Here is a 57,671-nt window from a genome sequence, read left to right as displayed (position 1 = left end):
GACAGCGATACAGCATGAAGTTAATTCTGTGATTTCTAATTTGGTAACCGAGGTCAGTTACCACCCCAGTGGGTTAGCCCATTGGGTTGAATTGGCTAATGGAATTAAATATCAAACGACATTAGATGAGCGGTTACTACCACAGTTTTTAAATGCCAAAAAAATCATAACGGGTACTTATATTAACCGGCTAGAGTACGATTATGACAATAATAAAAATGTATTGAATATCTACGATAAATTATTACCGGCCCATGATATTGGGCTTACATATGACGATTTAGATCGCTTGGATACTGCCAGTGGTTTTTGGGGCGGGGCAGATTTTAATTATGATATGCTGGGTAATATCACTAGTAAGGTAGTAGATGGTCAAGTGCTGACTTATAACTATGATACAACTACCAATCTGTTGGATGCAGTGACGGGCTTCAAAACCTATGACTTCGATTATGACAGTCACGGTAATGTCATTAATAATGGTGAAAGAACGTTTATTTACAATCAAGCTAATCAGCTGACGAGCTCTGGCGCTATTGCTTATATATACGATGGTCATAATCGTCGCGTAAAACAAATTAAAACGTCAGGTACGGCCTATACTGTTTACAGTAAAGCTGGTCAGTTGCTATATCAAGAGAAGCCCACTGGTGAGGTGATTGACCACGTCTATCTAAATGGTAGAGTGATTGCTCGTATTAATAATGCGCCCTCACAAGTTAAATCAGTCTTGCTAACTCCAAATCTTGGTGAGTATGTCTTAACGTGGGCTTCCCACATTGAGGCAGAAGACTATGTGATAGAGGCCTATCAAGAAGGGTTATGGGTTGAGGTGGCTAAACAGGTTGGTAAGCAGTATACCTCGGCCGACGCCGGCCCTTATCGTGTAAAAGCCTGTAACGTGAAAGGTTGTGGTGGTTGGGGGACGCACCCTGCGCTTGTTGAGCCAGAAGCTCCCACGTCGCTAGGCTTGCCGTCTAATGTTATTCGTGATGGTAATGTTACCTTAACCTGGTTAAGTTCAGAGTTTACAGAATACTATGAAGTTGAAACTGTTATTGAAGGTGTAACCAACGATAGTAGCTTGAATGAGCCCTTATACGATACGGTTAAAACGATTGTGATTAGTAACAATGGTAACTATAAGTTTAGGGTGCGCGCTTGTAATGATGCTGGTTGCAGTGACTGGTTAACCTCTGTGGGTAGTGTTAACGTTTTATTTCCGCCCGAACTCCCCTCATCTATTACGGTACCAACGTCATTAGTAACAAATAAAACGATTGCTATTAGTTGGGCAAAGCCTGCCACAACGACTCGCACGGAGCTGTGGCAACAAAAAAACAACGCTGTATGGACGGCGGTGTCAATAACTATGTCAGGTACTTCAACATCGATAAGTGGGGTTACAGACGGGAGCTATAAGTATCGAGTTAGGGCTTGTAATGGTAGTGCTGATGATAGTTGTAGTGGGTGGAAAATATCCACAGTCGTTAATGTAGAAGCGCCCTTTACACCTGCGGTTCCGACTATATCAGCAAGCCAGTACTTCATCAGCTCAACATCGTGTGGTATTAAAGTTGATTGGAGTCAATCCGCTGGTGCATCAAGATATGTAATGCAACGTAAAAATGGTGATGGCGCTTCCTGGGTGACAAAAATTAATGCAAATAAATTGACTTATAGTTTTGCGCGTAATAATTCATTGCCCAAGTACTACTTTAGGGTAAAGGCGTGTAATGATACTCATGGCTTATGCAGCACATACAGAACCATGACTTTTAGTAGTCCGCCCTTATATAGATGTAGTGGTGAGGCTGGTGGCGGTACCGGTGGGGGTAAGCGTAAATGAATATATTAATTAAAAAGTTATTTATCACGGTATTATTTTTGTGTTTCGCTAATGTTGCGATATCTGAGTCTGTAGTGTTTGTGCAAACAGATTTGTTAGGGTCACCTGTTTTGGAAACAGATGAGGCTGGGAATATTTTAGGGCGCTCTTATTATAAGTCATATGGTGAGACGAAGGATGGCCAACGCGAAGGCGTGGGTTATACCGGGCATTTGGAGGATGCGGATTTAGGGCTGACTTATATGCAGGCTAGGTATTATGATCCTGTGTTGGGGAGGTTTTATGGGAATGATGCGGTTGGGTTTGATAACGTGCATAACTTTAATCGGTATGCTTATGCTAATAATAACCCTTACTTGTATATTGACCCTGATGGTAGGGATGTTCAAATTTCATTTGCTATAAAGAGCGGAGGAGGGGCGGCAATTGCTGGTGAGCTTTCAAGAAATTTAGTGATTAACTTTGGGAAGGATGGGGTTACATATCAATCATCAGCAACAAAAGCATACGGAGTTACAACGCCTCAATTATCAACAGTTTTAGAAGTAGGTTTGCATAAAATGGATAATATTACTGATTTCCTTGGCGAGGGGATAGATTTTACAGTTGATGGCGATGCGGGGCTTGCGGTTGGAGCTACATTGCACGGGACTTCTCCTACAAACAATCCTGGAGGTAATGCTGCTGACATTACAGGGGTAAGTTTTGAGGCTGGAGTAGGTGTTTCAGCTACAATTGTAGGAGGGGCTGTAGTGGCTACGGATACAGTAGCTACGGGAGATGTTAAAAATGTTAAGGATTTTGTAGAAGGATTTTTTAAAGAGGAGATGTAGTAATGAGATTAAATTTTTCTGAGCTATCATGATGGATATTTTAATTAATATATTTATTTCAGTGGTTTTTTTATTGGTTTTTGTTTTTGTTGTATCAAGATTAATAACTCTTCTGATAATAGATTCAATATTGAAAGAAATGCGTAAAACCGATTTTGATGCATATCAAATAGTTGTTGGTTTCGAGAAAAAAAGCTGGATAGAACGCGGTTATTATTCATTTCTTGATTACCGAGTTCTTAGCCGATTGAATAAAAAAATATTGGCAGGTGACATGAGTAATTATATTAACAGCAGAGCAGAGGCGTATTACTTGGTTAGTAGGAAGTTTCAGACCGTGTCTCTGTTTCTATTAGTTTTGTCGTTTTTGATATTATTGATTTCTTTATTTGTTCGTTATATCTGATAGTTGAAGTGGGTTTTGAGGCGGAATTGAAGTATGGGACATAGTGAAGTATGGGGTCAGAGTGAACCTCCCCCAGTTTAACGGATACTTTAAATAAGCGACAATATCGCTCAAGGAGTATCTTAATGACAACAGAACGTAAGCCCTATAACTTTCGAGCTCGGCAACGCCGTGGCCATGCTCATCAAATTTAAGTGGCGATATAAATTTAAGCTTTATTTCTCCCCTCCCATCAATTGAGCTACTAAAAAAATATAAATTAATTAATCAGGCTATACTCAGCCTACCCCAACTGATCCACCATCACAGCATTAGTGTAAACCAAGCTGCCATCACTGGCGCGGTGGCCTACTAAATGAAACTGGCCTCGGCCGCTATTTGGGCTTATATAAACTCTTGCCTGGCAGTCTGAGAGTGGCCCGCAGTCGTCGGGGGTTTTTAGCTCCAGTTGATTGATGTCCAATGGCAGCATGACGTCGCGGTCACTGCTGTTTTGCAGCTTGTCTTCTAGCTGCTCCATCTTTAAATGGTCTTGTTCACTGATGCGAAAGTGGATCATGCCTATAGGCATGGATTTGGGTGCGCCTTGGGGTTTGCACCAGCCGTCTAGGGTCAAGGTATTCATCTAGGGCCTCCAGCTAATATTGCTTACTATAAGTTTAGAAAATTGCTATTAAGCGATGAGAATTAAACAGCCTAACTGAATGGCTTTTTATAATATTTGCTATAGGGCAGTATAGGTTGGGCATGGGCTGGTGGCGCGGTAGCAAGGTGTTAGCGCTGGCAGGGTCTATACTCAAAGTACTATGAGCTGGTCGGATACTTGCGCATGAGCAAGCTAAGTAAAATATTTTGCCTAATCCTATTGCTGGCATTGAATAGCGGTGCCGCCGCCAGCTCGGTCTGGCTGTTGGATCTGCGCGGCGCTGTAGGCCCAGCCTCTGCCGATTATTTAATCCGTGGCATTAAACAAGCCGAGCAAGCTAAAGCTGATTTGTTAATACTGCGCATAGATACCCCCGGTGGGCTGGATAGTGCCATGCGCGATATCATTAAATCGATAATCGCCTCCCCTGTGCCTGTAGCCAGCTATGTGGCCCCAAGCGGTTCGCGCGCAGCCAGTGCGGGCACCTATATTTTATATGCCAGTCATATTGCGGCGATGGCACCTGCCACTAATTTGGGGGCGGCAACACCAGTGCAAATTGCCAGCCCCAGTTTACCTTCAGCCCCAAAGCCTGATGCCGAAAAGGCCAAGCCCGATAGCGATAACCCTGCCAAGCCTGCCAATGCCATGGAGCAAAAGCTGATTAATGATGCTGTGGCCTATATAGAGGGCTTGGCAGATTTGCATGGCCGCAATAAGGCCTGGGCGGTTAAGGCGGTGCGCGCAGGTGCCAGCCTTGCTGCGGAGGCGGCCTTGGAGCAACAGGTAATAGATATTATTGCCAGCGATGTTGATGATTTGTTGCGCCAGCTGCAGGGGCGGCAAGTCACGGCAGCGGGGCGTAGCTTAACTTTAGCGCTGGGTGATGCGGCCGTTCACCACCACCAGCCCGACTGGCGCAACAAGTTTTTAATTGTCATTACCGATCCTAATATTGCTTATATTTTAATGATGGTGGGGATTTATGGGCTTATTTTGGAGGCCTACAACCCTGGTACCTTATTTCCCGGCATTATCGGTGGGGTGTGTTTATTGCTGGCGCTGTATGCTTTTCAAGTACTGCCAATCAGCTACGCCGGCTTGGCGCTAATCGCACTGGGGGTCATGTTAATGGTGGCCGAAGCCTTTGCGCCTAGTTTTGGTATTTTAGGCTTAGGTGGCGTCACCGCCTTTATCATAGGCTCTATTATTTTGATGGATACCACCATACCGGCTTACCAAATTGCGCTGCCGGTGATTTTGAGTTTTGCTACGGCTAGCGCAGCGGTGCTGGTCTTTGTGCTGGGTATGATTGTGCGTGCCCGCAAGCAACAGCTGGTGTCTGGCATCTCGCCCATGCAGGGCTTAACTACGCAGGTGGTGGCCATGCACAAGGGTAAGGCCATGGTGCAATTACAGGGCGAGCAATGGCAGGTAAGCTGCCAGTCAGAGCTACAACCGGGTGATAGGGTGCGGGTAATTAAAGCTGAGGGCGTTATTTTGCAGGTGGATAAACTATAGGAGCATATAGCATGGCGACACTTTACTATTACGGCCCTTTATTGGCGCTGGCGGCAATTTTTTTACTGTCGCTATTCCGAGTGCTAAGGGAGTACGAGCGCGGGGTGATTTTTATGCTGGGACGCTTTTATAAGGTTAAAGGGCCAGGGTTGATTGTGGTCATACCCATATTGCAACAAATGGTGCGGGTGGATTTGCGCACCGTGGTGATGGATGTGCCTACTCAGGACGTAATTTCGCGCGACAATGTTTCAGTCAAGGTCAATGCGGTGGTGTATTTTCGGGTAATCGACCCGCAAAAGTCCATTATTCAGGTAGAGGATTTTCTCAATGCCACCAGCCAGTTGTCGCAAACCACTTTGCGCTCGGTGCTAGGGCAGCACGAGCTGGACGAAATGCTGGCTGAACGGGAAACCCTTAATGCCGATATACAAGAGAGCCTGGACAAGCAAACCGATGCCTGGGGCATTAAAGTCTCTAACGTGGAGATTAAGCATGTGGATCTGGACGAGAGCATGATACGCGCCATTGCCAAGCAGGCCGAGGCCGAGCGGGAGCGCCGCGCCAAGGTGATACACGCCGAAGGTGAAGATCAAGCGGCCGCCAAATTGTTAAGTGCCGCCCAAACCCTGGCGCAAGAGCCGCAGGCGATACAGCTGCGCTATATGCAAACCCTCACTGATATCGCTGGCGATAAAAGCTCTACCATAGTGTTTCCCTTGCCAGTAGATATCTTCCAAACCATGGCCAGCGTCAAGCCCAAATAGGGCGGCAATAGGCGGTATTCGGCTATGGGCTTATGCGCACAGCCAGCCTCGCAGGGTGCTAAATTGGCTATTTTTAGCCGCTGTTGTTTGCTGTGGGAAACACCATAAGCACCTGCCTTGCAGTCGATGTTTACCCTAATTACGCCCTAAATTCCCCGCAAAACCCCTGTGATATCAGTTAAATAGGGGTTTTACATATAGCTATTCCCTGCCTAGGTCTTTATAATTGCGCCCATTTTTGGAGAGGTACGCCTGCGGTTTGTGGTTCTGGCGAATGTTCGACCTATTTTGGTCTATGCTTACGCTGGAGTTTTGGGGTGATTTATCATCAATAACAAACTAAACAAGCGTGTTTCCCCTTAATTTTTACACTTAACGCTCACTAAAACGAGAATCGGCATCCTATGATTAAAATCAATCGGGGTTTGGACTTGCCTATTACTGGTGCGCCTGAGCAGGTTATTCAAGAGGGCCCTAAAACTAGGGCCGTTGCGGTAATCGGCTATGACTATGTTGGGATGAAACCCACCATGGCGGTGCAAGCAGGAGATAGGGTCAAAACAGGCCAGCTAATCTTTACTGACAAGAAAACTGACGGTGTACAATTTACCGCACCAGCCACCGGCGTAGTTTCGGCTATTAACCGTGGTGACAAGCGTGTATTTCAGTCACTGGTTATCGATGTTGAGGAAGATGAATTTGAATCTTTCCCACAACTAGATCCAGCGACTGTGAGCCGTGAAGACGCTGTTGCAAATTTGGTTAACACTGGCCTGTGGACTGCGTTTAGAACGCGCCCCTACAGCCGTGTGCCAGCACCTGCCAGCCAAGCTAGCTCTATCTTTGTTACGGCCATAGATACCAACCCACTGGCAGCTGACCCAGCTGTAGTGATTGCCGAACAAAAGCAAGCCTTTGCCGATGGCCTTAATGTTATCGCCAAACTTGCTGCTAAGGTTTTTGTTTGTAAGGCTCCAGGTACTGACGTACCTAGCGTTGCTGGCGTGCAGGCCGAAGAATTTGCTGGCCCACACCCTGCAGGTTTAGCCGGCACCCATATACATCACTTAGATCCAGTAAACGCCAACAAGTTTGCCTGGACTATAGGCTACCAAGACGTTATCGCCATAGGTAAAACCTTCACCGAAGGTAAGCTATACACCGATCGCGTTATCGCCTTAGCTGGTCCACAGGTAGAGCAGCCACGCTTAGTGCGCACGCGCCTAGGTGCTGATTTGCAGCAATTAACTGCAGGCCAGTGCAAAGCCGGTGAGAACCGTATTATTAGCGGTTCTATATTAGGTGGCCGCAATGCTCAGGCTTCTGTTTCTTACTTAGGCCGTTACCACAATCAAGTGAGTGTATTACTTGAAGGTGATGAGCGTGAGTTTATGGGCTGGATGTCTGCTGGTGCGAATAAGCACTCAACCTTGGGCATTTATATCTCCCAGTTTATGAAGAGCAAGCTGTTTAACTTTACCACCACCACTAATGGCAGCGAGCGCGCCATGGTACCGGTAGGTAACTACGAAGCAGTAATGCCTTTAGATATTTTACCTACTCAATTACTGCGTTCATTAATTGTGGGTGATACAGAAATGGCACAAGCTTTAGGTTGTTTAGAGCTTGATGAAGAAGATCTAGCCCTATGTACTTATGTATGTGCGGGTAAATATGAGTATGGTCCGATTCTTCGCGATAACCTGACTCGCATAGAGAAGGAGGGTTAACCCATGGCGCTAAGAAAAATATTAGATGATTTAGAGCCGCACTTTCACCAAGGCGGTAAATGGGAAAAGTGGTATGCGCTTTACGAAGCTGCAGACACTATTTTTTATACTCCGGGTTCAACTACCAAAACCACGGCTCACGTACGCGACGGTATAGACCTTAAGCGCATGATGATTACCGTTTGGTTATGTGTATTCCCCGCCATGTTTTTTGGTATGTGGAATATTGGTTTTCAAGCTAACAGCATTTTAGCTGCCGACCCTTCTATCGTTGTAGGCGAGGACTGGCGTTATGCCTTACTAGGCTTGTTTGCTGGTAATGACCCCAGCAGCATTTGGGATAATATGTGGTTAGGTGCCATGTACTTCCTGCCCGTATATGCGGTTACCTTTATCGTAGGTGGCTTCTGGGAAGTGCTGTTTGCGATGAAACGCGGCCATGAAGTTAACGAAGGTTTCTTCGTAACCTCTATTCTATTCGCGTTAATCTGCCCACCGTCTATTCCTTTATGGCAAGTGGCCTTAGGTATTACCTTTGGTGTTGTTATAGGTAAGGAAGTATTTGGCGGCACCGGTAAAAACTTCTTAAACCCTGCTTTAGCGGGCCGTGCTTTCTTGTTCTTCGCTTACCCTGCGCAAATGTCGGGTGATGCGGTTTGGACTGCTATAGATGGCTACACCGGCGCTACCGCTTTATCGATCGCTGCCAGTGACGGCATGGCTGCCTTACAGCAAGCCATGACTTGGAACCAGGCCTTTATCGGTAATATCCAAGGCTCCATGGGTGAGACTTCAACTTTAGCCATTTTAATTGGTGGCTTAATCCTGTTGTGGACGCGCATTGCTTCATGGCGCATTGTTGTGGGTGTGATGTTAGGTATGGTGGCTACGTCTACCTTATTTAACCTCATAGGCTCAGACTCTAACCCCATGTTTGCCATGTCTTGGGAGTGGCACCTAGTGTTAGGTGGCTTTGCCTTTGCCATGTTCTTTATGGCGACTGACCCTGTATCGGCTTCTATGACGGATGCCGGCAAATGGTTCTTTGGTTTGTTGATAGGCTTCATGGTAGTCATTATCCGTGTGGTTAACCCAGCATTCCCAGAGGGCATGATGCTAGCCGTTTTATTCGCTAACTTATTCGCGCCGTTCATTGACCACTTTGTGGTTCAGGCCAATATTAAACGGAGGCTTGCACGTGTCTAAAGAAACAACATCAAAAACTATTACCGTAGCCCTGGCGCTATGTATTGTTTGTTCTATGGTGGTCTCTGGTGCTGCAGTTCTTTTAAAAGACATGCAGAAAGCCAATAAATTATTAGACCGTCAAACAAATATTCTTGCCGCTGCGGGTTTGCTAGACGCTAGCAAGCCGGTTACTGAGCAATTTGAACAGGTTAAAACCCGCATAGTCGATTTAGACAAGGGTGTTTTTACCGACCAATTTGATACAGCAACCTTTGACCAGCTACGTTTAGCCAAAAACCCTGAGCAGTCAGTGGTATTGGGCGAAAACGACCAGGCTAAAATCTTACGTCGCGAAAACTACGCTGTGGTTTATGTGATCGAAAAAGCGGGCGAACTAGACAAAATTATTTTACCTATTCGCGGTAAAGGTCTGTGGTCAACTTTGCACGGCTTCTTAGCTTTAGAGGATGACTTAAACACCATCGCTGGTTTGGGCTTTTATGATCACGCCGAAACTCCTGGTTTGGGTGGTGAAGTAGACAACCCTAAGTGGAAGTCTATGTGGCCTGGCAAAAAAGCCTACCAAGGCGACGATGTCAAAATTCAACTGGTTAAAGGCTCAGTAAACCCTCAATCGTCAACTATAGCCTATGAGGTTGATGGTTTGGCGGGTGCGACCTTGACCAGCCGCGGTGTAACCAATCTCGTTCAGTTTTGGCTGGGCGAAATGGGTTTCCAAAAATTCCTCACTAACTTACGTGCAGGGGAGGCTTAATCATGTCTAAGATTAAAGACTCTTTAATAGAGCCCATTTTTAAGAACAACCCCATTGCCTTACAGGTGTTGGGTGTTTGTTCTGCCTTGGCGGTTACTTCAAGCTTAAAAGTTACTCTGGTTATGTGTTTGTCTGTAATCGCAGTAACCGCTTGTTCTAACTTTTGTATTTCATTAATCCGCAACCATATTCCTGGCAGCATTCGTATCATCGTACAGATGGTAATTATTGCCTCGCTGGTAATCGTGGTAGACCAAGTGCTAAAAGCTGTTGCTTATGAAATCAGTAAGCAGCTTTCGGTATTTGTAGGCTTAATCATTACTAACTGTATTGTTATGGGTAGGGCAGAAGCCTTTGCGATGAAAAACTCGCCTATCCCTAGCTTTTTCGACGGTGTAGGTAATGGCTTGGGCTACAGTGCGGTATTGGTTTTTGTAGCGGTAATTCGTGAGCTGTTTGGCTCAGGTAAATTAATGGGCTACGAGATACTGCCTTTAGTTAACGATGGCGGCTGGTATATCCCTAACGGTTTATTACTATTACCACCTAGTGCGTTCTTCTTAATCGGTTTATTTATTTGGGCTTTACGTACCGCTAAAACTGATCAAGTTGAAACTCCTGAATTCAAAATGGCGAAAAACACTAGCGCCCAGGAGAGTGTGTAAATGGAACATTATCTGAGTTTATTTGTTAAAGCGATTTTCATCGAAAACATGGCGTTAGCCTTCTTTTTAGGCATGTGTACGCTATTGGCACTTTCGAAAAAAATGCAGGCAGCTATAGGCCTGGGTATTGCGGTAATAGTGGTGTTAACCATCACTGTACCGGTCAACTACCTGATCTATAACTATCTGCTTAGAGAAGGCGCTTTGGTTTGGATTAGCCCAGACTACGCAAGCGTGGACCTAAGCTTTTTGGGCTTATTGAGCTACATCGGCGTAATCGCTGCAATGGTTCAAATCCTGGAAATGTTTTTGGACAAGTTTATACCAGCGCTATATAACGCACTGGGCGTATTCCTGCCTTTAATCACTGTAAACTGCGCCATCATGGGTGCTTCACTCTTTATGGTTGAGCGTGAGTACGGTTTTGGCGAGTCTGTAGTGTTTGGTGCCGGTTCGGGTATCGGTTGGGCGCTGGCAATTATTCTTTTGGCGGGTATACGCGAAAAGATGAAGTACAGCGATGTACCTGCAGGCCTGCAAGGCTTAGGCATTACCTTTATCACCGTTGGTTTGATGTCGTTAGGCTTCATGTCATTCGGTGGTATAGACCTGTAACCGAGAAGATAGAGGAATATTATGAATACAGTAATCGTTCTCGGTGTTGTGATGTTCACCGCCATCGTTTTAGCGCTGGTCGTGGTCATCTTGTTTGCCCGCTCACGTATGGTGAGCTCTGGCAACGTCAATATCGAAATTAATGGTGAAAAAACTTTATCGGTTCCGGCCGGTGACAAATTGTTACAAACTCTGGCTAACAACGGCGTGTTTTTAGCCTCGGCCTGTGGCGGCGGCGGTAGCTGCGCCCAGTGTAAGTGTGTTGTTACCGAAGGTGGCGGCTCTATGCTGCCTACTGAAGAGCCTCACTTCACCAAGCGTGAAGCACGCGAGGGCTTGCGCCTATCTTGCCAAACACCTGTTAAGCAAGACATGAAAATTGAAGTGCCTGAAGAAGTGTTTGGTATTAAGCAGTGGGAAACCACGGTTGCCAGCAACGACAACGTGGCTACTTTTATCAAAGAGCTAGTGTTAACACTGCCTGAAGGCGAAGATGTAGATTTCCGCGCCGGTGGTTATGTACAGCTAGAGTGCCCACCACATACGGTGAAGTACTCTGACTTTGATCTAGGTGATGAGTATAAAGGTGACTGGGAACGCTTTGGCTTTTTAGATGTAGTTTCTAAAGTTGATGAGCCCGTTATCCGTGCTTACTCTATGGCTAACTACCCAGAAGAAAAGGGCATAGTGAAGTTCAACATCCGTTGTGCTACGCCGCCACCAAACAACCTATCATTAACGCCAGGTAAAATGTCTTCTTGGGTATTTAACCTCAAGCCAGGCGATAAAGTTAAGGTTATGGGTCCCTTCGGTGAATTCTTTGCCAAAGACACTGATAACGAAATGGTGTTTGTAGGTGGTGGTGCAGGTATGGCCCCCATGCGCTCGCACATTTTTGATCAGCTTAAGCGCTTAAAAACCGATCGTAAGATTACTTTCTGGTACGGTGCTCGCTCATTGCGTGAAGTTTTTTACGCCGAAGAGTACGATCAACTGGCTAAAGAGTTCCCCAACTTCACTTGGCACTTAGCATTAAGTGATCCACAGCCTGAAGATAACTGGGACGGTTTAACCGGCTTTATTCACAATGTATTACACGACGCCTACCTGAAAGATCACCAGGCGCCGGAAGACTGTGAATACTATATGTGTGGCCCCCCAATGATGAACTCAGCGGTTATCGGTATGCTGACTAATCTGGGTGTGGAAAAAGAAAACATCATGCTAGACGAGTTCACCTAAACATGAGGTTTTTATCGCAACGGAGAGCACTAGTGCTCTCCGTTTTTGTTTTAATTGTTAGTACTTTACTCTCTGCTTGCAGCGAGCAGCCGCTTGCGGCGCTAAAGCTTAGCGGCAAGACTATGGGTACCACTTACCACATCACCGTGGTGCACGGCGAGCAAGCTATCGATGGCCCAGCTATACAGGCTTTGGTCGATAAACGCCTGCAACAAATCAATCAACAGATGTCTACTTACATCGCTGACTCTGAATTAATGCAATTCAATCGTCTGCCGGCGGGGCAGTGGCAGCAAGTTAGCCCAGAGCTGTTTCATGTGCTGTTACAAAGCATGGAAATAAGCTGGTTAACTGGCGGCGCTTTTGATGTAACCGTAGGCCCCCTGGTTAACGCTTGGGGCTTTGGCAATAGCGGCCATGAAGATAGAGTGCCCAGCCAGTCGCAAATTGATAGCCTATTAGCCGATGCCGGTTTTCAAAATATAGAGCTCAATATAGGCAGCATAGAAATCAGCAAAAAAACCGACTTGCAAATTGATCTCTCGGCTATAGCCAAAGGCTACGGTGTTGATCAGCTAGCAGATTTATTGCTAGAGCAGGGCTATAGCCACTTTATGGTAGAAGTGGGTGGCGAATTACGCCTCAACGGCCTCAACCCTAAAGGCCAGCCGTGGCGTATAGCCATAGAGCAGCCTGATGGTAGCTATGGCCAGGCCTATAAAGCCATAGCCATTAGTGATAAAGCCGTCGCCACCTCAGGTGATTACCGCAATTATTTTGAAAAAGACGGCCAACGTTATTCCCATACTATTTCACCGATTACCGGCAAGCCTATTGCGCATAACTTGGCCTCGGTTACGGTGATTGCCGATGAGGCCGCACAGGCCGATGGCTTAGCCACTGCCATTAATGTGATGGGGCCTGAGGCAGGGCTAGCGCTGGCGCAACAGCAGGGCTTAGCTATATACCTATTAGTTAAAACTGATAAGGGTTTTGAAGCCAAATATAGCGATGCTTTTAGGCCTTATTTGCAGTAAAGTATGGGGGGTCAACACCCCAATACTTTACGGGGACAGACCGCGCAGCGCTCTGTCCCCTAATCAAACCAGATTAAGGGGTCAGAGCCCTTCGGGGTCTGACCCCGGTACAGCAAACAACGAGACACTATCATGGCCACATTTATCATTACCTTTTGTTTTATCGCCTTTGTAATTGCCGCCATGGCCGTAGGTGTAATTCTAGGCAAAAAGCCCATTAAGGGTTCCTGCGGTGGTATGAGTGCCCTAGGCATGGAAACCGCTTGTGATGTTTGCGGTGGTGACAAGCAAGTCTGTGACGAAGAGAATGACAGGGTGGCAACTACTGCCAAAACCAGTGCCAGCGATTTGGCCTACGACGCCACGAAAAAATAAAACGGCCACTAAATGGCCAGCAAAAAGGGGCGCAGCGATTAAGCTTGCGCCCCTTTTTTTATGCGCTTATTTGCCGCTGGCAGCGCTATTTAAGATTCGCTTTTGGCGTCGCGCTTATCCACTAACTGTTGCTGTATCACATGCTTGGCCAACTGCTGCCTATCCAGCTCTTTAAGGGCCACAAACTCTACACCTATCAAATAGCGATTATTTTTTTCACGCACATTGATCACCTTACCAAACAGCGATAGCGCTAACTGTGACAAGTTTAATACCAATTCCAGCGCTAAATAGTCGTGCAGTTTAATTTTGCTTAGGCTCTCTATACTAAACTCTATACCGCCCTCGCTGATCAAAACTTGCTGCTCTTGGCTGTCGTGGGCCTGTTCGTCGTGGTTATTTAAATGATTGGCGATTAGCTCTATGCGTTTATTGATGTTGCGTAAATACTGTTCTATGGCGCGGTTTTGCTCGCCTATGCTGCGCAACAGCGGGGCGGCTTCGTGCTCAGTGTTTCTTAAGGTCTCTACTAATTGTAGGGCGGGGCTTTTGGCTAAGGCCTGTGGCCACAGGTCCTTGTCAACTTGCTGCTTGCTACACACCACCGTGCGCACCTTGACTTCAGAGCTAACCCGAAAGTAATTACGCATATCCCCTATATCGAAGGGGTTGCCATTAGAAGGAGACGATTTATCCATAGATGGGTTACACTCTGTTTTGCTTGGGTTTTGCTCGGGTTTTGATTCAGCTTTACCAGTGCGCACTAGGCTCGCTATGATGCGGGCCAAGGTTGGCTTATAACTAGCTTAGATTATGAAAAGCTAAATAAGACTGATCATCCATAGCTAAGTGTAGCGCTAAGTTTTTAATCTGTAACGGTAATAATAAATAACTATGTATAAGCCCCTAGCCCTGTTTATAGGGCTGCGCTACACACAGGCCAAACGCCGCAACCAGTTTATCTCCTTTGTCTCATTAATTTCCTTATTGGGCATGGTGTTAGGTGTGCTGGCGTTAATTGTAGTGCTGTCGGTAATGAACGGCTTTGAAGCCGAACTGCGTGGCCGCATACTATCGGTATTGCCCCATGGCCATATTACCGCTCAGCCAGCATTAAAAGAGTGGCCACGTTGGCAGCAGCAATTAGCCCAACAGCCAGGGGTTAAGGCAGCAGCCCCCTATGTGGCGGGCAATATTATGCTTAGCCGCTATGGCCTGCTGCGCAATGCGCGTTTAAATGCCATAGATCCCAGCTTGGAGCAGGGCGTATGGTCCATGGCCGATCACATGATTGCTGGCGATATGACGCAATTAGCGCCGGGGCGCTACGGCATAGTGTTGGGGGATATTTTAGCTAGGTACTTAGGTGTCAGGCCGGGGGATGAAGTTACCGTCATGCTACCCAAGGTGACGATTACACCGGTAGGGGTGTACCCCAGAGTCAAGCGTTTTACCGTTGTTGCCATTTTTAGCGTGGGCGCACAGCTAGATAGCGATACCGCATTTATTCATTTAGCCGATGGCCAAAAGCTATTTCAATTGGGCCAGGCAGTTACCGGCTTGCGTGTGGAGCTGGAAGATATTTTTTCTGCGCCCACACTATTACCACAATTGGCCCAACAATTATTTCCCGGCGCGATAGCCAGCAGTTGGCAGCAATCACAGGGCAGTTTATTTCAAGCTATGAAAATGGAAAAAACCATGATCACCTTGCTGCTGTTAGTGATAGTGACCATAGCTGCGTTTAATATTATTTCTATTTTAACCATGATGGTGGCCGACAAACGCTCGGATATAGCAGTACTGCGCACCATGGGTATGTCACCCAAGGCCATACGCAATATTTTTATGATACAGGGCATGGCGGTAGGTAGCGGCGGTATTTTACTGGGCATAGTACTGGGCTTACCCTTAGCTTTTTATGTGGGGGAGGTAGTGGCAACAGTGGAATCTTGGCTGGGCCTTACGGTATTTAACCCCAATGTTTATTTTATAAGTAAAATCCCCTCGCTGGTGCAGTGGCAAGATGTCGCCATTATTGCCGGTGCTGGCTTTTTACTTAGCGCTTTAGCCACTATATACCCCGCTATGCGCGCGGCTAATATTCACCCAGCCGAAGCTTTGCGCTATGAATAATACTGATAAAGAAGGTGTCGCTTGAATTCTCAACCTCAACCCCCAGCTCAATCCCAAGCTATCGTTTTAGCCTGTGAAAATGTTTATAAAAGTTACCAGCAAGGGCCAGAGCAATTGGCGGTACTGCAGGGCGTCAACCTGCAAGTGGCCGCAGGCGAAATGCTGGCCATAGTTGGGGCTTCGGGGTCGGGTAAATCAACGCTGTTAAATATGTTGGGTGGTTTAGATTTGCCCAGCCAGGGCAGCGTTAGTATTAGCGGCCAGTCCTTTAATGATTTATCAGAAACCCAGCGCGGTTTTTTACGCCAGCAACATTTGGGTTTTGTTTATCAATTCCATCATTTATTAGGCGAGTTTAGTGCTCTGGAAAATGTGGCCATGCCACTGTTATTAGGTAGCTGCTCTGCAAAACAGGCTAAAACACAGGCCACCGATTTTTTGCAGCGGGTGGGGCTGGGGCAACGTTTACAACATAAACCCAGTGAATTATCGGGCGGCGAGCGCCAACGCGTTGCCATTGCCCGCGCCTTAGTCACTGCGCCACAATGTGTATTAATGGATGAGCCCACGGGTAATTTAGATCAACACACCGCCGACGACATACATCAGCTAATGGCCGAACTCAATCGCAACTTGGATACCAGCTTTATTATTGTCACTCACGATATGTCCTTGGCGCAGCGCATGAATAAAGTGTATAGCTTATTCGAAGGGCAGTTACATTTGCAGGCTGAGGTTAGTTAAGGCCATGTTTAAACCCTGCTCATTTTTTATAGGCCTGCGCTACGCCGGTGCTAAACGGCGCAGCCAGTTGGTGTCGTTTATCTCCTTGGTTTCTATGCTGGGCATGACTGTGGGCGTGGCTTTATTAATCGTTGTGCTATCGGTGATGAATGGCTTTGATAAAGAAATGCGCGAGCGTATTTTAGGTTTAGTACCGCATATCACGATTAGCAGTCATGGCGAACACAGTGATTGGCCGGCGGTGGAAAGCATTATACGTCAGCACCCTCAGGTGGCTGCCGCCGCACCTTTTGTACAACTGGGCGGCATGTTATTGCACGGCACCGATGTAGAGTCAGTGATGATTTACGGCATAGACGTAAAGCGTGAAGCGCAGGTTTCTATTATTGATCAATTTATTCAGCCGCAGGCCTTGCAGCAGTTAGATCAACAGGCGGACTCTGTAATTATAGGCCGTGCCTTAGCCCAGCGTTTAAATTTACACAGCGGTGATCACGTCAATATCATGATTCCTCAGCAATCTGCTCAGGGCAAAACCCAGCCTATTTTTAAACGGCTGCAACTACTGGAACAATTTAACACCGGCACCGAGCTCGATCAGTCGGTGATATTACTGTCACTGGCTAGTGCTCAGCCTTTATTGGCTGGCAACCCCTCGGCGCAAGGCCTGCGGTTGTTACTGCACAATACCTTTTCAGCGCCGCGTGTCGCTTGGGAGATAGAACAAAATCTACCCTATGGCTATAGCAGCCGCGATTGGACCCGCAGCCATGGCAATTTATATTCCGCCATACAACTCTCTAAACAGCTGGTGGGTTTAATGTTGTTTATTATTATTGCCGTGGCCGCTTTTAATGTGGTGTCAGCGCTGGTGATGGTAGTCACCGACAAACAGGGCGATATTGCCATCCTACGCACTTTGGGCGCCAGCCCTAGGCAAGTGATGATGATTTTTGTCGTGCAGGGCAGCTTAATAGGCTTGGTAGGCACGGTGTTTGGCGTGCTGCTGGGTTTAGGGCTGAGTGCCAGTGTAGGTGATATGGTAGCGGGCCTAGAGCAATTACTGCAGTACCAGTTTCTAAACTCCGATGTTTACCCAGTAGATTACTTGCCGGTGGATATGCGCTGGTGGGATGTTAGCTTAGTGGCTGGCACGGCCTTTACGATGAGCATCTTAGCGACTATCTACCCGGCCTGGCGCGCCGCCAAGGTCAGGCCAGCAGAAGCACTGCGTTACGAGTAGTGCTATTTTTTAACGGGCAGACGGCTCAGGCGGCGCTTATGCCACAGGTGTATTACATGCCAGCGCCAGGCCAAGCGGGTTAGGGCGCTGCCCAGCAAGCCAAAGAATAGGCCGCACACAAAACAGCCCAGTAAAAACGGCTGCCAAATATTAGCAAGGCCTGTACTCAGCCACTGCCAAGACAGTTCAAAATGAAAGGCGGGCGCGTGATTGTCGCCGATCAGGGCAAAGCCCACTTTATACGCCATGTAAAATAGCGGCGGCATAGTAATGGGGTTGCTGGTCCATACTAATAATACCGACAGCGGCAAATTAACCCTAAGTAATACGGCCATAATGGCAGCCATTAGCATTTGCGAGGGCAGCGGTACAAAGGCGATAAACAGGCCTATAAACACGGCGATAGAAGCGCTGCGGCGATTGAGATGCCAAATATTGGGGTCGTGTAACCAGTCACCCAAAAAGTGCAGTGACTGATGATTTTTAATCCATGCTGGATCGGGTAAGAAACGCTGAATAAACTTCTTGCTCATAGTAAACGGCGTTATCCCTTAACTCTCAATTTGTAGAAATGCCAATAAATGGCGCATATTATGCCTTCAAGTACTCAATAACGGAAACAGTATCATGCAATCACGGATGGTTGCGCTTAGCTTAGGCATAGCCTTGGCGGCAGGCTTACCTTATTTACTCTCACCCTACCTACTGCTTATTGCCGGTGTAGCTTTATTGCTGCTATGCCTGCGCTTGAGGCATCAAAGCTATCAGCCTTACCTGATCCTGTTATTGCTGCTACTGCTGGGCCTGGCCTATGGTAATCACTATGGCCAGCGTCTGTTAGCACAGCGCTTAGCGCCCAATCTGGAAGACCAGACCCTAGCGCTTAGCGGTGTTGTGGTTGGCTTACCCAAACACAGCATGAAATACGGGCAAAACCTGCAGCGTTTTGAGCTGCAGCTGCAAAACAGCCAAACCGCAGTTGGGGTAGAGCTAGCGTTACAAAAAGTGCAGCTGTATTGGTATAACGGCCCCACGCTAATCCCCGGCCAGCACTGGCAGCTCAGCGTCAGCTTGCGACCACCTCGTGGACTGAGTAACCCCGCGGGTTTTGACTACCAGGCCTGGCTGCTGCAACAGGGCATAGATGGCCAGGGTAAGGTAGTCACTAGCGCCCATAACCAACTACTGGGCCAGCGCTATAACAGCATAGATTACTGGCGCTGGCGTGCCGCCAAGTTTTTAGATTTGCAGCTACAGGGTTTGAGCCATGCCAGTCTCATTAAGGCGCTGTTATTAGCTGACAAACGAGGGGTTAGCAGCGAGCAATGGCAGCTATTAAGCACCACTGGCACCATCCATTTATGGGTTATATCTGGGCTCCATATAGGCATATTGGCGGTGCTGGGATTTTATTTAGGGCGCTTGCTGGCATTGCTACTGCAGCCCCAGCATGTCATAGCCTATGCCTGTGTGACAGCCTGTATTTTTGCAGGAGCCTATGCCGCCGCCGCAGGCTTCTCACTGCCCACACAGCGAGCGGTGATTATGGTGTGGGTGTTTATGTTGAGCCTACTTTTTTGCCGCCACTTGTCATTGTGGTATCGCTACAACTTAGCCTTATTGCTGTGTTTATTGCTGGATCCTTTGGCGGTAATCAGCCCCTCGTTTTACCTATCATTTATGGCGGTGGCCGCCATATTACTGTGCTGTAGTCTCCGCTACACGGCCCAGCCCGGTCAGCTCAAGTTTTGGCAGCAACCCTGGCTTAGGGCGCAGTGGGCGGTGTTTGTTGGTCTTACCCCTGTGCTATTGCTGCTGTTCCAACAAGCACCGCTGGTGGCAGTGCTGGTGAATGTTATCGCCATCCCCGTGTTTAGCTTGCTGTTAGTGCCGGGCTTAATGCTGGCGGCTTTGCTAAGCCTGCTAGATCAAGGCTTAATCTCGCAAGCTCTGTGGCTGGCTGCCAATACCATGCTGGCACAATTTATGGCGGCATTAGAGTTATTAGTAGCGCATGCGCCAGTGTTATATGGCGGTGTCCACAACTGGTTAGGGGCATTATTACTGCTATCTGCCAGTTTATTGCTGTTATTACCTAGAGCGATACCGGGGCGCTGGCTGGCCTGCCTATTGTGCATACCGCTGTGGTATTACCCCAGCCCAACTAAAACAGCGCATCAGTTGCAGGCGCTGGTATTTGATGTGGGCCAGGGCCTAGCGGTATTACTCAGCAGTAATGACAAGCACGTATTATTTGATACCGGTGCCGCCTGGCAAGGTGGCAGCATGGCTAATAGCGTGATACTGCCGTATTTGAGGTCACAGGGTATTGATAGCTTAGATGTGCTGGTTGTTAGCCATGGCGACAATGATCACGCTGGTGGTGCCGCGCAGCTATTGCAGCAGCTTGAGGTCAAGCAGGTGTATTGGGGCGAACAACAGCCTAACTATTATGGCGCCCAGCACTGTCAGCAGCAGCGCTGGCAGTGGTACGGGGTAGACTTTCAATTTTTGGCGGCTGATAAGAGCAAAAACAGCAGCGGCAATAATGCTTCTTGCGTGTTAAAAGTCAGCAACGCTTATCACACAATATTATTAACCGGTGATATAGAGCGCGCCAGAGAGCAGCAATTGGTGGCAGACTATCAACAGCAGTTGCAGGCTGATATTTTGCTAGCCCCACACCACGGCAGTGTAAGTTCGTCATCCTGGCCGTTTATTAAACGGGTACAACCCAGGGTAGTGATTTATTCAACGGGCTATAAAAATCGTTTTAATCACCCCAACAACAAAGTGGTACAGCGCTATCAACAACTCAATGCCCGTAGCTTTAATACCGCCGAGCAGGGCGCATTAATCTTGGATGCCACTGCGACAGAGTTCACCATACAGTCGCAACGAGCCAATAAAGCCTATTATTGGCAATAACAACGTAGCTCAATGCAGATAGGTCGCATATAATGCCCGCTAATAATCATAAGGGCGTGGGGGTTTATGTGCTGGAATTGGTAACATCAGGTGGCTGGTTAATGCTACCCATTATTCTCTGTTCTATCTTAGCGGTAGCTATCTGCGTAGAGCGCATTATCGCTTTAAATCCACAAAAAATTGCCCCCAGTAATTTATTGGGGCAAGTATGGGGCTGGCTTAAAAACAATCAATTAGACGCCAATAAGTTGCGTGAGCTCAAAGCCAGTTCACCGCTGGGCCGCATCTTGGCAGCAGGGCTTAGTAATTCCATGCATGGCCGCGATGTTATGAAAGAAAGCATACAAGAAGCTGCCGCTCATGTTATCCACGACTTAGAACATTTTCTCGACACCCTGGGCACTATTAGCGCCATAGCGCCTTTGCTGGGCTTGTTGGGCACAGTTATCGGTATGATTAAAGTGTTTACTGCCATTATGCTTGAGGGCACCGGCAACGCGGGCGTATTAGCGGGCGGTATCTCTGAAGCCCTAATTACCACGGCCGCCGGTTTAAGCGTGGCAATACCGGCACTGGTGATGCACCGCTATTTTTTACGCCGCATAGATACTATTGTGGTGACCTTAGAGCAGGAGACTATTAAGTTAGTCGACGCCCTGCACGGCGAGCGTAAAGTTGATTTTAAAGAAGCTCCATAAACGGCTTAATTGAGGGGCAGTCCAGTGCAATTTCGTCGTCAAAAAAATCAAGAAGTTAGTGTTAATCTAACACCCTTAATTGATGTGGTGTTTTTGCTGCTAATTTTTTTCATGGTGTCTACTAGTTTTACCAAAGAAACCCATCTCAGCCTCAACCTGCCTGAAGCCACCGGTGATGAAACCGCCGTGGCGGTAGAAAGCATAGAAGTAACCATTAATAGCAGCGGTAACTATGCAGTCAATGGCCGCAGCTTGGTAAGCTCTAATTTAGCAAACCTGCAAAAAGCCTTAAGCGAAACCAGCAGTGGCAATACTGATTTGCCCTTGGTAATCACTGCTGATGCGCAAACCCCGCATCAGGCAGTAATTACCGCCATGGATGCCGCAGGCCAACTAGGCTTTGCTAAACTAAGCTTAACTACGCAGCAGCCCGCTGCTGAATAACCCCCTAATACGAAGCCATTATGTCTAAAATCAATACCGACGGTGATTTAACAGCCTATCTACGTTTATTACGCTATGTAACGGAGTACTGGTTCGTTTTTGCCTTGTCCATTATAGGCTTCATGATTTTTTCGGTCTCACAAATTGCCATGGCCGATTTAATGGGTTTTATTGTCGACAGCATCAACGGCAGCCTCGCCAATAATAGCGGCGGTATTGTTGCCTCCTTGGTGATGGATATAGCCGGTGACAATATGCAACCCAGCCAGGCGCGCAACTGGATAGTAGGCAGCATTATTTTGCTGGGACTAATGCGCGGTGTGGGCTTCTTTTTTGGCCATTATTACATTACCTATATTTCGCGCCATCTTATTCATAAACTGCGCTGCAATATATTTGACCATATGCTGCTGGTGCCCAGCAAAGAGTATGACGGCCAATCTAGCGGTTTTTTGATTTCAAAAATTATTTTTAATGTTGAGCAAGTTACCAAGGCAGTAACCTCATCACTTAAAATTATTATTCGCGAGGGCTTGTTCTCTGCAGGCCTGGTGGCTTATTTATTTTATGTAAACTGGCAGCTGTCACTGTTTTTGTTTTTGGCTTTACCGGTAGTTGCGTTAATTGTTACCTGGGTAAGCAAGCGCTTTAGAAAAATCAGCGAAAAAATTCAGGTCTCTATGGGGGAGGTAACTCAGGTTACCAGCGAAACCATCTCCGCCTACAAAGAGGTGAGGGTGTTTGGCGGTTTGGATACCGAACGCGCTAAATTCCACAAAGCCAGCAATAAAAATTTAGATCAATCGGTAAAAATGGGTTTTTACAACGCCATTAGCCCACCGGTAATACAGCAGCCTGTTACCCTAGTGCTAGCCTTTCTAGTGTGGGTGGGTTTGGGTTTGTCTGGCGAAATGTCTGCGGGAACCTTTGTCGCTTATTTAACCGCCGCCATGCTCTTGCCTAAACCTATACGCCAACTCAGTGAAGTATTCTCTGATGTGCAAAAAGGCTTGGCCGCAGCTACCGATGTGTTCGGCTTTTTAGATAGCCAAGTAGAAAAAGATGAAGGGACTTACCAAGTAGAAAAAGTCGATGGTGAGATAGAGTTTAAAAACATTAATTTTGGCTATAACGACGAAAATGGCCATGTATTACACGATATTAATTTAACCATTAAACCCGGCCAAACGGTCGCCCTAGTTGGCTCATCGGGCAGCGGCAAGTCTTCGCTGGCTAGCTTAATAACCCGTTTTTATGACTATTCCGAAGGTGTTATTTACTTAGATGGCAAGCCTATTACCGACTATAGCCTAGAAAACTTACGCAGCCATATAGCCGTAGTTACCCAATCGGTTACCTTATTCAACGACACTATACGCAATAATATTGCCTACGGCGCTATGGCAGATGCCAGTGATGATGACATTCATGCCGCGGTTAATGCGGCTCATGCTCAGGACTTTATTGCTAATTTACCGCAAGGTTTAGACACTATCACCGGCGAAGATGGGGTGATGCTATCGGGCGGCCAAAGGCAGCGCCTAGCCATTGCCAGAGCCCTATTAAAAGATGCCCCCATACTGATTTTGGACGAGGCTACTTCGGCCTTGGACAATCAATCCGAACGCCATATCCAAGATGCCCTAGAAGCCGTAATGGAATCACGTACCACACTAGTGATTGCCCACCGCCTATCTACCATAGAAAACGCCGATATTATCGTGGTGATGGAGCAGGGCAGAATTGTAGAGCAGGGCGACCACGACAGTTTATTGGCCTTAGGTGGCCGTTACGCCGATCTACACAAAAACCAGTTTAATGACAGCCCAACAGACTAGCGCCAAACAACATCGCTTAGCCAAAGCGTGGTATAGCAAAGCACTGTGGCCGCAATTATTACTGCCGCTCTCTTTATTGTACGGCCTGTTAATCAGCCTGCGCGCTTACTGCTACCGGCTAGGGCTAATTAAATCTTACCGCGCACCGGTACCGGTTATCATAGTGGGCAATATTGCCGTAGGCGGTACGGGTAAAACCCCTGTAGTGGTCGCCTTGGCCAAATACTTAAAAGCGCAGGGCTACCAGCCGGGCATTATTAGCCGCGGTTATGGCAGCCAGGCACCTCATTACCCCTATGCGGTCACGGAAAATTCCAACGCTCTGGAGTCTGGTGATGAACCCTTATTAATTGCTAGAGCCAGCCAGTGCCCCTTAGTGATTGCCGCTGATAGACCGGCGGCAGCGCGTTATTTATTAGCGCAATATCACTGCGATATTATTATTGCCGATGATGGCCTGCAACATTATGCCCTGCAACGGGATATAGAAATTGTTGTAGTCGATGGCCAACGCCAATTTGGCAATGGCTGGTTATTGCCCGCAGGCCCTTTGCGCGAACCACTTAGCCGCCTTAAACAAGTCGATTACCAGCTTTACAATGGTGGCTCTGCGCCAGCCAGCCCGCATTGCTACGCTATGCAACTACAGCCCCAAGCCTTAGTTAATCTACACACTGGCGCCAGCCTAAGCACTGAGCAGTGGCCGCATAAACACACAGTACATGCAGTGGCCGGCATAGGTAACCCACAGCGTTTTTTTAACAGTCTCAAGGCGCTAGGGTTTAATACCATTAGCCACAGCTTTGCCGATCACCATCACTACAGCGCCAGCGATTTACAGTTTAACGATGAGCTGGCTATTATTATGACCGAGAAAGATGCGGTGAAGGTTGCAAGCTTTGCGACCGAGTCTATGTGGTATTTGCCGGTGAGCTGTGAAATCACTACTAAATTTTATCAACGCTTGGCCAAACAATTAGCTACTTTAACAGCCAAACAACAGCAATGAGTTTTAACCATGAGTTTTAGCATTATTATTCCAGCCCGTTATGCCTCTACTCGTTTACCGGGTAAGCCACTGTTGGATATTGCGGGCAAGCCCATGATTCAGCATGTATATGAAAGAGCCGAGCAATCACAAGCTCAGCGGGTGATTATTGCCACGGATGATCAACGTATAGCCGATGCCGCTAAAGGCTTTGGTGCCGAGGTGGCTATGACTAAAGCCAGTCATGAATCAGGCACAGACCGACTACAAGAAGTAGCCGCACAATTACAGCTACCCGATGAACATATACTGGTCAATGTGCAGGGCGATGAACCTTTAATCCCCGCCGCCGTCATAAACCAAGTGGCTAATAATTTAAGCGACAATAGCTTTGCCAGTATGGCTACCTTGATAGAACGCATTGCCGATGCCGAAACGGTATTCAACCCTAATGCGGTAAAAGTTGTTATTAATAAGCAGGGCCAGGTTTTGTATTTTTCACGCGCGCCCATGCCCTGGTGTAGAGATTTGTGGGCACAGTTCAACGACAACAACAAACCAGCCCTGCCTGAGGGCAGTAGCTATTATCGCCACATAGGTATCTACGCTTATCGGGTGAATTTTTTACATGATTTTGTGCAGTGGCCTATGAGTATGCTGGAACAAACCGAAAAGCTGGAACAGTTAAGGGCCATGGAAAACGGTGTCGCTATACATGCGCAAGAGGCCGTACAGGCCATACCCACAGGTATAGATACCGCAGCGGATTTAGCCAAAGTACGCGCTATTTTTGCAGGTGCAGAGCATGATTAAAGTCTTATTAGTTTGCCTAGGTAATATCTGCCGTTCACCCAGTGCCGAAGGTGTGCTGCGCCAGCAAATCAAAGCACAGGGTCTGGCAAAACGTATTAGCGTAGATTCAGCCGGCACTGCCAGCTGGCATATAGGCAAGTCACCAGACCCGCGCTCCATAGACGCAGCTAAACAACGCGGCATAGATATTAGCGAATTACGTGCACGCGCCGTTTGTAGCCAAGATTTTGCCGACTACGACTACATACTGGCCATGGATGAAGATAATCTCAGTGAGCTACTAGCAATGGCCCCCGATTCTTGTCGTGCGGAAATAGGCTTGTTTCTTAGTTACAGCTCGCAAGCCAGCCACCGCGTAGTACCCGACCCATACTACGGTGGCGACGAAGGTTTTGATTTAGTACTAGACCTGGTTAGTGATGCCAGCCAGGGTTTAATCAAGCACATACTCAAACAACACACCCTATAAACCCCATTAGTTAATGACGTGAATTTACAACGCAATATCGATTTAAAAAACTACAACAGCTTAGCCGTGGCCGCCACAGCTGAATACTTTGTGAGCGTTGAAAATACCAGCGAGTTATTCGCGGCAGTTAAGTATGCCAAACAACATCAACTGGCTATTACCGTCATAGGTGGTGGCTCCAATATTGTATTGGCTGAGTCTTTAAGCGGTTTAGTTATACAGCTTAATAGCCAAGGTGTGGTTGTGAGTGAGCAGGGCGATGAGGCTGTTATCACCGTGCAAGCTGGTGAAAACTGGCATAACTTTGTTATGTACTGCGTGCAGCAAGGTTACTACGGTTTAGAAAACCTAGCGCTTATACCCGGCAGAGTCGGGGCCGCTGCTATACAAAATATCGGTGCCTACGGCGTAGAACTTAGTGATGTGCTGCTTAGCCTCAAAGGCTTAGATATAGACAGTGGTGAATGGCGCGAGCTCAGCAAAGCGCAATGCCAACTGGCTTATAGAGACAGCATTTTTAAAGGCTCACTGCAAGATAAATTTATTATTACTGAGTTATGTTTAAAACTCAGCAAAAGCTTTCACGCCAATATAGGCTATCAAGCCCTGCAGCAGTTTTTTCAGCAGCAGAACATTGACCAGCCCAGTGCACAACAAGTAGCCGACGCGGTTATTGCCATACGTTCTTCCAAGTTACCACTGCCCGAACAATTACCTAATGCGGGTAGCTTTTTTAAAAACCCGGTTATTACGCACAGCCAATGCCAAGAGCTACTCAAACAACATCCACAATTGGTTTATTACCCGCTGGATACTCAACATGTTAAATTGGCAGCAGGGTGGTTAATTGAACAACTGGGCTGGAAGGGCAAAAGCCTTCACGGTGTCGCTATGCATCAGCAACAAGCGCTAGTGTTGATTAACCAAGGCGGCAGTGGCAAGGATATTATTAACTACGCCCAGCAGGTAAAAGACAGCGTTTACCAGCATTTTCAGGTAACGCTAGAAATAGAGCCGCGTATTTATTGTTAGCACGGGATTGTCCATGGCCAGCCAACAAGACTTTTTATTTGCAGCCGAGGAAAGTTATCCATTAGCCATGGATAATGCCGATGTGCGCTACTACCCGCAGTTTATTGCCGACTCAAAAGCCTGGCTGCCCGCTTTGCAGCAGCAAATTCAATGGCGGCAAGATAGCATCAAGGTTTACGGTAAGCAGCAGCCCATACCTAGGCTAAATGCTTGGTATGGTGATGAGGGCATTCACTACGCCTACTCAGGCTTGCAGCTGCAACACCATAACTGGTGCCCAGTACTGGCAGAGCTAAGAGCTATGCTGGAACAAAAATTAGGCCTGCGTTTTAACAGCGTACTGGCCAATTATTACCGCAATGGCCAAGACAGCGTAGGTTGGCACAGCGATAACGAAAAAGAGCTGGGGCCTGAGCCCATAATTGCCTCGCTGAGTTTTGGTGATACTCGCCGTTTTAGCTTTCGCTCTAACAGCCAGCCTCGCAGTACCAGCCATATTGATTTAGCATCGGGCTCGTTATTATTAATGCAGGGCGGCACCCAGCAGCACTGGCAACACCAGCTCGCTAAAACCCAGCAAGTCAGTGTGCAGGGGCGTATTAATTTAACCTTTAGACGTATAGTGGCCAGCCGTTAATGAGTGAACAAGCCTTTGATGCCGATAATTTTTTAAAAACCTTAACGGCCAAACCCGGCATTTACCAAATGTACGACAGCCAGCATAAAATTTTATATGTGGGCAAGGCCAAGCAGTTAAAAAATCGTGTCTCCTCCTATTTTCGCAACAAGGGTTTATCTATAAAAACCCAGGCGCTGGTGGCGAAAATTGCCTCTATACAGGTCACTGTTACTCACACCGAGGCCGAAGCCTTAATACTTGAACAAAACCTGATTAAAAAACATCGACCGCCTTACAATATTTTAATGCGCGATGATAAGTCCTATCCCTATGTGTATTTATCCAACGATAAATATCCGCAGCTATCCTATCACCGCGGCGTTAAACGTGGTGGCGGCCGTTACTTTGGCCCTTACCCCAGTGCGGGGGCGGTAAAAGAAAGCCTCAATTTATTGCAAAAAGTTTTTAAAGTTCGGCAGTGCGACAACAGCTACTTTAGCAATCGCTCTCGGCCTTGCCTGCAGCACCAAATAAATCGCTGCACCGCGCCCTGCGTTAATAATATATCGGAGCAAGATTACGCCGAGTCGGTTAAACACACGGTTATGTTTTTAGAAGGCCATAACAAAACCCTAATTAAGGAACTGGCCGACGAAATGGAGGCTGCCGCCGCTGAGCTGGAATTTGAACAGGCGGCGTTATTGCGCGATAAAATCCAGCAGTTGCAGCAAGTACAGGCTACCCAAACCATAGATGGCGACAGTGGCGATGTAGACTTGTTCGCCTGCGAGCTAAGTGCTGGTGCCATCTGTATACAGGTATTGTTTATCCGCGGTGGCAGGGTGCTGGGCAGCAAGAGCTACTTTCCCAAATCACACTTAGACGAACAGCCAGGGCAAATACTGGCGGCCTTTTTAGCCCAGTTTTATTTATCACCGGGCTCGGCCCGTGAAGTCCCCGCGCAAATAGTCAGCAGCCATGAGCTGGAAGACCAAGGAGTCATCAACGAGGCGCTAAACCAAGCCAGCCAAAAGCAAATTACTATCAGCCACAAGGTGCGCAGCGCTAGGTCGCAGTGGCTAAAACTGGCCCAGCAAACTGCCAGCCAAAACCTCAGCAGCCATTTGGCAAATAAGCAAAACATACATAGCCGTTTTGCGGCGCTACAAGAAGTACTATCACTGGCCGACCTACCCAAGCGTATGGAGTGCTTTGATATCAGCCATAGCTCCGGTGAGGCCACGGTGGCCTCCTGTGTGGTATTTGATCAAAACGGGCCGTTAAAATCGGACTATCGCCGCTTCAACATAGAGGGTATTACCGGTGGTGATGATTATGCGGCCATGCAGCAGGCGCTTAAGCGCCGCTATGCCCGCATTAAAGCAGGTGATGAGAAAAAGCCTGATATTTTATTTATAGATGGTGGCAAAGGGCAGGTGGGGCAGGCCACTCAGGTGCTAGAGGCTTTGGGTGTCAGCGATTTAATGGTGGTGGGCATAGCCAAAGGCACCACCCGTAAGGCGGGCTTTGAATACCTGTACCGGCCCGATACCGGCGAGGAATTTGTGCTGCCCTCAGATTCATCGGCGCTGCATCTGATCCAGCATATACGCGACGAGTCCCATCGTTTTGCGATAACCGGCCACAAACAACGCCGAGATAAAAAACGCCGTGAGTCCCCTCTACAGGATATAGCGGGCGTAGGCCCCAAACGCCGCCGCGAACTGCTGCGCCATTTTGGCGGCTGGCAGGAGGTCAGTGCCGCCAGCGCGGACGATTTGGCAAAAGTACCGGGAATTAGCCAAAAATTAGCCATAGATATATATACTGCTCTGCATAACAGTTAAACTGCAGCTTCATCCCTATTTAACAGCAAAGACCTAAGCCCTTATTGAATGAACTTACCCAATATTTTAACCCTGTTCAGAATTCTGCTCATCCCTCTCTGTGTATTTGTATTTTATCTACCCTTTGCCTGGAGCTATACCGCCTCGGCATTGATCTTTGCTTTGGCGGGGGTAACCGACTGGCTGGATGGCTATTTAGCTCGCAGGCTCAACCAGAGCACGCCCTTTGGTGCCTTTTTAGACCCTGTGGCCGATAAGTTAATGGTGGTTATCGTATTGACCCTGCTAGTAGAGCGTATGGGGGTTTGGTGGTTTACCTTGCCAGCGATGATCATCATAGGCCGGGAAGTGCTCATTTCGGCACTGCGTGAGTGGATGGCTGAATTGGGCAAGCGCACCAGCGTTGCCGTCTCTAATGTGGGCAAATTTAAAACAGCACTGCAAATGATCTCCATCTTTATTTTGCTGCTGGCTGCCCCCGAGCGCAGTGGGGTATGGATCATATCTGGTGTTATCGTGATGTATATAGCCGCTGCTTTAACCCTGTGGTCTATGTTTGTTTACCTGCGTGCCGCGGCTCCAGAGTTCAAGTTGGATAGTAAATAATCGACCCTGCAGTGGTTTGCTTAATAACTATCCAGAATGAGAATTTTATTCATTATTTTTCAATAAGATACTCATTGTGTTGTTGACAGTTACGCTCGAAACATTAGAATAGGCGCACTTTTCGGGGATGAGCAATTAGCCACTTCGAAGACGTTGCGGGAATAGCTCAGTTGGTAGAGCGCAACCTTGCCAAGGTTGAGGTCGCCGGTTCGAACCCGGTTTCCCGCTCCAATTTTTAGCCAGCTATCGTACTCGATGGTGTGCCTTCGCACTGATAGAGTGCCTTATGGCTGCTAACTAAGGCGCGATAGCAAAATGGTTATGCCGCGGATTGCAAATCCGTTTATCCCGGTTCGATTCCGGGTCGCGCCTCCATCATTTGATGACAGGGTGCTGGCTGAAAGCCTGCATCTAACACGGCTACCACCGTGTATAAATAACCTCTCGATATGCCCGGGTGGTGGAATTGGTAGACACAGGAGACTTAAAATCTCCCGCTCTTACGAGTGTGCCGGTTCAAGTCCGGCCCCGGGCACCACTTTCTGCGATAACCTTCTCGACACTAAGCTCAACTCTTAAGCTAGCAAGCCATTATTAGGGCTTGAAACTGTGAGGTTCTCAGATTCTGATTAAATCAGGAATTGAGCGCCAGCTTTACTCATGGAGCCCGTAGGGCCAAAGCAGCCTTAAGCTGCTTTAATTCAATTCGCCCCCTAGCTCCACTATTCTTCGCGCATGGCCGCAGGCGTCGGCTAGATTGCCCACCTACAGCCTATTACAGCCGCTAGCCCTGCTAACGGTCAATATGCCCCAGCTCAGCCTGCACCAGCATCTCAGCATAGCCTGCACGGTCAGTTTTGCCCCGCGTCGAGTTATCGGTGACCGAGAAAAGCCATATCGCAATAAACGACAGCGGCATGGTAAATAGAGCAGGGTAGTCATAGGGGAACAGCGCCTGCTCAAAGCCCAACACATCTACCCATACTTTGGGGCTCACGCAAATCAGCGTTATAGACGACACAAAGCCTACCAAGGCACCAGCGATGGCGCCACGGGTGGTCATAGGACCCCAGTAGATAGACATAATCAAAATAGGGAAGTTAACGCTGGCTGCTACCACCATAGGCAGGGCGGCAATAATGGCTATGTTTTGATCCTGAAACAATATACCCAAGGCCACTGCCACTAAACCTAATAGCACAGTAACAATACGGGTTAGCCTGATTTCCTTTTGCGGATCGGGCTTGCCCTTATGTAAAACCTCAGCATAGAGATCGTGGGCAATAGCGGCCGCGCCAGCCACGGTAAGGCCAGCCACCACCGCTAAAATAGTTGCGAAGGCAACGGCAGACATAAAGCCCATTAGCAGGCTGCCGCCTAAAGCATTGGCGAGATGTATGGCCGCCATATTATTGCCGCCTATCAAACCACCACTGGCATCCATAAATTGCTGGTTATTGAGCACGTGCACCACAATGCCAAAACCCACCACGACTAATAGCAAGTAAAAATAACCAATAAATAATGAGGCGTAGAGCGCAGAGCGTCGCGATTCATGAGCATTGGGCACGGTAAAAAGGCGCATCAAAATATGTGGCAAACCCAGTATGCCAAACATCATGGTGGCTAATATCGTGGCAACTTGTATGGGGTCATCATATAGCCGCCCCGGTTTTAACAAATCATTGCCCGCGGGGTGGGCCTGCGTGGCCTGCGCTAGCAAAGTGGCAAAATTAAAATCTACTTGATATAGCACCAAAATGGCCATCAGGGTGATACCAAATAGCAGCATCACAGCTTTAACTATTTGCACCCAGGTTGTGGCCAGCATGCCACCAAAGGCTACGTAGGCAATAACCAATAGGCTGACGATCACCACGGCAATTTCGTAGGGCAGGCCAAATAGCAGCTCAATCAGCTTACCGGCCCCAACCATTTGGGCAATAAGATAAAAGATCACCACGGTAACAGAGCCCAGCACAGAAATTATGCGGGTACGCATTTTTTCTAATCGTATAGCTACTACATCGGTAAAGGTGTATTTACCTAAGTTACGCACTCTTTCTGAGAGTAGAAACAGCAACATAGGCCACCCGGCAACGGCACCTAAGCCGAAGATTAAACCGTCAAAACCAAACGCATAAATGAGGCTAGAAACCCCCAGAAAAGAGGCGGCCGACATAAAGTCGCCCGCAATAGCCGTACCATTTTGCAGGCCTGTTATTTTGCCACCGCCGGTGTAAAAATCACTGCTGCTGCTAGTCCGCTTTGAAGCCCAGTAACTAATAAACAAGGTAACCACTACAAATAAGCCGAATAAAGCAATGGCGGTAATATTGAGTGGCTGCCGTTCTACATCGCCTAGGTCTGGCCCTGCGGCCATTACCCCCGACATCATAGCCAGCAACATCAAGGCAGCCATGGCGGCTTTATTGCTGACAGCTTTTAATACGCTATAGCTCATTATTATGCCCCGCGTGCTTTAACTCTTGTCGAATACCTAACTCAATGCTGTTTGCCAGCCTGCAATAAATAAGTTCTAGAACAAAAAATGCCAGCACCAAAAACACAAAATAGGCTAAGGCAAAATTAAGCTGGGAATCGACACTGATTTCGCTCACAAATAAGCCCTCTAGTGGACCATAGCCAAAAGCAAAAACTGCATAGAGCACTATAGTGATTGATGAAAAAATAATGCGGTGCCTGCGTTTTTGCTTTAGGTATTGAACAAAGCCTGGGCTGTTTGCAATATCAGCGGGGATTTTATCACTAAGGCTAGCAATCATTATTTTTTACTCCCAATCATCAGTGTCTCTAGCTGTGGGTTAACTATATCTTTGCGTAAAAAAGGCATTTTCTTTTTACCAAAGCTTGCAAACAACTCTAATTGATCTGAGTGATGCGGGCTGCGCTCGCCCTGAGGTGAGATAAAAGCGCTCTGGCCCGGACCAAATACATCCCAGGCCTCTATGTGTGTACCTTTGGCGATAAAGAGATTGTTTTCTGAACCTCGGTTTTGAATCACCTCAGATTGATACTGAGCATCATCCAGCGCCTGTGGTATGCCACGGTAATTTTTGTTGTGGTATACCATGGCTGCGGGCAGGGCATGCCATAGCGTTATATCTTCGCCCAATTGTTCAGCTAGCTGAGCAACACTTGTAGCAAAGGCTTGCTGTAAAACCTCAGCGCTGGCTACACCATTAAAAAAGTCGTAAATAGGTGCTGTGCCGCTACGCAGCTCATCTAAGTTGCGTATAAGCGCTTTGGTGCCCGGCTGTAGATTAATACTGCCGGTAGACTCAGAAGTGGGGTGACCAGTTGCTGAAAAACGTTTAAAAAATTCCTCACCTACGTCGTCTTTAAGCGTAGCTTGCAGCAGTTGCGATAGCCAGCTTTCAAAAATTAGCGGCGCGGCGCCATCAAATTTGCCATCTTCATTTTTGTCCCACCAATAGCCATCCCAATTCATTAGTGCAGCATAAGCCTGGGACTCCAGCTTTGATAAAGTTTGATTTGCTAATGCCGCTTGTAAATAGGGCAGCAGGTACTCACGGTTAACATCTGCATATGAAGCGCGCTGGTTAATATTCCAGGATTGCTCAGGAGTTAATGCCTCAACGGCAGTGATTTCATCGATTAATATATTCGCTCTATCACCACGACCCCAGGTTAACCACCACATGTCAGGGCTGGCCCAGCCGCGTGCGGGGCGATTATTCCAATTGACTAAGTAGTTAGTTTTGGGGTTTAACACGCTAGGGCTTTCACTGCCGGAGCGTATGCCTTGCCAATCAAGCTCACCAGTGCCGGGTACGGGGAAACGAGTGTCATGTAGTGGGTTGCGGCGAGGGTAGTGGCCACCATGGCGATACAGCAAGTTGCCGTTTTTATCGATAACATAAAAATTGATGTTAGTGGCAATGCGATCCAGCACAGCATTAACTTTGTTTATGTCTTTTACTGTAGCTAATTCAATCCAAGCCAGCAGGGTATCAATTTCTTTGCCATCCCAAGTGCGTGCGCGGGAATATGCAATATTTTGTTCAGGCTTAATTGTTTCAACCATCCCATGCACGCTGCGCCTGACAGTAATAGTACGGGCTTGCTGGCCTTTAATATTGATGGTTTCCTGCCAGGATTCAAATGGCCGGTAATGGCCCTTGTGCATGTATTGCTCTGGGTTTTTGGGGTTAAGCTGCTCTTCAAAAATATCAACCTGATCACCAAAACCTGCAGTAGACCCCCAACCTATGTGATTGTTATGAGCGAATAACAAATTGGGCGAAAACAATAAGGTGTTACCTGTAACATCGAAATCGCCGCCATGCAGTGCTATACCGTATACGTAGGAGGGACTGGTCCAGCCAAACTGCGGGCCGTTAATCAGCGAGCCTTTCGCACCCTTTGAGCGTGGGCCATTAACCGCCCATAAATTACTAGCCGAAGCAAAGCCAGGTGTACCACTGGTCCCCCTACGAGCAAAGGTATCCATAATGGCGCTATTGCTATCGCCATGGGAAATAATAGGCAGGCCGTCTTTGGTTGGCATATAGCTGCTGAGTTTGCTGCCTGCGGCTTGTTCTGATAACTGGGAAAGATAAGCCGGGCGGGGCGGGTTAACAATTGCTTCAGGGCTATTGGTGGTAGCTGTTGGTACGGTAGTAGGGGATTGACTATCGTACAGCCACTTGCTGGCGCTAAATATTTTCCAAGCAGTTTCTTTACCGTGTTGTGATTCTAAGGCCTGTAAAAATTGTAAATTATCCAGCTCGGTATTGCCGTCGGAAAAGCGATGAGCCAGTGGGCCGGTAAACAGCATGGCCACATCGACTATAGTCCAGTCGGTAGGTTCAAAATCGAATTCAATATATTCTATGGGAGTAAGCGTGTCAGGGCTTTTGCGTATATTTTGCAAGTGACGATTAATGCCGTCGGCATAACCTTGCAAAATACGTTTATCACGCGGGCTTAGTTTCGCAATTTGTGCTGGCACAGAGCGGCTGTCGTAACTACTGCGTATAAATTTATCAAATTCAAAATACTGCTCGCCTAAAACTTCCGCTACCGTTCCCAGCGCGCTGCGACGCAGCATATCCATTTGAAATAGGCGGTCTTGCGCAACCGCGTAGCCATAACCAAAAAATACCCCGTAATTATCCTCGGCATAAATATGCGGCACCCCGTATTGATCGCGCACAATTTCAACTTGCGCTTGCTTAACCAGTTGCGTGCTGTTTGTTGCACGCTCTATGCAGCCACTGCTTAATAAACTAGCCGCTAGGGTAGCTGTGACTACAGCACTAAGCCGCCATTGCTGAGTATTGAATATAGCTTTTATCATGCTTACGAACCTTGCTTTTAAATTATTATTAATCTCAATAAAGCCCGACAGGTCGCGGCTTTATAAAAAAACGAGGCTGCCGTTGTCTGGCCGCCTCGAATAATGTCAGCAGTACTGGGTAACTACCTAAAGTGAGTAGTTGACGCTAAGACCGTAAGTTCTAGGCTCACCCCATACGCCAATCACGCCGGGGCCAACGGTGTAAACGTGGGCAATATAAGCTTCATCTTTGAGGTTTTTAACCCACAGCGATACATCCCAGCGCTGATCCGTAGAGGCCCAAGCTATACGCGCATTGAATAGCTCTCTGGCTTCAAGAAAAGCCTCTTCGTCCAGAAAGTCCATGACTTGCTGGTCGGTATAGGAGTAATCAAGGCGGAAGTCAAAGTCGCCTACGTCCGTTGGCAGGGTATAGTCGGCGACAATACTGGATGAATTACGGGGCGCCTGGCGCAAATGAGTGCCTGAAACATCAACACCGTTGATCACTAAATCTTCGGTATCTGTTTCTAAATAAGCATAGTTACCACTGAGCTGGAAGCGATCCGTGGCAAACCAAGTAAGCTCTATCTCGGCCCCCTGAATGGTTGCTGAACCTATATTGGTGGTTAGGAAAGTACCGAAAGGGTCGCTAGGGTTAACACGGCCGAATCGCACCGTTTGTAAATCTTTGTAATCGGTGTAGTACAAGGTAGTGTTCAGGCGCAGGCTCTTATCCAGTAAATCACTCTTGCTACCTAGCTCATAGTTCCACGCAGTCTCTGGATCTACCGGCACATCAGCGGCGGCCTCTACCCCTTGCGAGCCTGCAAAACCACCACTCTTAAAACCTTTGGAGGCGCTGGCAAAGATCATAGTCTCGCTATTAGGGTGATATTCCAGTGAGATTTTCGGTGAAAAGTCAGACCAGTCGTCACTGGGCTCCACAGTAAATACTTCAGCAATAAGCCCTAGGCTGCTACCTGCGCCAGCGCATTCTGGCGTATTGGCAAACTCAGTACCGCTTAGGTCTAAGCCACAGTTAATACTGGTGGCGCGATAATCTTTTTTATCTATGGTGTAACGTGCACCTACGGTGAGGCTCCACTGCTCGTTGAAATCCCAGGTTCCTTGCCCGTAAGCCGCATAGCTATTAGTTTCGTTATCGGTAATGGAGATTTCGTTACCAACAATAGTGCCATCACCCAGCGTTGCTACCCGCAAAGTTCCGGGTACCGCGGTGCTGGGGCTAGTGGTTTGAAACATCTCTCTACGCAGGGTTTGCTCATTTAAATAATAAAGCCCTGCAGTATAGTTAAAATTACCGTCTAGCTTGGAAGTCCAGCGCAGTTCCTGAGAGTAGGTATCAATATCTTCTTCTATATCGTCGATTAACTCATCGAAGGGCAAGCCCAATACCCCCATAGGAGCGCCTATAGACGACATGGCCCAATCGGTTTCTGCGTGACGGAAAGAGGTAATAGTAGTCAACACACCTTGATCAAAATCAATGGTACCTTGCAGGCTAATGCCACTGGCTTCACGGTCGGAGAAGCCATCAAAAGGGGCCACAGTTTGCAAGTCATCAGTGACGCCATTGGCAGCCATAATTGCGCTTAACGGGGCGCGATCAAATACCGGCGTGCGGCCCATGTCTTCGCGCTCGTCAGTCATGTAATCGACTGACAATAACCACTCGGAATTATCTAGGGTTAATAGCAGCTGACCACGGTAGGAGTCTTGATCTTCATCTTTTTGATCTTTGTTTAACAGCACGTTATCGACATAGCCGTCGCGCTCACGGTGCGAGAGCGAGACTTTACCGGCTAGGTTATCGCTTAGCCCGCCACTAACAAGGCCTTGATAGCGCAGTATGCCCTCGTTACCCACGGTTACACCCACCTTGGCACTAAACTCATCAGTTGGTTTGGAAGTAACCACGCTGATGGCCCCACCTATTGCATTGCGGCCAAACAGTGTGCCTTGAGGGCCCCGTAAAACCTCTAGCCGCTGCAAGTCAAACATATCAAAGTTAATTGCCGCGCCACGGCCTATATAAACACCGTCTAGGAATAAGGAAACAGAGTTATCTAAGCCTGCGCCATCGTCCGTAGACGTGATACCGCGCATAGAAGGGCTACCTTGGCCAGGTGAAAACTCTGTATAGGAAAGACCAGGAACTCTAGCGGCAATAGATCCAGCATCAAAAATATCGGACTTGGCTAGCTCTTCGCCACCTATAGCGCTGATCGCAATAGGCACATCTTGCACATTTTCAGCGCGGTGCTGGGCGGTTACTAAAACCTCTTCAAGCTGCGCGGCTTGTAGGCCGGAGCTCAGGCCGGCGATAACACCCACACAGGAAATTTGGCGTATGGCCTGTGCCAAGGTAAGACGTTGTTGTAGCGTTGGGAGTGGATACATATTGTGCTCTCCGGTAATTGTTATTGTAGTGTTGCAATCAATCTGTTTAAGCTTGTGACAAGCATATTATGATTCATTTTATGAAATTACCAGCATTTTTCGTATCACAACAAAATCAGTCTTAATAGTCTTATGGATATGACATATGGATATAGAAATGGAAGCAAAAGGGCAAGCTTGAAGTTACAGAAGCAGCGCCCAGATGGGGCTGAACAGTTTAGTTGAACAGCTGGAATTAACCAGAATTAAGCAGCTAGTGCAGCACCATAGTTAAAGCTGTTAGTAAGATAGTGACTATAACTCATTGATTTATAGCGACAAAAACAACATCAAACGCATAAGTAATATAAGCCATAGCAGCCACAACAACCACCGAATAACAGGCCTTAAATATCGCCAAACATTAGCTTTACGATGCGGACCGTAGACGCTGAAAATCTGCAATGCCAGAATATTAGCGATGTGCAAACAGTGTTAAGGCTTAATTAACTAACGTAATTATTAAATATGTTTTATTTTTTGTATCAAATTTTATAACTATAACAACCCAGCGGGTGACACCACCAAGGCATATGCTGGTGGTTTTAGAAATCGCACTGTTACTATGCAGGTAAATCCCCATTCGTGCGATGCGCCTAGCCCTAAAGCTCAGGACCACCTTGCAGCCTAAAATAAGGCAGCCAGCATAAGCTAGAAAGTTTCTAGCTTGATAAAAACCGATTAATATCAGTATCTTAATCGGTCAACATAAAGCAAAATCTTCATGCTGTATCGCTACTGCCTGGCCATTCAACTTGTGCTTGGTTAACGCAGTAATTGTTGCCATACTCAGCATAGTTTTTTAGAGCTCATATCAAGGAAAGCACCATGAACACATTAAAGTATCTTTGCCTAACATTGCTATTGTGCAGCTTAAATGCCGTGGCTGCTCCCATAAGCTTGCCCACGGAGTTGCCTGAGCTATCAGCAACCAAGCCGAGTAAGTTAGGCACTCACGAAGTTGGCGTAGGGGTAGCCAATGGCAGCAAAATTAAAAATTTCACTATCAAATCGCATCAGGGCAGGCTCACCTCATTTAATGACCTGATCAAGCAGGGCGATATTATGGTGGTGTTTTATCGTGGCGGCTGGTGCCCCTATTGCAATATGCAAATACGGCAATTAACAGAAGCCTGGCCAGAATTTAAACGTCGCGGTATTACCCCGGTACTGATCAGCGCCGACAAACCCGATGCCAGCATGATGGCTCAAAAAACCTATGATATTCCTTTTCCGGTGCTGTCCGACCCTAAGCTTACCGCCCACAAAGCTTTTAATGTGGTCTTCAAATTACCCGATGAGCTGGTCAAAACTTACCAAGATTATGGCATTGTGCTGAAAGACTGGTCGGGCAAAAAACATAATAAATTTGCCGTAGCCTCAGCGTTTATTGTTGATAAAAACGGCGTGGTAAAGTGGGGCCACTCTTCCAATGACTACAAAACCCGCCCCAGTGTGGAGCAACTAATCAAGGCTATAGATCAACTTAAAGCGCGTTGAGAAACCCAGCGCCAGCTATCTTCGGCCCTTTAACCTGAAAAAATCACGCTAATATTTCACTAAAATAATAAGGGCTGCTGTGCATCAGCCCTTATTATTTTGTGTTTACTCGTTAAAGAGCCGTTGCTTAAGGTTTTCCCTAGCCGTTTGGATAATTATATAAAAACAGGGGATGAGTAGGGTGCCGACTAACAAGGCTGCCAGCATGCCCCCAAACACTGTTATACCTAAAAACTTTTGCCCAAACATGCCTGCGCCACTGGCCAAGACCAGCGGTAGTATCCCCAAAATAAACGAAATCGCCGTCATATTAACCGCCCTGAAACGCTGATTAGCGGCACTGGTAGCGGCATCGGTTATGCTCAAGTGTTCTTGCTCTCTTTTACTACGGGCAAATTCTACTATCAAGATGGCATTTTTAGCGGCCATGGCAATTAGCAACACCAAACCGATTTGCGCATACAGATTTAACGGCAAGCCCAATGCCATAAGTAGTCCTATGGCGCCAGCTATAGCCACGGGCACTACCATCATAATGGCTATAGGAGTACTCCAGCTCTCATATTGCGCCACTAAAAACAAAAAGATAAAAACAAAGGCAGCAATAAAGGCATAGGTGGCTGTATTACCGGCTTCTAATTCTTGATAAGACATACCCGTCCATTCAAATTTATAACCTAGCGGTAGCACTGTTTTGGCCAGTTCTTCTAATGCAGCAATACCGTCACCAGAACTATAGCCTGCAGCCGTACTGGCCCTGAGGGTGGCACTGCGATAGAGGTTGTAGCGCTCAGCAATATCTGGCCCTAGCACGGGCCGAGTGGTGACCAGCGTGCTTAGCGGAATCATCTCGCCACTTTGGGCGCGCACAAAAAATTTGTGTATATCACTGAGGTCTGCACGAAAATCTGGTGCGGCCTGCATTTTTACCTGATAGGTTTGACCGAATTTGTTGAAATCATTGATATATTGACCACCTAATTGCGCCTGTAAAGTGCTAAATATTTCCGCCAGCGGCACGCCTAAAGTTTTTGCTTTTACGCGATCTATATCAACAAAATATTGCGGCACGTTAGCTCTAAAAGTGGAGTAAGCCTTGGTTAATACTGGGTGTTGATTAGCCGCCACTATCAGTTGATTTAAAGCTGCTGCTAATTCGTCGTGGCTGCGCCCCAGGCTATCTTCAATAATTAGCTCTAAACCACCAGCAACGCCCATACCTGGCACCGAGGGTGGCGGTATAGCAATCACCTGCGCCTCGGGTAACTCTTTAAAGGCTAGCTCGTTAACGGCTTTAAGGGAGTTAAACACAAGGTTTTCCATGCCTGGCCGCTGCTCCCAGGGTTTTAACACAATAAAAAGCGTACCGGCATTACTTTGTGCCGCGCCGCTTAAGATGGAAAATCCGCTAATGGCTGTCACGCTTTCTATATTGGCTTGCTGCTCAATTAAAGCCGATAATTTGGCCACCGCCTGCTTAGTGCGGCTCAGTGAAGAGGCATCTGGCAGTTGTACGCTTACTAAAAACACGCCTTTATCTTCGTAGGGCACAAAGCCCGTAGCTATGCGCTTAAAGCCAACGCCAAGAGCTGCCAGCAATAAAGCAAAACAGACTAATATCACGCTTAAGCGCCTTATTAACCAAGCCACGCCACGGCCATAGCGGGCAGTAAGGCTATCAAAATAGCGGTTAAATAAGCCAAACCATTTGGCATCTTGGCTGCGTTGTTTTGTTAACAGCACTGCGCATAAAGCGGGGCTTAGGGTAAGCGCGTTTAACGATGAGAACAGCACAGCTATACAGATAGTTACAGCAAATTGCTGGTACATTTCGCCGGTAATACCCGGCAATAAAGCCACCGGTATAAACACCGCCAGCAACACCAAAGTGGTAGAAATAATGGCGCCGCTAACCTGCTGCATAGTTTTAAGGCTGGCTTCTTTGGGGCTTAACTCAGGATGATCGCGCATAAGCCGGTCGGTATTTTCTATAACCAATATGCCATCATCCACCACTATCCCTATAGCGAGAATCAAAGCAAACAGGGTAACGGTATTGATGGACATACCCATAGCTAGCAGCACAGCAAAGGTGGCGATTAATGAAACCGGTATAGCTATGGCAGGTATCAGGGTAGAGCGAAAATTGCCTAAAAAAACATAGGTAATCAGTATTACCAATATCACCGCCTGAAACAGCGAGCTACTGACTTGCTGTATAGAGGCGCTGATATAGCGGGTGGTATCGTAACCTATGTTGTATTGCATACCTTGAGGGAAGCCAGCCGCCAGCTCAGCAATTTTTGCTTTTACTAGGGCGCCGGTTTCTAAGGCATTGGCATCGGGTGACATATACAAACCTATATTCACTGCAGGCCGGCCATTAAATTCACCGTAGGTGCCATAGTCTTGTTGCCCCAACTCAACCTTGGCCACATCTTTTAAATAAACTATAGAACTGGAGCTATTGGCGCGAAGAATAATATTTTCAAATTCATCGACAGTTTGTAAACGCCCCTGGGTGCGTAAACTGTATTCAGTTGCCAAGTTTTGATTAAAGGGTGGGGCACCTATTTTGCCAGCAGCGACTTGCACGTTTTGCTCATTGAGGGCATTAACTATATCACTGCTTGTTATGGCGTAATTAGCCATTTTATTAGGGTCTAACCATAAACGCATAGAGTAGGCGGCCTCACCTAATACACTGGCGCTGGAAATACCCTGTATACGAGACAAGCTGCCAATAATATTGATTTTGATGTAATTGGATAAAAAACTGTAATCCAAACTATTGTCAGGTGATTGTAAGTTAACAATCATTAATAAATCCGGGGATTGCTTAGCAATGTTTAAACCCATGGCACGTACTTCTTGCGGCAACTTGGGCTCGGCTAACTTGACCCGATTTTGTACCCGCACTAAAGACATGTCGGCATCGCTACCTACGGCAAAACTCACACTTAAAGAATAGCTGCCATCGTTACCGCTTTTAGATGACATATACATCATGCCCTCAACACCATTGACTACATCCTCTATAGCCGCGGCCACGGTTTCTTCGACTACCTGCGCCGATGCACCGGGGTAATAGGCTTTTACTTGTATAGTAGGTGGAGCTATAGGCGGGTACTCAGCCACCGGCAATATTTTTATGGCGATCAAACCCGCCAAAGTTAAAATAATAGCGATCACCATGGCAAACTTGGGTCGATGTATAAAAAAGGCACTAAACATATCCTACTCCTAAGCCTGTGTTATTAACGGTTTGTGGCTTTGCTGCTATTGATATGTTTACTACTAACACGTTGCCCCGGCCTTACTTGCTGTAAGCCACGGATAATAATGACATCGCCAGCATTAAGGCCCTGTTTAACAATCACCTTATTGTCAACACGCTCGCCCAAAACCACATTGCTGCGGGTGACAGTATTATCACCCGCAATGCTTAAGACATAAGTACCTTGCTGGTCAGCCTGCACCGCTGACTGACTAATAAACAAGGCGTTTAATTCGGCCGTGGAATCAAAAATAACTTTGGCATATTGCCCTGGCTTTAAAATATTATCGGGGTTGGGCAGAATAGCTCTGCCTTCTATAGTGCCAGTGTCGGGGTTAACTCGGTTAGCGATGTAGTCAATCTTGCCTTGCTGCGGATAGCGATGACCATTGGATAACTCTATACTAACGCTAAAATCTTCAGCTGCGCTGTGCTTATCACCTTGCTGCACCTTATGCTCTAGATAACTTAAGTAGGTAGCCTCGCTAACCTGAAAAATAACTTTGATAGGATTAATATTCACCAACGTGGTTAAAGCACCACTTTCTGGGCCCACTAAATCCCCCAAACTATAATTGCTACGGCCTATATGGCCACTAAAAGGGGCTTTAATACGGGTATAAGCCAAATTAACTTCAGCTTTAACCAATTGCGCTTGCGCAGCTTCAACATTGGCGTGGGCCTGTAAACTCTCTGAAGTCAGTTTATCCATCTCAGCAGCGGAAATTACACCTTTAGGACGCAATTCCTGGCCACGATTAAAATTAAGTTCTGCGGCTTTGTCAGCGGCTATGGCTTTTGCTAATTCAGCCTTGGCTTTAGCTAATTCGGCTTGATAAGGGGAGGGGTCTATTAAAAACAGTGGGCTATCTTTTTTTACAAACTGACCTTCAGTAAAATTACGCTCTAATAAATAACCCGACACATTGGCTTTAATTTCTGCATCATCGAAAGCCTCTATACGGCCTATTAGTTGATTAGAAGGCCTGTAAGTTGCCTGCATTACGCTATCAACTACCACCTCGGTCAACGTTATCTGCGGTTCCTGTTCAGAGCAGGAGAGTAAGCTAATCAAGGATAAAAAAAACAAGCCTCGTGTTTTGATCATAATATGGCCCTGCATGAAAAGAGAGATAGAATAATGTTCGATCTGCGTGTATAAACTTAATTAATTAAGGCATCGTCTACGATGATGATAATTAAGACTGTAGCCGACAACCGCCATAGCCACCATGGCATATATGGCCAGCTGAATTGACTAACATTACCGCTGCAGTTTTAAATTACCAATAACAAAGCCTAAACAATGAGTAAGCCTATATGTCGCTTAAAATAATCATAGCTCTTATTGCCATCATGCTCAGCGCTTGCACATCTGATAACGAGCATTTTTGCGCTCGTTACGAATACGTTTACAAGCAGCTAGATGACCCCGAGCTACCTAGCTATGGTGAAATGAAACAAGCGCTACAGCTAGAAATCAACCAACGGCCCAAAGATAGTGACCAACAGCGCTTTATGTTGTTTGTATTAGAGGAATACCATTTAGAGATTAAACCTGGCCATAAAAGCCCACAGGCTTTTTGCATGGACACCAAGCGCTGGCAATATTACCCCTAGGCAGAGGGCTGGATTGCAGTAACATAACAAGTCCTCAAAACCCCAAACCTCCTCTCAGCCACTTCATGTAACTTCGCATAATGTATATTATGTTAAATAGGGTATATTGTAGTTATACCTCGTCGACAGCTCAGTGAGCACTAAGCATCGGCCCTCAAATGCAAATGGCCTAAGCCTGTGCATGTATTTTGGCGTGTATTACGGAACATATTGCTAATTTCACAATCACTAAGTGACTTGTTTTGCCTGCCCAGCACTAATTTAATTGGCGACTGTAAGAATTAACTAGGGAGTTTCGACTAAAGTATTAATAGCCTAGTCAGCAGCCGACATAAATCAGTTACTACTGCAGAGCTGTATTAGATACTTTCTAGCCCTAACTGGACAGAACAAATAATTGAATAGGAAGAATATGCACTACTCCTTATCAGGATTTGCCAAAACCCTAGTACAACGCCATATCGTAAGCAATGCCTTACGCGTATCGCTGGTGGTGGGCACCTTATTAAATACCATCAACCACGGCAGCCAATTTCTTAACGGCAACGAGATTGCTTGGGGGCAGGTATTGTTAAACTTTATGGTGCCTTATTGTGTCGCATCCTATAGTGCAGCAAAAAATGAAGTTGAAAGGAACAATAGTGAAAGCTGAGCAGGCCCAGAACGATAAAACCGAGGATTCTCATACCATAAAATTGGCAGATCCCGTCTATATAAATGAGCTACGCGTTCTGATGCTAAAATTTGCCACTCTACAACTTAATGATGAGGCATTGGCGGAAGATGCAGTACAAGAAGCCCTGATGGGAGCATTGAAAAATGCGGCTTCTTTTAACCGACGCTCGGCATTGAAAACGTGGGTATTCGCCATTCTCAAGAATAAAATTGCCGATGCTCTCCGCAAACGTCAGCGGATAGTCGAGGGTAGTAGCCTACTGAAGAATTGCGAAGACGAGGACAATCTTGCTGAGCTGTTTAATAATAAAGGCTTCTGGCACGTGGATGAGCGCCCCGCGGCTTGGAGCCAGCCTATGGAATCAGTAAAAAGCGATCATTTTTGGCGAGTATTTGAAACCTGTTTAAGTGCCCTCCCGGAGAATCAATCACGCTTGTTTATGATGCGTGAGTTTATTGAATTGGACAGCACCGAAATCTGTGAAAATCTTAATATTACCACCAGTAATCTGCATGTCTTGCTATACCGTGCGCGGTTACGTTTACGCGAATGCTTGGAAAACCATTGGTTCATAGAAGGTGAAAAATCATGATGAATTGCCAGCAGGTCACTCGCCTATTGTCTGATGCTCAAGAACGTGAATTGTCGTTAAAAGAGCGTACTGCACTCAAGGTCCACACGATGATGTGTTCTGGCTGCCGAAACTTTGGTCAACAAATGGGCACATTACGAGAAATTGCTCGTAAATATGTTAATGGAACTACAGGAGACAATAGTGATCAGCTGACAGCTAACTCTGATGATGATCGTCGAGATTAGCCTATCTCAGTTAGTTATATCCCTTGGCAAGCACTGATTGTTGTTGCTGTGTTTTTAGCAACATTTATCTGGTGGCGTTGAGAAATTGTGTCACGCTGAATTTTCTATTGTAAATTGAATTGATCATTTTATATTTTTCATCACTACTTCGTTGCAGGCCATATAGATATTAGGCAAATAATTATATCCACCTTAGAGTATGTCACCCTCCCCTGTGAGATTTTATTATGAATAGGTCACAGAGACTATTAGGCCTTCTTGGTCTTATATTTAATATATCACCAATTTATCTGTAAGAAATACACAGTACGCTCCGACCAATCTACAAACACACATTTTATGACCTCAAATACGGGAGTGCCCAATGCACGCAACCTTACCTCTTTTGGAAGTTACGGATTTTCCGGCCATCGAGCGCCAAAGCCTAGAAACGCTACAAGTGAACCTAGGCTATAAGTGCAATCAACGCTGCCTGCACTGCCATGTTAATGCAGGGCCTCATCGCACAGAGATGATGGACAGGGAGACCTTGGATTTGATACTTCCGGTAATCAAGGCGCGTGGGATAACAACCCTAGACTTGACCGGTGGCGCACCGGAATTACACGAGGACTTTCGCTATTTAGTAGTAGCAGCCCACGCTGCTGGGGTGCACGTTATCGACCGTTGCAATCTCACTATTTTGTTTGAGCCAGGCCAAGACGGCCTAGCTGAATTTCTAGCTGAAAACCAGGTAGAAGTTGTCGCATCCCTGCCCTGCTATTCACTGGCTAACGTGGATAAACAGCGCGGCGAAGGCGTTTTTGACAAAAGCATTGCTGCACTGCAAAAGCTGAATACGCTAGGTTATGGCGGCGCAGATGGCAAATTACGCCTCAATCTGGTTTACAACCCTCAGGGGGCGACACTGCCACCCAAGCAACAAGCACTAGAAATCGACTTCAAGCGCGAGCTGCATAAACATTTTGGCATTCAATTCAATAATCTGTATGCATTGGCCAATATGCCCATTAAACGTTTTGGATCCACGTTGATTTCTAAGGGTAAATTTCACGACTATATAAAATTACTGAAAGACAATTATGTCGAAGAAAATATTGAACACGTTATGTGCCGATCACTGTTAAGCGTAGATTGGCAAGGTTACTTATATGACTGCGATTTTAATCAGCAATTGGAACTGACTTTGGGTGGTGGCAAGCGTCAACACTTACGAGATGTGTTGGATAATGATTTGAAAGGTAAAGCAATTTGTGTGGCGGAACATTGCTTTGGTTGCACTGCCGGCCAAGGCAGTAGCTGTGGCGGTAACCTGTAGCATGCTAATAGAGAATCCATCAACAAGATTAATGACTTGGAACATTAAATGAAGAAGATACTATTATTAATTGTAATAGCCGTGATGGTTGCAGGATTTTTTTACTTTGGCCTCGATAGTTTACTCACTTTAGATGGCTTAAAAAATGGGCTGACTCAATTTGAATCTTGGCGCGTAGCAAGCCCCTTACTCGTCGGCAGCTCCTTTTTGTTGCTATATGTTGTTGTGACCGCCTTATCGCTTCCGGGTGCTGCAATAATGACATTGGCTGCTGGTGCCTTGTTTGGTTTGATGTGGGGTACGGTTATTGTGTCCTTCGCTAGCTCAATTGGGGCCACTCTCGCGTTTTTAGTTTCACGTTACTTATTAAGCGATACCGTGCAAAAACGTTTTGGTGATCGCCTTAAACCCATTAATGAAGGCATTGCAAAAGACGGCGCATTTTATTTATTCACCTTGCGGCTGGTGCCTATATTCCCCTTTTTCTTAATCAACTTGTTGCTGGGGCTGACGCCCATACGCGCAGCTACGTTTTATTGGGTTAGCCAGCTTGGCATGTTAGCTGGAACGGTGGTTTTTGTGAACGCAGGCACACAGTTGGCGCAACTGAATAGTTTATCGGGTATTTTATCGCCATCGTTGCTGCTGTCATTTGCCTTGCTAGGTTTGTTTCCGTTAATTGCTAAAAAATTATTAGCGGTGATTAAATCGCGTCGTGTATATGCGCAATATCAAAAACCCAAATATTTTGACCGTAACCTCATCGTGATTGGTGCCGGTGCCGGTGGCTTGGTTACAGCCTATATTGCTGCTGCAGTTAAGGCCAAGGTGACGCTTATAGAGGCCCACAAAATGGGCGGAGATTGCCTTAACTATGGCTGTGTGCCAAGCAAGGCGCTGATTAAAAGCGCAAAGCTGGCGCAGCAAATGCGCAATGCCAGCCATTACGGTCTAGAGGATGCCAACCCTATATTCAGCTTTCGCAAAATAATGCAGCGCGTACACGACGTGGTTGCCAAGGTAGAGCCGCACGATAGTGTTGAGCGTTACCAAAAATTAGGCGTTGAGGTTATACAAGCTTATGCCAAGCTTATTGACCCTTGGACCGTAGAAATCAAACATATTGATGGCAGCATACAGCACCTCACAGGCCGCGCTATAGTGCTAGCTACCGGCGCAAGCCCATTTGTACCGCCGCTACCTGGTATTGAAGAAGTGGGTTATGTTACCAGCGATACACTTTGGGATGAGTTTGCCAAACTCGATGAGGCCCCCAAACGGCTGGTAGTGTTGGGTGGCGGCCCTATTGGTTGCGAGCTCGCACAAAGCTTTGCTCGTTTAGGCTCAGAAGTTGTTCAGGTAGAAATGGCTGAACGGATCATGATGCGCGAAGACGAAGACGTAACCGACCTAGCTCTAGCCTCATTGGAAGCTGATGGCGTCAGCGTGCTGACTAATCACAAGGCCTTGCGCTGTGAACAGAGCAGCGAAGGCAAGTTTCTGGTGGTGGAACACGAGGGGGTAGAAAAAGTTATACCCTTCGATGCCTTACTCTGCGCGGTGGGCCGTGTTGCAAGGTTAAAAGGTTACGGCCTTGAGGAATTGGGCATAGAAACTAACCGCACCATCGTAACCAACCATTATCAAGAGACGCTGTATCCAAATATTCTAGCCGCAGGTGATGTCACCGGGCCTTATCAATTTACTCATACGGCGGCACATCAGGCTTGGTATGCCGCCGTCAATGCGCTTTTCGGCCAATTCAAAAAATTCAAGGTTGATTACCGTGTTATTCCATGGACCACCTTTATCGATCCGGAAGTTGCTCGTGTTGGGATTAATGAACAAGAAGCCAAGGAAAAAGGTATTGCCGTTGAGGTAACGCGCTACGGATTAGACGACCTCGATCGTGCGATTACCGATGGTGCCGCTTACGGTTTTGTGAAAGTACTCACCGTGCCCGGTAAGGATAAAATTCTTGGCGTGACAATTGTTGGTGAGCATGGTGGTGATTTGATGGCTGAATTTGTCTTGGCTATGAAGCACGGCCTAGGTCTCAACAAAGTTCTCGGCACCATTCACGCCTACCCCACTTGGGCGGAAGCCAACAAATATGCTGCAGGGGAATGGAAACGCGCCCATGCGCCGCAAAAAGTTTTACTGTGGCTAGGCAAGTATCATGACTGGCGTAGGGGGAAGCCTACGGCGGCTAACAAGGCTACAGCAAGCCATGATAATAGCTAACAATTTTAAGCGCTGCAAAATTCATCGGAGATATAAATGAAAGTGTTAAAAGTTTATGGGTTGCTTTTGTTTTCAGCCTTAATTATTAGCGTAAACCAAGTCGCTTTTGCTACCAATGCTACTTCTCAAAGTATCAATCATACTGCCTGGGATAAGTTGCTCAAAGAAAACATTCAAACGCAAGATGGCGGTAAATCTACCACTATCGATTATCAAGCGATGATGAGAGATAAAGATAAGCTCACGCAATATTTAAATATGCTTGCAGGTATTACAGAGCCGCAATTCAATCTATGGTCAAAACAACAGCAATTGGCGTTTTTGATTAATGCTTACAATGCCGCCACTGTAGCGTTAATTTTAACGGCGTGGCCAGACATAGAATCAATTAAAGAATTAGGTAGCTGGTATAGTTCTCCGTGGAGCAAAGAATTCATTCCCTTGTTAGGTAAGACACGGACACTAGATGATATTGAACACAACTTGATTCGGGGTGCTGGCCGTTATAACGATCCACGTATTCACTTTGCGGTTAACTGCGCCAGTATTGGCTGCCCAGCTTTACGGGCAGAAGCCTATGACGGTGATAAGCTTGATAAACAATTAGATCAGCAAACCCTGTTATTTCTCAGTGATAGCAAGCGTAATTATATTGACGGAGAGACAATAAAACTATCATCTATTTTTAAATGGTATCGTGAAGATTTTGAGAAAGGCTGGCGAGGTTTTTTTCGGCTTGAAGATTTTTTGCTGGCACATGCTGCTGAAATGGGAATTTCAAAAGATCTAGTAGAAAAGCTAAGAACAGCTGACGCCGATATAGATTTTATAGCTTATGACTGGCGCCTCAATGCAAAACGATAACGATATCTACAGCGCGTTAGCTATCATCTTTCTACATGCTGACTATGCTCAATAAGGAATACGCTAATGGCAGTACGTATTGTTATATTCGCTAAAGTGCCGTTAGCCGGTGTGGCGAAAACACGATTAATACCTGCGTTGGGTTTGCAGGGGTCAGCACAATTAGCCAAGAGATTGCTAATCCATACCGTCGAGCAAGCCTTAGCAGCTAATATTGGACCTACGGAACTTTGTGTGTCCCCTTCTACTCTACACTCCGCTTGGCAGGAGTTGCCATTACCTGCGGCACTGGCATGGTCCGAGCAAGGGCAAGGTGATTTAGGCGAGCGTTTAGCTAGAGCGTCTCAACGAGTAACATCAAGTGGCGAATCCATTTTGTTAATCGGTAGTGATTGCCCCAGCCTTACGGCTGAAAGACTCCGTGAGGCGGCATTGGCGTTAGAGTGCCACGATACCTGTATGGTGCCGGTAAGTGATGGTGGCTATGCGTTATTGGGCATGAATCGTCACCTCCCTTCAATATTTTCTGACATGCTTTGGAGTACCGATACAGTAGCCAGATTTACACGACAGCGGATACTGGCGCAAGAATGGTCGCTAAAAGTATTTACACCTTTGCATGATATTGATGAACCCCAAGATTTACGGCACTTACCTGCAGGTTGGCTGCCTCATTGTGGTGTCAGCCATTGTGGCGCTGATACATAAATTATTTCACCCAGGAGAACCCCTAATGAATTCGCATACTTCCACCAATGACACCCTACGAATCCCCTTGTCCCGTTCATTGCTCATGTTACGGCTAGGTGTCTTTGTAGTGATGCTAATGTGGACACTAGACAAATTTATTAACCCGGCCCACAGCAGTAAGGTGTTTTCGGGCTTTTATGGCATCGATTGGCTAAGTCAAAATGTTTCTTATGTTGTTGGCGCTATAGAACTGTTATTAGTACTGGCATTTGTTGCAGGGCTTTGGCGCCGCTGGAGTTACGGTGCTGTTCTGTTAATTCATGCTGTTTCAACCTTTTCTTCCTACAAAATGTATTTGCTTCCCTTTGATAATCTATTGTTTTTTGCCGCTTGGCCTATGCTGGCTGCTTGTTTGACTCTTTACTGGTTGAGAGATTGGGATACTTTGTGCGTCATTCCTACCAGGGTTAAAGGTTAATACGTTGAATTATAAACACAGGTCCCTGATCGGGGCCACACTACCCTGCGCAGGTTGCGCCCCCTTAATTATTACTAAATAAAATATCGCTAATTCTATGAGCTATTTCTCCAACTCCTCAATAATCAGTGTAAGAAACAATAGTTATGCCACGACTAATAGCTATACATAATTATCTTAGCTCAGCAATAGCCGAGCCAAACCTAGACATAAAGTATTTTATTTGGAGTCATTCATCATGCACGACGTCGTTCAAGACTATTACGGCAAGCAGTTGCAAAGCTCTGCCGATTTAAAAACCACTGCTTGCTGTGACCTTAGCAATATACCGGGATGGCTAAAGCCCTTACTTGCACGCATTCATCCCGAAGTAGTGTCGCGCTATTACGGTTGTGGCCTAGTATGCCCGCCACTACTATCGGGTTGTAGAGTGTTGGATTTAGGCTGCGGCTCGGGCCGCGATGTTTATGCCTTGGCGCAACTGGTAGGCCCCGAAGGTGAAGTGGTAGGCGTCGATATGACCGACGAACAACTGGCTGTGGCTAGTGCGCATCAAGAGTGGCATGCCCAGTCCTTGGGTTATGACAACGTACGCTTTATTAAAGGCTATATAGAAAAATTAGACGAGCTGGATCTGCAACCTGGATCGTTTGATGTCATCGTGTCCAACTGTGTGGTCAACCTATCGCCGGATAAAGCCGCTGTTCTCAAAGGTATACACCGCTTGCTGAAACCCGGTGGTGAATTCTATTTTTCCGATGTGTATTGCGATCGCCGAGTGCCAGATGCCGTGCGTGAGGATTCGGTATTATACGGAGAGTGTTTGGGTGGCGCTTTATACTGGAATGATTTCTTGCGCTTATCTAAGGCTGCGGGTTTTGCCGATGCTAGGCTAGTAGAGGATCAGCCTTTGCTAGTGACCGATAGCGAATTGGCTCAGCAAACCGGAAACCTACGGTTTTTCTCTGCCAGTTATCGCCTATTCAAAATCGATGCCTTAGAGAGCGCTTGCGAGGATTATGGCCAAGCGGTTATTTACCAAGGCACAGTACCCAACAGCCCACACAGCTTTGTGTTGGATAAACACCACAGTATGGAAACAGGCCGCGTGTTTCCGGTATGTGGTAACACTTGGCGTATGTTGAAAGATACACGCTTTGCCGAGCACTTCAGCTTTATCGGCGATTTCAGTCAGCATTTTGGTTTGTTTGAAGGTTGCGGATCGTCTATTCCTTTTGATACCTCAGCATCAATCAAGGAGAGCAATCCATGCTGCTAGCTGAAGGAGGCGTTTCTGACTTAATAAAACCAGTAACACAACAGATAAAAATTTTGCTGCTTTGTACTGGCAACTCTGCTCGCTCTATTATGGCCGAGGCCATTTTCAACACATTAGGTGGCGGCTTGTTTCTAGCCTATAGCGCCGGCAGTCGCCCTACCGGAAAAGTGCACCCCATGGCACTGGCGCAGATCGAGCAATTGTTGTTGCCTACTGCTACGGATATTCGCAGCAAGAGCTGGCAGGAATTTAGCGGCGATAATGCGCCAGAGTTTGATCTGGTGCTAACCGTTTGCGATAACGCAGCTAACGAGCCCTGCCCCAACTTTGCGGGCCACTATGAGTATGTGCACTGGAGTTTTCCCGATCCTGCTGGTTCATCCGATGATGCGGAGCAAGAACGCGCAGCTTTTGCTTGCTGTTTTAATACTATTAAGGCGCGGGTAGAAACCTTAGTCGCTAGACTTTCGGCTAACAACTGCAGCAACACTGCATCCATCGCTAAGTTGATGAGGGCGTTATCATGATTAAAGCGCTAGCAAGTGCAATCGTGTTATTGAGTGCCGTGTTAAACCTAGCGCTGGCGCAAGCCGACAACAGGCAGTTAACGCTAACGGGATCAAGCACGATTGCGCCACTAGCCATGGAAATTGCCAAGCGCTATGAATCACAACATCCTGATGTACGTATTGACGTGCAAATGGGTGGGTCTTCGCGGGGTATTAATGACACCCGTATGGGCTTGGCCGATATTGGCATGGTATCTAGGCCATTAAAATCTACCGAACAGGATCTTACACCCTTTCAAATTGCCATGGATGGTATCGGTATCATCCTGCATAAAAGCAATGCCGTAACTGCGCTTAGCGACGCGCAGATAATTGATATATACACGGGAAAAATAAATAATTGGCAGAAGCTGGGCGCTGCCGACCTGCCTATCACTGTGGTCAACAAGGCGGAGGGTCGTTCAACGCTAGAGCTGTTCCTGCATTATTTTTCCCTCAAAAACAGCCAAATTAAGGCGCAGGTAGTAATAGGTGAAAATCAACAGGGTATTAAAACTGTCGCCGGCAATCCCGGTGCCATAGGTTATGTATCTATAGGTACCGCCGAGTATGAACAAGCCTTAGGTACGCCTATAAAGTTATTGCCTATGGCTGGTCAGGTCGCCACGGTTGCGTCCGTGGCCCAGGGTGCTTACCCCTTGTCGCGTCAGCTTAATCTGGTGGTCAAAGCTAAGCCGGAGGGATTAGTTAAAAACTTTATTAACTTTGCGCAATCAGCCGAGGTGAAAGATCTAATAGTAGCACAGTTTTTTGTTGCGCCTTTTAGCAATAGCATCAAAAGTGGTGTCGCAGGTGAATAGCCGGCGAGGCCTACCAATCCATTCTTAAAATCTATGTTTAATAACAGTATCAATAACCAAGCCGATAGGCGCCTCAATTTCTTGCTGTTAATTGTGGCCAGCGCAACAGGCCTACTGCTGGCAATAATAATTCTGTTTTTGCTCAACGAGTCTTGGCCTTTTTTTGCCAACCGCTGGCGGGACGGTACATGGCTACAGTTATTTTACGGCCAGAGTTGGTATCCGCTGGAAAGCCAGTTCGGCATGGCCCCGATGATATTGTCATCACTGGCGGTAACGGTGGGCGCAGTTGTTTTAGCCTTGCCGCTGGGTTTGGGTAGCGCTATTTATCTGCAATTTTATGCATCGCCGCGCTGGGCACAAAGCTTTCGTCTGCTGTTAAATGTGTTGGCGGGTATACCTTCAGTAGTGTTCGGTTTGTGGGGTTTGACGCGCTTGGTACCGCTAATTACCAGTTGGCAGCCACCAGGGGCTTCGCTGTTGGCAGCGATATTGGTATTGACGTTAATGATACTGCCAACCATTGCCCTCACCAGTGCGTCCGCCTTGGCCAGCGTGCCTAGGGAGTTACTGGCTGGCAGTATGGCGCTGGGGCTGCGTCGTAATTCTCAGATACTGCATATTTTTTTACCCGCTGCTAGGTCCGGTATCAGTAGTGGTGTACTCCTGGCCACCGCGCGAGCACTGGGTGAAACCCTAGCGGTGTTGATGGTAGCTGGCAATGTAGTACAAAACCCATCGGGTTTATTTGAACCGGTGCGCGTGTTAACGGCCAATATTGCGCTGGAGATGGCTTATGCTATGGGCGATCATCGTGCCAGCTTGTTTGCCTCGGGCTTGTTGTTAACGATGCTGGTTTGGCTGCTGTCTTGGTTTGCACACCGCGTGGTCCGTGCTCACAAACAGGCGTTGCAATATGGCTGAACGCATATTTAGCTGGCTGATTATGGTCTGCGCCCTATTGGTTGTAGCAGCACTGCTGTGGGTGCTGAGCGATGTGGTACTGCAAGGCGCTGCCCATTTTAGCTGGCAGTTTCTGTTTGATGCGCCTACCGATGCTGGCCGTGGCGGTGGCATAGCACCAATTTTGGTGTCTACCTTATGGCTATTATTGATTGCACTCACCGTCGCCCTACCCTTGGGTTTGGGTGTTGCCATTTGGCTATCAGAATTTGCCAGCAGTAATAGCCGCTTTGCCAACAGCACCGGTATCACGCTGGATATTTTGGCTGGCGTGCCCTCTATTGTTTACGGCTTATTTGGTAACGCTTTTTTCAGCATTTACTTAGGCTTGGGATTTTCACTGTTGTCAGGTGGCTTGACCCTAGCTTGCATGATACTGCCGGTATTTGTACGCACCTGCGAAGTTGGCTTGCGCACAGTCAGCAACGATTGGCGACGCGGTGCTTTGGCCTTGGGGATGACGCGCAGCACTGCTATATGGCACATACTGCTGCCAGCTGCACGCCCAGCTATTGTCGCCGGCCTGATTTTGAGTATCGGACGAGCTACAGCCGAAACGGCGGCGCTGTTATTTACCAGTGGCTATGTAGACCGCATGCCGGGATCGTTACTGGATTCGGGACGAGCACTGGCGGTGCATATTTATGATTTAGCTATGAATGTCACCGGCGGCGACGGCGCAGCCTACGCTTCTGCGTTAGTACTAGTAACACTCATTATTGTGCTCAACACCTTGGCGCAAAGTTTAGTAGACAGCTGGTTTAAGCGCAGGCTGGTATTAGCATGACGGGGATTAATATGGGTGGTACTAATATGACGGATACAAATATGACTGGTACTAAATATGAATAGACTAAAAGAAAGAAGTTATACCCTAGGGGAAATAGAACAAGGCAAGCCCTGTTGTGTGCCCCAGCCCCATTTACAAATACAGGATCTTACGGTGGGCTATGGTGCTAAGACTGTTCTCTCACAAGTATCCCTAGATATTTACCAGGGCTGCATCACCGCATTAATTGGCCCCTCGGGTTGTGGCAAGACCAGCTTTCTCTCAAGCCTAAACCGACTCAGCGACCATCATGCGGATGCCCATGTTAGCGGTAAAATTTTATTTGATGGCCAAGATCTGCTACACGACCCTGTGGATACACTCAAACTCAGGCGACGTATAGGTATGATTTTCCAAAAGCCCAATCCGTTTCCTTTATCCATTTGGCGCAACCTAGAGCTACCGCTAAAAGAGCACGGCGTGCGCGACCGCAATGTGCGCCACCATAAGATAGAGCAAGCGCTAAAAGATGTAGGCCTTTGGGATGAAGTGTCCGATCGTTTGCACAGCTCCGCGATGGCTTTGTCTGGCGGCCAGCAACAGCGGCTGTGCATTGCCCGCGCTTTGGTGCTGGAGCCCGAAATTCTGCTAATGGACGAGCCCTGCAGTGCCCTAGACCCTATCGCTTCTGCAGTGGTAGAAGAATTAATTTTACGTTTGCGTGGACGTTATACCGTAGTGATCGTCACACACAACTTGGCACAAGCACGGCGGGTAGCTAATTATGCCGGCTTTTTTTGGATGACTGAACGGGTAGGCCAGCTTGTCGAGTTTGGCCAATGCCAGCATTTGTTCGAAGCGCCTACACACGCATTAACGGCAGCTTATATATCGGGCGCTAGAGGCTAACTAAAGCTAGTCACTGCTTTACTGTGTAGCTGTTGATATACCCACTTGGAGTAGCTATGAACATACAAATAGGGATGGGGTGCGTTAACCAAGAACTCTGCGATCAGATTGGAGCCGTACTAGGGTACTCTTTTCTCGGTTTGTTTATTGCATTTGTGGTTTATCTCATCGTCCTATCTACTAAAAATAAAAAATAATTTTCGGTTTGTTAGCCGCCCCTCTAACACCGCGAAAATATATACAGAGTAATTGGTATACAGCAGCCATCTGTAGCTTTTGCAGCCCCCCCCCTGAGCTGTTCAAACACTAGCTAATGCACAGCATTCACTTACTATTTGCAGTGGATACTGATTATAGTTAACGGGCTCAATTGATATTTATCTATAAATTGGTAAATTGACAAAGAGATTTAGCAATATTTAGCGACCAAGGTGTTACAATAAAACCTTATTTATCAATGGCTTGTATTTACTTGTTGAGACTGCTACTAATAAGGGCGGCCTACTCAGTTTTGTCAGCCAGCGATTAAGGTCAGCCGTTAACGCTAACAGCTCCTAGAGATAATTGCGGTAGCCTGACGTACTGCTTAGGATCAACCATGACTATAGAACTGATGTACCAATACATTTTTGGCGCAGCAAGCCTGGCCCTGCTTTGCGTAGTTGCCAGTGTATTTACACGGCGTGTTGGCGCTCCCATTCTATTGGTATTTTTAGTGGTGGGGATGCTGGTGGGTGAAGACGGCCCTGGCGGATTTAAGTTTGACGATTTTGGCTTAGCCTTTTTGCTTGGTAATATCGCGTTGGCCATTATCATTTTTGACGGTGGTTTAGGCACCCAAAAAGACACTTTTCGCGTCAGCCTAAAACCTGCTCTTTCACTCGCTACCATTGGGGTGTTGATTACTGCCGCCATTACTGGCTACGCCGTCTATTGGGTGCTGGGGCTACCATGGCAAGAGGCACTTTTAATAGGCGCCATAGTTGGCTCTACCGATGCCGCCGCAGTATTTGGCCTATTAAGAAATGCCGGTTTTGAGTTAAAAGAACGTACCGG

General features: G+C 47.0%; 52 protein-coding genes and 3 tRNA genes (2 of these 55 only partly in view). 46 read left to right on the top strand and 9 right to left on the bottom strand.

What is annotated here, in order from left to right:
• On the top strand, window positions 1-1,849 hold the 3' portion of the coding sequence (locus NO559_RS03980) for a hypothetical protein (protein WP_258330495.1). 3,272 nt of this gene lie to the left of the window's left edge; 1,849 of the gene's 5,121 nt are visible here — the last part of the coding sequence; the start codon falls outside the window, past its left edge; it ends in the stop codon at window positions 1,847-1,849.
• Window positions 1,846-2,682 (top strand): RHS repeat-associated core domain-containing protein, encoded by an 837-nt coding sequence (locus tag NO559_RS03975; protein WP_258330494.1) that lies wholly within the window; start codon window positions 1,846-1,848, stop codon window positions 2,680-2,682. The genes NO559_RS03980 and NO559_RS03975 overlap by 4 nt, the downstream gene beginning before the upstream one ends.
• 689 nt (window positions 2,683-3,371) lie before the next feature.
• Here the strand turns inward: NO559_RS03975 and NO559_RS03970 are convergent.
• Window positions 3,372-3,713, bottom strand: a complete 342-nt coding sequence (locus NO559_RS03970) for a hypothetical protein (protein WP_258330493.1) — start codon at window positions 3,711-3,713, stop codon at window positions 3,372-3,374.
• Window positions 3,714-3,917: 204 nt separating this feature from the next.
• Between NO559_RS03970 and NO559_RS03965 the strand changes: the two genes are divergently transcribed.
• The 10 genes from NO559_RS03965 (at window position 3,918) to nqrM (ending at window position 13,649) form a co-directional block, all read left to right on the top strand.
• A complete protein-coding gene (locus tag NO559_RS03965) occupies window positions 3,918-5,255 on the top strand; it encodes a nodulation protein NfeD (protein ID WP_258330492.1) in 1,338 nt (445 codons plus the stop codon).
• Between the two features lie 11 nt (window positions 5,256-5,266).
• The gene (locus NO559_RS03960; RefSeq protein ID WP_258330491.1) at window positions 5,267-6,022 is read left to right on the top strand and encodes a slipin family protein; all 756 of its coding nucleotides are present in this window, start codon (window positions 5,267-5,269) and stop codon (window positions 6,020-6,022) included.
• A 404-nt stretch (window positions 6,023-6,426) separates the two neighbouring features.
• Window positions 6,427-7,752, top strand: a complete 1,326-nt coding sequence (locus NO559_RS03955; protein WP_258330490.1) for a Na(+)-translocating NADH-quinone reductase subunit A — start codon at window positions 6,427-6,429, stop codon at window positions 7,750-7,752.
• Window positions 7,753-7,755: 3 nt separating this feature from the next.
• Window positions 7,756-8,958, top strand: a complete 1,203-nt coding sequence (locus NO559_RS03950; protein ID WP_258330489.1) for an NADH:ubiquinone reductase (Na(+)-transporting) subunit B — start codon at window positions 7,756-7,758, stop codon at window positions 8,956-8,958.
• Window positions 8,951-9,715, top strand: a complete 765-nt coding sequence (locus tag NO559_RS03945; protein WP_258330488.1) for a Na(+)-translocating NADH-quinone reductase subunit C — start codon at window positions 8,951-8,953, stop codon at window positions 9,713-9,715. The genes NO559_RS03950 and NO559_RS03945 overlap by 8 nt, the downstream gene beginning before the upstream one ends.
• 2 nt (window positions 9,716-9,717) lie before the next feature.
• Window positions 9,718-10,380 carry an NADH:ubiquinone reductase (Na(+)-transporting) subunit D gene (locus NO559_RS03940; protein ID WP_258330487.1) on the top strand — a complete coding sequence of 221 codons (663 nt, stop codon included), beginning with the start codon at window positions 9,718-9,720 and terminating at the stop codon, window positions 10,378-10,380.
• Entirely contained in the window at window positions 10,381-10,995 is a 615-nt protein-coding gene (nqrE, locus tag NO559_RS03935) for an NADH:ubiquinone reductase (Na(+)-transporting) subunit E (RefSeq protein ID WP_258330486.1), read from the top strand.
• A 21-nt stretch (window positions 10,996-11,016) separates the two neighbouring features.
• Window positions 11,017-12,237, top strand: coding sequence for an NADH:ubiquinone reductase (Na(+)-transporting) subunit F (gene nqrF, locus NO559_RS03930; protein ID WP_258330485.1), 1,221 nt, complete (start codon window positions 11,017-11,019; stop codon window positions 12,235-12,237).
• A gap of 32 nt (window positions 12,238-12,269) precedes the next feature.
• Window positions 12,270-13,274: an FAD:protein FMN transferase gene (locus NO559_RS03925; protein WP_258330484.1), complete on the top strand. Its 1,005-nt coding sequence runs from the start codon at window positions 12,270-12,272 to the stop codon at window positions 13,272-13,274.
• A 132-nt stretch (window positions 13,275-13,406) separates the two neighbouring features.
• Window positions 13,407-13,649 carry a (Na+)-NQR maturation NqrM gene (nqrM, locus tag NO559_RS03920; RefSeq protein WP_258330483.1) on the top strand — a complete coding sequence of 81 codons (243 nt, stop codon included), beginning with the start codon at window positions 13,407-13,409 and terminating at the stop codon, window positions 13,647-13,649.
• Window positions 13,650-13,738: 89 nt separating this feature from the next.
• Here the strand turns inward: nqrM and NO559_RS03915 are convergent, their stop codons facing one another.
• Window positions 13,739-14,347, bottom strand: a complete 609-nt coding sequence (locus NO559_RS03915; RefSeq protein ID WP_258330482.1) for a PilZ domain-containing protein — start codon at window positions 14,345-14,347, stop codon at window positions 13,739-13,741.
• A gap of 196 nt (window positions 14,348-14,543) precedes the next feature.
• Here NO559_RS03915 and NO559_RS03910 point away from each other — a divergent pair, with 196 nt between their 5' ends.
• The 3 genes from NO559_RS03910 to NO559_RS03900 are packed head-to-tail and all read left to right on the top strand — an operon-like array spanning window position 14,544 to window position 17,772.
• Complete coding sequence (locus tag NO559_RS03910; protein ID WP_258330481.1) at window positions 14,544-15,785, top strand: lipoprotein-releasing ABC transporter permease subunit; 1,242 nt, start codon at window positions 14,544-14,546, stop codon at window positions 15,783-15,785.
• A 21-nt stretch (window positions 15,786-15,806) separates the two neighbouring features.
• On the top strand, window positions 15,807-16,529 hold the full coding sequence (lolD, locus tag NO559_RS03905) for a lipoprotein-releasing ABC transporter ATP-binding protein LolD (RefSeq protein ID WP_258330480.1): 723 nt from the start codon (window positions 15,807-15,809) through the stop codon (window positions 16,527-16,529).
• 4 nt (window positions 16,530-16,533) lie between these two features.
• Window positions 16,534-17,772 carry a lipoprotein-releasing ABC transporter permease subunit gene (locus NO559_RS03900; protein WP_258330479.1) on the top strand — a complete coding sequence of 413 codons (1,239 nt, stop codon included), beginning with the start codon at window positions 16,534-16,536 and terminating at the stop codon, window positions 17,770-17,772.
• Window positions 17,773-17,774: 2 nt separating this feature from the next.
• Here NO559_RS03900 and NO559_RS03895 read toward each other — a convergent pair whose 3' ends face one another.
• Window positions 17,775-18,305: a DUF2062 domain-containing protein gene (locus tag NO559_RS03895; RefSeq protein WP_258330478.1), complete on the bottom strand. Its 531-nt coding sequence runs from the start codon at window positions 18,303-18,305 to the stop codon at window positions 17,775-17,777.
• A gap of 94 nt (window positions 18,306-18,399) precedes the next feature.
• Between NO559_RS03895 and NO559_RS03890 the strand changes: the two genes are divergently transcribed.
• The 14 genes from NO559_RS03890 (at window position 18,400) to NO559_RS03825 (ending at window position 30,592) form a co-directional block, all read left to right on the top strand.
• Window positions 18,400-20,700, top strand: coding sequence for a DNA internalization-related competence protein ComEC/Rec2 (locus NO559_RS03890; protein WP_258330477.1), 2,301 nt, complete (start codon window positions 18,400-18,402; stop codon window positions 20,698-20,700).
• Between the two features lie 32 nt (window positions 20,701-20,732).
• Complete coding sequence (locus NO559_RS03885) at window positions 20,733-21,398, top strand: MotA/TolQ/ExbB proton channel family protein (RefSeq protein WP_375542733.1); 666 nt, start codon at window positions 20,733-20,735, stop codon at window positions 21,396-21,398.
• A 24-nt stretch (window positions 21,399-21,422) separates the two neighbouring features.
• The gene (locus tag NO559_RS03880) at window positions 21,423-21,842 is read left to right on the top strand and encodes a biopolymer transporter ExbD (RefSeq protein WP_258330476.1); all 420 of its coding nucleotides are present in this window, start codon (window positions 21,423-21,425) and stop codon (window positions 21,840-21,842) included.
• Between the two features lie 20 nt (window positions 21,843-21,862).
• Window positions 21,863-23,680, top strand: coding sequence for a lipid A export permease/ATP-binding protein MsbA (gene msbA, locus NO559_RS03875; RefSeq protein WP_258330475.1), 1,818 nt, complete (start codon window positions 21,863-21,865; stop codon window positions 23,678-23,680).
• Window positions 23,661-24,689, top strand: coding sequence for a tetraacyldisaccharide 4'-kinase (gene lpxK, locus NO559_RS03870; RefSeq protein ID WP_258330474.1), 1,029 nt, complete (start codon window positions 23,661-23,663; stop codon window positions 24,687-24,689). Before msbA ends, lpxK begins: the two co-directional genes overlap by 20 nt.
• Before the next feature lie 9 nt (window positions 24,690-24,698).
• Entirely contained in the window at window positions 24,699-25,481 is a 783-nt protein-coding gene (gene kdsB / locus NO559_RS03865; RefSeq protein ID WP_258330473.1) for a 3-deoxy-manno-octulosonate cytidylyltransferase, read from the top strand.
• A complete protein-coding gene (locus NO559_RS03860) occupies window positions 25,474-25,950 on the top strand; it encodes a low molecular weight protein-tyrosine-phosphatase (protein WP_258330472.1) in 477 nt (158 codons plus the stop codon). Before kdsB ends, NO559_RS03860 begins: the two co-directional genes overlap by 8 nt.
• Window positions 25,951-25,968: 18 nt before the next feature.
• Window positions 25,969-26,982, top strand: coding sequence for a UDP-N-acetylmuramate dehydrogenase (gene murB / locus NO559_RS03855; RefSeq protein WP_258330471.1), 1,014 nt, complete (start codon window positions 25,969-25,971; stop codon window positions 26,980-26,982).
• A 13-nt stretch (window positions 26,983-26,995) separates the two neighbouring features.
• A complete protein-coding gene (locus NO559_RS03850) occupies window positions 26,996-27,619 on the top strand; it encodes an alpha-ketoglutarate-dependent dioxygenase AlkB (protein ID WP_258330470.1) in 624 nt (207 codons plus the stop codon).
• Entirely contained in the window at window positions 27,619-29,448 is a 1,830-nt protein-coding gene (gene uvrC, locus NO559_RS03845; RefSeq protein ID WP_258330469.1) for an excinuclease ABC subunit UvrC, read from the top strand. The genes NO559_RS03850 and uvrC overlap by 1 nt, the downstream gene beginning before the upstream one ends.
• A 48-nt stretch (window positions 29,449-29,496) precedes the next feature.
• On the top strand, window positions 29,497-30,054 hold the full coding sequence (pgsA, locus tag NO559_RS03840) for a CDP-diacylglycerol--glycerol-3-phosphate 3-phosphatidyltransferase (protein WP_258330468.1): 558 nt from the start codon (window positions 29,497-29,499) through the stop codon (window positions 30,052-30,054).
• 155 nt (window positions 30,055-30,209) lie between these two features.
• Window positions 30,210-30,285 (top strand) — tRNA-Gly (locus NO559_RS03835).
• Between the two features lie 70 nt (window positions 30,286-30,355).
• Window positions 30,356-30,429, top strand: a tRNA-Cys gene (locus NO559_RS03830).
• A 76-nt stretch (window positions 30,430-30,505) separates the two neighbouring features.
• A tRNA-Leu gene (locus tag NO559_RS03825) sits at window positions 30,506-30,592 on the top strand.
• Between the two features lie 255 nt (window positions 30,593-30,847).
• On the opposite strand, the gene actP is transcribed toward NO559_RS03825, so the two are convergent.
• The 4 genes from actP to NO559_RS03805 all read right to left on the bottom strand — a co-directional run bounded on the left by actP (window position 30,848) and on the right by NO559_RS03805 (window position 37,801).
• A complete protein-coding gene (gene actP / locus NO559_RS03820) occupies window positions 30,848-32,518 on the bottom strand; it encodes a cation/acetate symporter ActP (protein WP_258330467.1) in 1,671 nt (556 codons plus the stop codon).
• On the bottom strand, window positions 32,508-32,840 hold the full coding sequence (locus NO559_RS03815) for a DUF485 domain-containing protein (RefSeq protein ID WP_258330466.1): 333 nt from the start codon (window positions 32,838-32,840) through the stop codon (window positions 32,508-32,510). The genes actP and NO559_RS03815 overlap by 11 nt, the downstream gene beginning before the upstream one ends.
• On the bottom strand, window positions 32,840-35,398 hold the full coding sequence (locus NO559_RS03810; RefSeq protein ID WP_258330465.1) for a penicillin acylase family protein: 2,559 nt from the start codon (window positions 35,396-35,398) through the stop codon (window positions 32,840-32,842). The genes NO559_RS03815 and NO559_RS03810 overlap by 1 nt, the downstream gene beginning before the upstream one ends.
• Window positions 35,399-35,524: 126 nt before the next feature.
• Window positions 35,525-37,801: a TonB-dependent receptor gene (locus NO559_RS03805; protein WP_258330464.1), complete on the bottom strand. Its 2,277-nt coding sequence runs from the start codon at window positions 37,799-37,801 to the stop codon at window positions 35,525-35,527.
• A gap of 867 nt (window positions 37,802-38,668) precedes the next feature.
• Here NO559_RS03805 and NO559_RS03800 point away from each other — a divergent pair.
• On the top strand, window positions 38,669-39,340 hold the full coding sequence (locus tag NO559_RS03800) for a peroxiredoxin-like family protein (RefSeq protein WP_258330463.1): 672 nt from the start codon (window positions 38,669-38,671) through the stop codon (window positions 39,338-39,340).
• A 105-nt stretch (window positions 39,341-39,445) separates the two neighbouring features.
• Here NO559_RS03800 and NO559_RS03795 read toward each other — a convergent pair whose 3' ends face one another.
• Together NO559_RS03795 and NO559_RS03790 are read right to left on the bottom strand one after the other, a co-directional pair.
• Window positions 39,446-42,574 carry an efflux RND transporter permease subunit gene (locus NO559_RS03795; protein ID WP_258330462.1) on the bottom strand — a complete coding sequence of 1,043 codons (3,129 nt, stop codon included), beginning with the start codon at window positions 42,572-42,574 and terminating at the stop codon, window positions 39,446-39,448.
• A 23-nt stretch (window positions 42,575-42,597) separates the two neighbouring features.
• Window positions 42,598-43,725 (bottom strand): efflux RND transporter periplasmic adaptor subunit, encoded by a 1,128-nt coding sequence (locus NO559_RS03790; RefSeq protein ID WP_258330461.1) that lies wholly within the window; start codon window positions 43,723-43,725, stop codon window positions 42,598-42,600.
• A gap of 212 nt (window positions 43,726-43,937) precedes the next feature.
• Here NO559_RS03790 and NO559_RS03785 point away from each other — a divergent pair, with 212 nt between their 5' ends.
• From NO559_RS03785 to NO559_RS03710, 16 genes are all read left to right on the top strand, one after another.
• Window positions 43,938-44,237 (top strand): hypothetical protein, encoded by a 300-nt coding sequence (locus NO559_RS03785; protein WP_258330460.1) that lies wholly within the window; start codon window positions 43,938-43,940, stop codon window positions 44,235-44,237.
• 412 nt (window positions 44,238-44,649) lie between these two features.
• Complete coding sequence (gene nrtS, locus NO559_RS03780; protein ID WP_258330459.1) at window positions 44,650-44,889, top strand: nitrate/nitrite transporter NrtS; 240 nt, start codon at window positions 44,650-44,652, stop codon at window positions 44,887-44,889.
• The gene (locus NO559_RS03775; protein WP_258330458.1) at window positions 44,879-45,505 is read left to right on the top strand and encodes an RNA polymerase factor sigma-70; all 627 of its coding nucleotides are present in this window, start codon (window positions 44,879-44,881) and stop codon (window positions 45,503-45,505) included. The genes nrtS and NO559_RS03775 overlap by 11 nt, the downstream gene beginning before the upstream one ends.
• The gene (locus tag NO559_RS03770; protein ID WP_258330457.1) at window positions 45,502-45,732 is read left to right on the top strand and encodes a zf-HC2 domain-containing protein; all 231 of its coding nucleotides are present in this window, start codon (window positions 45,502-45,504) and stop codon (window positions 45,730-45,732) included. The genes NO559_RS03775 and NO559_RS03770 overlap by 4 nt, the downstream gene beginning before the upstream one ends.
• A 364-nt stretch (window positions 45,733-46,096) precedes the next feature.
• Window positions 46,097-47,050 (top strand): arsenosugar biosynthesis radical SAM (seleno)protein ArsS, encoded by a 954-nt coding sequence (arsS, locus tag NO559_RS03765; protein ID WP_258330456.1) that lies wholly within the window; start codon window positions 46,097-46,099, stop codon window positions 47,048-47,050.
• Between the two features lie 48 nt (window positions 47,051-47,098).
• On the top strand, window positions 47,099-49,294 hold the full coding sequence (locus tag NO559_RS03760; RefSeq protein ID WP_258330455.1) for an FAD-dependent oxidoreductase: 2,196 nt from the start codon (window positions 47,099-47,101) through the stop codon (window positions 49,292-49,294).
• A 36-nt stretch (window positions 49,295-49,330) separates the two neighbouring features.
• Complete coding sequence (locus NO559_RS03755) at window positions 49,331-50,158, top strand: DUF547 domain-containing protein (protein ID WP_258330454.1); 828 nt, start codon at window positions 49,331-49,333, stop codon at window positions 50,156-50,158.
• Between the two features lie 66 nt (window positions 50,159-50,224).
• On the top strand, window positions 50,225-50,866 hold the full coding sequence (locus tag NO559_RS03750; protein WP_258330453.1) for a TIGR04282 family arsenosugar biosynthesis glycosyltransferase: 642 nt from the start codon (window positions 50,225-50,227) through the stop codon (window positions 50,864-50,866).
• Between the two features lie 25 nt (window positions 50,867-50,891).
• Entirely contained in the window at window positions 50,892-51,326 is a 435-nt protein-coding gene (locus NO559_RS03745; protein WP_258330452.1) for a MauE/DoxX family redox-associated membrane protein, read from the top strand.
• Between the two features lie 238 nt (window positions 51,327-51,564).
• The gene (locus NO559_RS03740) at window positions 51,565-52,605 is read left to right on the top strand and encodes a methyltransferase domain-containing protein (protein ID WP_258330451.1); all 1,041 of its coding nucleotides are present in this window, start codon (window positions 51,565-51,567) and stop codon (window positions 52,603-52,605) included.
• Window positions 52,596-53,132: an arsenate reductase ArsC gene (locus NO559_RS03735; RefSeq protein WP_258330450.1), complete on the top strand. Its 537-nt coding sequence runs from the start codon at window positions 52,596-52,598 to the stop codon at window positions 53,130-53,132. Before NO559_RS03740 ends, NO559_RS03735 begins: the two co-directional genes overlap by 10 nt.
• A complete protein-coding gene (locus tag NO559_RS03730; RefSeq protein ID WP_258330449.1) occupies window positions 53,129-53,974 on the top strand; it encodes a phosphate ABC transporter substrate-binding protein in 846 nt (281 codons plus the stop codon). Before NO559_RS03735 ends, NO559_RS03730 begins: the two co-directional genes overlap by 4 nt.
• A gap of 33 nt (window positions 53,975-54,007) precedes the next feature.
• Window positions 54,008-54,898 carry a phosphate ABC transporter permease subunit PstC gene (gene pstC, locus NO559_RS03725; RefSeq protein WP_258330448.1) on the top strand — a complete coding sequence of 297 codons (891 nt, stop codon included), beginning with the start codon at window positions 54,008-54,010 and terminating at the stop codon, window positions 54,896-54,898.
• A complete protein-coding gene (gene pstA / locus NO559_RS03720; RefSeq protein ID WP_258330447.1) occupies window positions 54,891-55,724 on the top strand; it encodes a phosphate ABC transporter permease PstA in 834 nt (277 codons plus the stop codon). Before pstC ends, pstA begins: the two co-directional genes overlap by 8 nt.
• 57 nt (window positions 55,725-55,781) lie before the next feature.
• Window positions 55,782-56,615 carry a phosphate ABC transporter ATP-binding protein gene (locus NO559_RS03715; RefSeq protein WP_258330446.1) on the top strand — a complete coding sequence of 278 codons (834 nt, stop codon included), beginning with the start codon at window positions 55,782-55,784 and terminating at the stop codon, window positions 56,613-56,615.
• A gap of 598 nt (window positions 56,616-57,213) precedes the next feature.
• Window positions 57,214-57,671 carry the 5' end (the start) of a potassium/proton antiporter gene (locus tag NO559_RS03710; RefSeq protein ID WP_258330445.1) on the top strand. The gene runs 1,270 nt beyond the window's last position, so 458 of the gene's 1,728 nt are visible here — the first part of the coding sequence; the start codon lies at window positions 57,214-57,216; its stop codon lies off the right edge, out of view.

The organism is Dasania sp. GY-MA-18 (assembly GCF_024734385.1).
In the GTDB taxonomy this organism is placed as follows: Bacteria; Pseudomonadota; Gammaproteobacteria; order Pseudomonadales; family Dasaniaceae; genus Dasania; species Dasania phycosphaerae.
The sequence above is the reverse complement of the archived record's forward strand: the minus strand, read 5'-3'. Positions and strand labels throughout refer to the sequence as shown.

Excerpts from the sequence above, each read along its gene's own strand:
- NO559_RS03900 (WP_258330479.1), top strand. The coding sequence starts at position 16,534 with ATGTTTAAACCCTGCTCATTTTTTATAGGCCTGCGCTACGCCGGTGCT.
- NO559_RS03955 (WP_258330490.1), top strand. The coding sequence starts at position 6,427 with ATGATTAAAATCAATCGGGGTTTGGACTTGCCTATTACTGGTGCGCCT.
- NO559_RS03805 (WP_258330464.1), bottom strand. The coding sequence starts at position 37,801 with ATGTATCCACTCCCAACGCTACAACAACGTCTTACCTTGGCACAGGCC.
- NO559_RS03890 (WP_258330477.1), top strand. The coding sequence starts at position 18,400 with ATGCAATCACGGATGGTTGCGCTTAGCTTAGGCATAGCCTTGGCGGCA.
- NO559_RS03975 (WP_258330494.1), top strand. The coding sequence starts at position 1,846 with ATGAATATATTAATTAAAAAGTTATTTATCACGGTATTATTTTTGTGT.
- NO559_RS03760 (WP_258330455.1), top strand. The coding sequence starts at position 47,099 with ATGAAGAAGATACTATTATTAATTGTAATAGCCGTGATGGTTGCAGGA.
- NO559_RS03940 (WP_258330487.1), top strand. The coding sequence starts at position 9,718 with ATGTCTAAGATTAAAGACTCTTTAATAGAGCCCATTTTTAAGAACAAC.
- NO559_RS03795 (WP_258330462.1), bottom strand. The coding sequence starts at position 42,574 with ATGTTTAGTGCCTTTTTTATACATCGACCCAAGTTTGCCATGGTGATC.
- arsS (WP_258330456.1), top strand. The coding sequence starts at position 46,097 with ATGCACGCAACCTTACCTCTTTTGGAAGTTACGGATTTTCCGGCCATC.
- NO559_RS03715 (WP_258330446.1), top strand. The coding sequence starts at position 55,782 with ATGAATAGACTAAAAGAAAGAAGTTATACCCTAGGGGAAATAGAACAA.
- NO559_RS03800 (WP_258330463.1), top strand. The coding sequence starts at position 38,669 with ATGAACACATTAAAGTATCTTTGCCTAACATTGCTATTGTGCAGCTTA.
- pstA (WP_258330447.1), top strand. The coding sequence starts at position 54,891 with ATGGCTGAACGCATATTTAGCTGGCTGATTATGGTCTGCGCCCTATTG.
- pstC (WP_258330448.1), top strand. The coding sequence starts at position 54,008 with ATGTTTAATAACAGTATCAATAACCAAGCCGATAGGCGCCTCAATTTC.
- NO559_RS03750 (WP_258330453.1), top strand. The coding sequence starts at position 50,225 with ATGGCAGTACGTATTGTTATATTCGCTAAAGTGCCGTTAGCCGGTGTG.
- NO559_RS03965 (WP_258330492.1), top strand. The coding sequence starts at position 3,918 with ATGAGCAAGCTAAGTAAAATATTTTGCCTAATCCTATTGCTGGCATTG.
- msbA (WP_258330475.1), top strand. The coding sequence starts at position 21,863 with ATGTCTAAAATCAATACCGACGGTGATTTAACAGCCTATCTACGTTTA.
- NO559_RS03735 (WP_258330450.1), top strand. The coding sequence starts at position 52,596 with ATGCTGCTAGCTGAAGGAGGCGTTTCTGACTTAATAAAACCAGTAACA.
- nqrE (WP_258330486.1), top strand. The coding sequence starts at position 10,381 with ATGGAACATTATCTGAGTTTATTTGTTAAAGCGATTTTCATCGAAAAC.
- nqrF (WP_258330485.1), top strand. The coding sequence starts at position 11,017 with ATGAATACAGTAATCGTTCTCGGTGTTGTGATGTTCACCGCCATCGTT.
- kdsB (WP_258330473.1), top strand. The coding sequence starts at position 24,699 with ATGAGTTTTAGCATTATTATTCCAGCCCGTTATGCCTCTACTCGTTTA.
- pgsA (WP_258330468.1), top strand. The coding sequence starts at position 29,497 with ATGAACTTACCCAATATTTTAACCCTGTTCAGAATTCTGCTCATCCCT.
- NO559_RS03850 (WP_258330470.1), top strand. The coding sequence starts at position 26,996 with ATGGCCAGCCAACAAGACTTTTTATTTGCAGCCGAGGAAAGTTATCCA.
- NO559_RS03915 (WP_258330482.1), bottom strand. The coding sequence starts at position 14,347 with ATGGATAAATCGTCTCCTTCTAATGGCAACCCCTTCGATATAGGGGAT.
- NO559_RS03960 (WP_258330491.1), top strand. The coding sequence starts at position 5,267 with ATGGCGACACTTTACTATTACGGCCCTTTATTGGCGCTGGCGGCAATT.
- lpxK (WP_258330474.1), top strand. The coding sequence starts at position 23,661 with ATGACAGCCCAACAGACTAGCGCCAAACAACATCGCTTAGCCAAAGCG.
- NO559_RS03895 (WP_258330478.1), bottom strand. The coding sequence starts at position 18,305 with ATGAGCAAGAAGTTTATTCAGCGTTTCTTACCCGATCCAGCATGGATT.
- nrtS (WP_258330459.1), top strand. The coding sequence starts at position 44,650 with ATGCACTACTCCTTATCAGGATTTGCCAAAACCCTAGTACAACGCCAT.
- NO559_RS03770 (WP_258330457.1), top strand. The coding sequence starts at position 45,502 with ATGATGAATTGCCAGCAGGTCACTCGCCTATTGTCTGATGCTCAAGAA.
- NO559_RS03810 (WP_258330465.1), bottom strand. The coding sequence starts at position 35,398 with ATGATAAAAGCTATATTCAATACTCAGCAATGGCGGCTTAGTGCTGTA.
- NO559_RS03910 (WP_258330481.1), top strand. The coding sequence starts at position 14,544 with ATGTATAAGCCCCTAGCCCTGTTTATAGGGCTGCGCTACACACAGGCC.
- uvrC (WP_258330469.1), top strand. The coding sequence starts at position 27,619 with ATGAGTGAACAAGCCTTTGATGCCGATAATTTTTTAAAAACCTTAACG.
- NO559_RS03745 (WP_258330452.1), top strand. The coding sequence starts at position 50,892 with ATGAATTCGCATACTTCCACCAATGACACCCTACGAATCCCCTTGTCC.
- NO559_RS03740 (WP_258330451.1), top strand. The coding sequence starts at position 51,565 with ATGCACGACGTCGTTCAAGACTATTACGGCAAGCAGTTGCAAAGCTCT.
- NO559_RS03970 (WP_258330493.1), bottom strand. The coding sequence starts at position 3,713 with ATGAATACCTTGACCCTAGACGGCTGGTGCAAACCCCAAGGCGCACCC.
- NO559_RS03950 (WP_258330489.1), top strand. The coding sequence starts at position 7,756 with ATGGCGCTAAGAAAAATATTAGATGATTTAGAGCCGCACTTTCACCAA.
- NO559_RS03860 (WP_258330472.1), top strand. The coding sequence starts at position 25,474 with ATGATTAAAGTCTTATTAGTTTGCCTAGGTAATATCTGCCGTTCACCC.
- NO559_RS03790 (WP_258330461.1), bottom strand. The coding sequence starts at position 43,725 with ATGATCAAAACACGAGGCTTGTTTTTTTTATCCTTGATTAGCTTACTC.
- NO559_RS03885 (WP_375542733.1), top strand. The coding sequence starts at position 20,733 with ATGCCCGCTAATAATCATAAGGGCGTGGGGGTTTATGTGCTGGAATTG.
- NO559_RS03815 (WP_258330466.1), bottom strand. The coding sequence starts at position 32,840 with ATGATTGCTAGCCTTAGTGATAAAATCCCCGCTGATATTGCAAACAGC.
- NO559_RS03785 (WP_258330460.1), top strand. The coding sequence starts at position 43,938 with ATGTCGCTTAAAATAATCATAGCTCTTATTGCCATCATGCTCAGCGCT.
- nqrM (WP_258330483.1), top strand. The coding sequence starts at position 13,407 with ATGGCCACATTTATCATTACCTTTTGTTTTATCGCCTTTGTAATTGCC.
- NO559_RS03730 (WP_258330449.1), top strand. The coding sequence starts at position 53,129 with ATGATTAAAGCGCTAGCAAGTGCAATCGTGTTATTGAGTGCCGTGTTA.
- NO559_RS03755 (WP_258330454.1), top strand. The coding sequence starts at position 49,331 with ATGAAAGTGTTAAAAGTTTATGGGTTGCTTTTGTTTTCAGCCTTAATT.
- actP (WP_258330467.1), bottom strand. The coding sequence starts at position 32,518 with ATGAGCTATAGCGTATTAAAAGCTGTCAGCAATAAAGCCGCCATGGCT.